The 55,612-nt window shown below is 71.1% G+C and carries 54 protein-coding genes and 1 riboswitch (1 of these 55 cut by a window edge); of the genes, 35 read left to right on the forward strand and 19 right to left on the reverse strand.

Going from position 1 to position 55,612, the window contains the following annotated elements; all coding sequences use genetic code 11:
- Positions 1–158: 158 nt before the first annotated feature.
- Complete coding sequence (locus AB0M59_RS22615) at positions 159–1,061, reverse strand: SMP-30/gluconolactonase/LRE family protein (RefSeq protein WP_364617900.1); 903 nt, start codon at positions 1,059–1,061, stop codon at positions 159–161.
- A 61-nt stretch (positions 1,062–1,122) separates the two neighbouring features.
- Here AB0M59_RS22615 and AB0M59_RS22620 point away from each other — a divergent pair, with 61 nt between their 5' ends.
- The 3 genes from AB0M59_RS22620 to AB0M59_RS22630 all read left to right on the forward strand — a co-directional run bounded on the left by AB0M59_RS22620 (position 1,123) and on the right by AB0M59_RS22630 (position 3,240).
- A complete protein-coding gene (locus AB0M59_RS22620; RefSeq protein WP_364617902.1) occupies positions 1,123–1,569 on the forward strand; it encodes an Lrp/AsnC family transcriptional regulator in 447 nt (148 codons plus the stop codon).
- A gap of 88 nt (positions 1,570–1,657) precedes the next feature.
- Positions 1,658–1,993 carry a PadR family transcriptional regulator gene (locus tag AB0M59_RS22625; RefSeq protein WP_364617904.1) on the forward strand — a complete coding sequence of 112 codons (336 nt, stop codon included), beginning with the start codon at positions 1,658–1,660 and terminating at the stop codon, positions 1,991–1,993.
- Positions 1,990–3,240, forward strand: a complete 1,251-nt coding sequence (locus AB0M59_RS22630; protein WP_364617905.1) for a hypothetical protein — start codon at positions 1,990–1,992, stop codon at positions 3,238–3,240. Before AB0M59_RS22625 ends, AB0M59_RS22630 begins: the two co-directional genes overlap by 4 nt.
- Positions 3,241–3,329: 89 nt before the next feature.
- Here AB0M59_RS22630 and AB0M59_RS22635 read toward each other — a convergent pair whose 3' ends face one another.
- Positions 3,330–3,854: a general stress protein gene (locus AB0M59_RS22635; RefSeq protein ID WP_364617907.1), complete on the reverse strand. Its 525-nt coding sequence runs from the start codon at positions 3,852–3,854 to the stop codon at positions 3,330–3,332.
- A 395-nt stretch (positions 3,855–4,249) separates the two neighbouring features.
- Here AB0M59_RS22635 and AB0M59_RS22640 point away from each other — a divergent pair, with 395 nt between their 5' ends.
- The 4 genes from AB0M59_RS22640 to AB0M59_RS22655 are packed head-to-tail and all read left to right on the forward strand — an operon-like array spanning position 4,250 to position 8,442.
- Positions 4,250–5,614 carry a glutamine synthetase family protein gene (locus AB0M59_RS22640; protein ID WP_364617909.1) on the forward strand — a complete coding sequence of 455 codons (1,365 nt, stop codon included), beginning with the start codon at positions 4,250–4,252 and terminating at the stop codon, positions 5,612–5,614.
- The gene (locus AB0M59_RS22645) at positions 5,595–6,311 is read left to right on the forward strand and encodes a gamma-glutamyl-gamma-aminobutyrate hydrolase family protein (protein WP_364617911.1); all 717 of its coding nucleotides are present in this window, start codon (positions 5,595–5,597) and stop codon (positions 6,309–6,311) included. Before AB0M59_RS22640 ends, AB0M59_RS22645 begins: the two co-directional genes overlap by 20 nt.
- A complete protein-coding gene (locus AB0M59_RS22650; RefSeq protein ID WP_364617913.1) occupies positions 6,308–7,675 on the forward strand; it encodes an aldehyde dehydrogenase family protein in 1,368 nt (455 codons plus the stop codon). Before AB0M59_RS22645 ends, AB0M59_RS22650 begins: the two co-directional genes overlap by 4 nt.
- Positions 7,675–8,442: a 3-oxoacyl-ACP reductase gene (locus AB0M59_RS22655; protein WP_364617915.1), complete on the forward strand. Its 768-nt coding sequence runs from the start codon at positions 7,675–7,677 to the stop codon at positions 8,440–8,442. Before AB0M59_RS22650 ends, AB0M59_RS22655 begins: the two co-directional genes overlap by 1 nt.
- Here the strand turns inward: AB0M59_RS22655 and AB0M59_RS22660 are convergent.
- The gene (locus AB0M59_RS22660; protein WP_285989107.1) at positions 8,439–8,636 is read right to left on the reverse strand and encodes a hypothetical protein; all 198 of its coding nucleotides are present in this window, start codon (positions 8,634–8,636) and stop codon (positions 8,439–8,441) included. The genes AB0M59_RS22655 and AB0M59_RS22660 overlap by 4 nt on opposite strands.
- A gap of 72 nt (positions 8,637–8,708) precedes the next feature.
- On the opposite strand from AB0M59_RS22660, the gene AB0M59_RS22665 reads away from it, so the two are divergent.
- From AB0M59_RS22665 to AB0M59_RS22695, 7 genes are all read left to right on the forward strand, one after another.
- A complete protein-coding gene (locus tag AB0M59_RS22665) occupies positions 8,709–10,019 on the forward strand; it encodes a helix-turn-helix transcriptional regulator (RefSeq protein ID WP_364617917.1) in 1,311 nt (436 codons plus the stop codon).
- 169 nt (positions 10,020–10,188) lie between these two features.
- Positions 10,189–10,286: riboswitch (glycine riboswitch) on the forward strand.
- A gap of 36 nt (positions 10,287–10,322) precedes the next feature.
- Positions 10,323–13,154, forward strand: coding sequence for an aminomethyl-transferring glycine dehydrogenase (gcvP, locus tag AB0M59_RS22670; RefSeq protein ID WP_364618102.1), 2,832 nt, complete (start codon positions 10,323–10,325; stop codon positions 13,152–13,154).
- Between the two features lie 57 nt (positions 13,155–13,211).
- Positions 13,212–14,303, forward strand: coding sequence for a glycine cleavage system aminomethyltransferase GcvT (gcvT, locus tag AB0M59_RS22675; protein ID WP_364617919.1), 1,092 nt, complete (start codon positions 13,212–13,214; stop codon positions 14,301–14,303).
- A gap of 11 nt (positions 14,304–14,314) precedes the next feature.
- Positions 14,315–14,692 (forward strand): glycine cleavage system protein GcvH, encoded by a 378-nt coding sequence (gene gcvH, locus AB0M59_RS22680; protein ID WP_364617921.1) that lies wholly within the window; start codon positions 14,315–14,317, stop codon positions 14,690–14,692.
- A complete protein-coding gene (gene glyA / locus AB0M59_RS22685) occupies positions 14,692–15,966 on the forward strand; it encodes a serine hydroxymethyltransferase (RefSeq protein WP_364617923.1) in 1,275 nt (424 codons plus the stop codon). The genes gcvH and glyA overlap by 1 nt, the downstream gene beginning before the upstream one ends.
- Positions 15,963–16,964: a lipoyl synthase gene (gene lipA, locus AB0M59_RS22690; RefSeq protein ID WP_364617925.1), complete on the forward strand. Its 1,002-nt coding sequence runs from the start codon at positions 15,963–15,965 to the stop codon at positions 16,962–16,964. The genes glyA and lipA overlap by 4 nt, the downstream gene beginning before the upstream one ends.
- A gap of 14 nt (positions 16,965–16,978) precedes the next feature.
- Positions 16,979–18,346, forward strand: coding sequence for an L-serine ammonia-lyase (locus AB0M59_RS22695; RefSeq protein ID WP_364617927.1), 1,368 nt, complete (start codon positions 16,979–16,981; stop codon positions 18,344–18,346).
- A gap of 64 nt (positions 18,347–18,410) precedes the next feature.
- Here AB0M59_RS22695 and AB0M59_RS22700 read toward each other — a convergent pair whose 3' ends face one another.
- Entirely contained in the window at positions 18,411–18,641 is a 231-nt protein-coding gene (locus AB0M59_RS22700) for a hypothetical protein (protein ID WP_364617929.1), read from the reverse strand.
- A 138-nt stretch (positions 18,642–18,779) separates the two neighbouring features.
- Between AB0M59_RS22700 and AB0M59_RS22705 the strand changes: the two genes are divergently transcribed.
- Both AB0M59_RS22705 and AB0M59_RS22710 read left to right on the forward strand, forming a co-directional pair.
- Complete coding sequence (locus tag AB0M59_RS22705; protein ID WP_364617931.1) at positions 18,780–19,505, forward strand: FCD domain-containing protein; 726 nt, start codon at positions 18,780–18,782, stop codon at positions 19,503–19,505.
- Between the two features lie 81 nt (positions 19,506–19,586).
- Positions 19,587–21,494, forward strand: a complete 1,908-nt coding sequence (locus AB0M59_RS22710; protein ID WP_364618104.1) for a transglycosylase domain-containing protein — start codon at positions 19,587–19,589, stop codon at positions 21,492–21,494.
- A 1-nt stretch (position 21,495) separates the two neighbouring features.
- Here the strand turns inward: AB0M59_RS22710 and AB0M59_RS22715 are convergent, their stop codons facing one another.
- On the reverse strand, positions 21,496–22,152 hold the full coding sequence (locus AB0M59_RS22715; RefSeq protein ID WP_364617933.1) for an O-methyltransferase: 657 nt from the start codon (positions 22,150–22,152) through the stop codon (positions 21,496–21,498).
- Between the two features lie 68 nt (positions 22,153–22,220).
- On the opposite strand from AB0M59_RS22715, the gene AB0M59_RS22720 reads away from it, so the two are divergent.
- Positions 22,221–23,543: a PLP-dependent aminotransferase family protein gene (locus AB0M59_RS22720; RefSeq protein WP_364617935.1), complete on the forward strand. Its 1,323-nt coding sequence runs from the start codon at positions 22,221–22,223 to the stop codon at positions 23,541–23,543.
- Between the two features lie 95 nt (positions 23,544–23,638).
- Positions 23,639–24,763, forward strand: coding sequence for an NAD(P)/FAD-dependent oxidoreductase (locus AB0M59_RS22725; protein ID WP_364617937.1), 1,125 nt, complete (start codon positions 23,639–23,641; stop codon positions 24,761–24,763).
- On the opposite strand, the gene AB0M59_RS22730 is transcribed toward AB0M59_RS22725, so the two are convergent.
- From AB0M59_RS22730 to AB0M59_RS22740, 3 genes are all read right to left on the reverse strand, one after another.
- Positions 24,760–26,541: a hypothetical protein gene (locus AB0M59_RS22730; protein ID WP_364617939.1), complete on the reverse strand. Its 1,782-nt coding sequence runs from the start codon at positions 26,539–26,541 to the stop codon at positions 24,760–24,762. The two genes, AB0M59_RS22725 and AB0M59_RS22730, sit on opposite strands and share 4 nt — an antisense overlap.
- A 382-nt stretch (positions 26,542–26,923) precedes the next feature.
- Entirely contained in the window at positions 26,924–28,903 is a 1,980-nt protein-coding gene (locus AB0M59_RS22735; RefSeq protein ID WP_364617941.1) for an SDR family oxidoreductase, read from the reverse strand.
- A gap of 74 nt (positions 28,904–28,977) precedes the next feature.
- Positions 28,978–29,181, reverse strand: coding sequence for a hypothetical protein (locus tag AB0M59_RS22740; protein WP_364617943.1), 204 nt, complete (start codon positions 29,179–29,181; stop codon positions 28,978–28,980).
- Positions 29,182–29,386: 205 nt separating this feature from the next.
- Between AB0M59_RS22740 and AB0M59_RS22745 the strand changes: the two genes are divergently transcribed.
- Positions 29,387–30,610, forward strand: coding sequence for an FAD-dependent oxidoreductase (locus AB0M59_RS22745; RefSeq protein WP_364617945.1), 1,224 nt, complete (start codon positions 29,387–29,389; stop codon positions 30,608–30,610).
- On the opposite strand, the gene AB0M59_RS22750 is transcribed toward AB0M59_RS22745, so the two are convergent.
- On the reverse strand, positions 30,603–31,328 hold the full coding sequence (locus AB0M59_RS22750) for a MerR family transcriptional regulator (RefSeq protein WP_364617946.1): 726 nt from the start codon (positions 31,326–31,328) through the stop codon (positions 30,603–30,605). The two genes, AB0M59_RS22745 and AB0M59_RS22750, sit on opposite strands and share 8 nt — an antisense overlap.
- A 46-nt stretch (positions 31,329–31,374) precedes the next feature.
- Between AB0M59_RS22750 and AB0M59_RS22755 the strand changes: the two genes are divergently transcribed.
- On the forward strand, positions 31,375–31,638 hold the full coding sequence (locus tag AB0M59_RS22755; protein ID WP_364617948.1) for a hypothetical protein: 264 nt from the start codon (positions 31,375–31,377) through the stop codon (positions 31,636–31,638).
- Here AB0M59_RS22755 and AB0M59_RS22760 read toward each other — a convergent pair.
- Positions 31,628–32,833, reverse strand: coding sequence for a multidrug effflux MFS transporter (locus AB0M59_RS22760; RefSeq protein ID WP_364617950.1), 1,206 nt, complete (start codon positions 32,831–32,833; stop codon positions 31,628–31,630). The genes AB0M59_RS22755 and AB0M59_RS22760 overlap by 11 nt on opposite strands.
- Positions 32,834–33,036: 203 nt before the next feature.
- On the opposite strand from AB0M59_RS22760, the gene AB0M59_RS22765 reads away from it, so the two are divergent.
- The 6 genes from AB0M59_RS22765 to AB0M59_RS22790 are packed head-to-tail and all read left to right on the forward strand — an operon-like array spanning position 33,037 to position 39,540.
- Positions 33,037–33,888: a fumarylacetoacetate hydrolase family protein gene (locus AB0M59_RS22765; RefSeq protein ID WP_364617952.1), complete on the forward strand. Its 852-nt coding sequence runs from the start codon at positions 33,037–33,039 to the stop codon at positions 33,886–33,888.
- A 2-nt stretch (positions 33,889–33,890) separates the two neighbouring features.
- Positions 33,891–35,195: an enolase C-terminal domain-like protein gene (locus tag AB0M59_RS22770; protein WP_364617954.1), complete on the forward strand. Its 1,305-nt coding sequence runs from the start codon at positions 33,891–33,893 to the stop codon at positions 35,193–35,195.
- Entirely contained in the window at positions 35,188–35,931 is a 744-nt protein-coding gene (locus tag AB0M59_RS22775) for an SDR family oxidoreductase (RefSeq protein ID WP_364617956.1), read from the forward strand. Before AB0M59_RS22770 ends, AB0M59_RS22775 begins: the two co-directional genes overlap by 8 nt.
- Before the next feature lie 47 nt (positions 35,932–35,978).
- Positions 35,979–37,010, forward strand: coding sequence for a sugar ABC transporter substrate-binding protein (locus AB0M59_RS22780; RefSeq protein WP_364618106.1), 1,032 nt, complete (start codon positions 35,979–35,981; stop codon positions 37,008–37,010).
- Positions 37,007–38,530, forward strand: a complete 1,524-nt coding sequence (locus AB0M59_RS22785; RefSeq protein WP_364617958.1) for a sugar ABC transporter ATP-binding protein — start codon at positions 37,007–37,009, stop codon at positions 38,528–38,530. Before AB0M59_RS22780 ends, AB0M59_RS22785 begins: the two co-directional genes overlap by 4 nt.
- Positions 38,527–39,540: an ABC transporter permease gene (locus tag AB0M59_RS22790; RefSeq protein ID WP_364617960.1), complete on the forward strand. Its 1,014-nt coding sequence runs from the start codon at positions 38,527–38,529 to the stop codon at positions 39,538–39,540. Before AB0M59_RS22785 ends, AB0M59_RS22790 begins: the two co-directional genes overlap by 4 nt.
- A 28-nt stretch (positions 39,541–39,568) precedes the next feature.
- Here AB0M59_RS22790 and AB0M59_RS22795 read toward each other — a convergent pair whose 3' ends face one another.
- The gene (locus AB0M59_RS22795; RefSeq protein ID WP_364617962.1) at positions 39,569–40,291 is read right to left on the reverse strand and encodes a FadR/GntR family transcriptional regulator; all 723 of its coding nucleotides are present in this window, start codon (positions 40,289–40,291) and stop codon (positions 39,569–39,571) included.
- 81 nt (positions 40,292–40,372) lie between these two features.
- Between AB0M59_RS22795 and AB0M59_RS22800 the strand changes: the two genes are divergently transcribed.
- The 3 genes from AB0M59_RS22800 to AB0M59_RS22810 are packed head-to-tail and all read left to right on the forward strand — an operon-like array spanning position 40,373 to position 42,539.
- Positions 40,373–40,711, forward strand: coding sequence for an L-rhamnose mutarotase (locus AB0M59_RS22800; RefSeq protein ID WP_364617964.1), 339 nt, complete (start codon positions 40,373–40,375; stop codon positions 40,709–40,711).
- A 5-nt stretch (positions 40,712–40,716) separates the two neighbouring features.
- Positions 40,717–41,685, forward strand: coding sequence for an aldo/keto reductase (locus AB0M59_RS22805; RefSeq protein ID WP_364617966.1), 969 nt, complete (start codon positions 40,717–40,719; stop codon positions 41,683–41,685).
- The gene (locus AB0M59_RS22810) at positions 41,682–42,539 is read left to right on the forward strand and encodes an amidohydrolase family protein (RefSeq protein ID WP_364617967.1); all 858 of its coding nucleotides are present in this window, start codon (positions 41,682–41,684) and stop codon (positions 42,537–42,539) included. Before AB0M59_RS22805 ends, AB0M59_RS22810 begins: the two co-directional genes overlap by 4 nt.
- A gap of 31 nt (positions 42,540–42,570) precedes the next feature.
- Here AB0M59_RS22810 and shbA read toward each other — a convergent pair whose 3' ends face one another.
- The 4 genes from shbA to AB0M59_RS22830 form a co-directional block, all read right to left on the reverse strand.
- Positions 42,571–43,158 (reverse strand): RNA polymerase sigma factor ShbA, encoded by a 588-nt coding sequence (shbA, locus tag AB0M59_RS22815; protein WP_364617969.1) that lies wholly within the window; start codon positions 43,156–43,158, stop codon positions 42,571–42,573.
- 323 nt (positions 43,159–43,481) lie between these two features.
- On the reverse strand, positions 43,482–43,778 hold the full coding sequence (locus AB0M59_RS22820) for a DUF202 domain-containing protein (RefSeq protein ID WP_364617971.1): 297 nt from the start codon (positions 43,776–43,778) through the stop codon (positions 43,482–43,484).
- Between the two features lie 583 nt (positions 43,779–44,361).
- Entirely contained in the window at positions 44,362–44,715 is a 354-nt protein-coding gene (locus AB0M59_RS22825; protein WP_364617973.1) for a DUF202 domain-containing protein, read from the reverse strand.
- Between the two features lie 11 nt (positions 44,716–44,726).
- Positions 44,727–45,206, reverse strand: coding sequence for a GtrA family protein (locus tag AB0M59_RS22830; protein WP_364617975.1), 480 nt, complete (start codon positions 45,204–45,206; stop codon positions 44,727–44,729).
- A 149-nt stretch (positions 45,207–45,355) separates the two neighbouring features.
- On the opposite strand from AB0M59_RS22830, the gene AB0M59_RS22835 reads away from it, so the two are divergent.
- Positions 45,356–45,766, forward strand: coding sequence for a hypothetical protein (locus AB0M59_RS22835; protein WP_364617977.1), 411 nt, complete (start codon positions 45,356–45,358; stop codon positions 45,764–45,766).
- 82 nt (positions 45,767–45,848) lie between these two features.
- Positions 45,849–46,142, forward strand: a complete 294-nt coding sequence (locus AB0M59_RS22840; RefSeq protein WP_155545219.1) for an iron-sulfur cluster biosynthesis family protein — start codon at positions 45,849–45,851, stop codon at positions 46,140–46,142.
- A 44-nt stretch (positions 46,143–46,186) separates the two neighbouring features.
- Here the strand turns inward: AB0M59_RS22840 and AB0M59_RS22845 are convergent, their stop codons facing one another.
- The 4 genes from AB0M59_RS22845 to AB0M59_RS22860 form a co-directional block, all read right to left on the reverse strand.
- Positions 46,187–47,308, reverse strand: a complete 1,122-nt coding sequence (locus AB0M59_RS22845; RefSeq protein ID WP_364617979.1) for a glycerate kinase — start codon at positions 47,306–47,308, stop codon at positions 46,187–46,189.
- Positions 47,305–48,237, reverse strand: a complete 933-nt coding sequence (locus AB0M59_RS22850; RefSeq protein ID WP_364617981.1) for a D-glycerate dehydrogenase — start codon at positions 48,235–48,237, stop codon at positions 47,305–47,307. The genes AB0M59_RS22845 and AB0M59_RS22850 overlap by 4 nt, the downstream gene beginning before the upstream one ends.
- A 30-nt stretch (positions 48,238–48,267) precedes the next feature.
- Positions 48,268–49,155, reverse strand: a complete 888-nt coding sequence (locus tag AB0M59_RS22855; RefSeq protein WP_364617982.1) for an SGNH/GDSL hydrolase family protein — start codon at positions 49,153–49,155, stop codon at positions 48,268–48,270.
- A 106-nt stretch (positions 49,156–49,261) separates the two neighbouring features.
- The gene (locus tag AB0M59_RS22860; RefSeq protein ID WP_364617984.1) at positions 49,262–51,352 is read right to left on the reverse strand and encodes an alpha-galactosidase; all 2,091 of its coding nucleotides are present in this window, start codon (positions 51,350–51,352) and stop codon (positions 49,262–49,264) included.
- 75 nt (positions 51,353–51,427) lie between these two features.
- Between AB0M59_RS22860 and AB0M59_RS22865 the strand changes: the two genes are divergently transcribed.
- The 4 genes in view from AB0M59_RS22865 to AB0M59_RS22880 are tightly spaced (at most 20 nt apart) and all read left to right on the forward strand, a layout consistent with a single transcriptional unit that may run on beyond the window.
- On the forward strand, positions 51,428–52,618 hold the full coding sequence (locus AB0M59_RS22865; protein ID WP_364617986.1) for an ROK family protein: 1,191 nt from the start codon (positions 51,428–51,430) through the stop codon (positions 52,616–52,618).
- A 20-nt stretch (positions 52,619–52,638) separates the two neighbouring features.
- Complete coding sequence (locus tag AB0M59_RS22870; protein WP_364618108.1) at positions 52,639–53,928, forward strand: sugar ABC transporter substrate-binding protein; 1,290 nt, start codon at positions 52,639–52,641, stop codon at positions 53,926–53,928.
- Positions 53,925–54,878, forward strand: a complete 954-nt coding sequence (locus AB0M59_RS22875; protein ID WP_364617988.1) for a sugar ABC transporter permease — start codon at positions 53,925–53,927, stop codon at positions 54,876–54,878. Before AB0M59_RS22870 ends, AB0M59_RS22875 begins: the two co-directional genes overlap by 4 nt.
- Positions 54,878–55,612 carry the 5' portion of a carbohydrate ABC transporter permease gene (locus AB0M59_RS22880; protein ID WP_364617990.1) on the forward strand. The gene runs 105 nt beyond the window's last position, so only the first 735 of its 840 coding nucleotides appear in the window; the start codon lies at positions 54,878–54,880; the stop codon falls past the right edge of the window. Before AB0M59_RS22875 ends, AB0M59_RS22880 begins: the two co-directional genes overlap by 1 nt.

Raw genomic sequence — 55,612 nt, forward strand, 5'->3', positions numbered from 1 at the left:
GTGGGGGGGGGGGGGGGGGGGCGGGGGGGGGGGGTGGGGGTGGGGGGCCGCGGGGGGGGGGGGGGGGCGCGCCGGGGGGGGGGGGGGGGGGCCCCCCCCCCCCCCCCCACGCCACATTGGGTGCGTGTGACGCACCCGATGCCACATTGGGGCGCTCGTCAGCGGGGGTAGCGAGCGCCGTTGACTGTCACCCGCAGCGAGTACAGCGAGCTCGAAGCGGTGATGAACAGCTCGTTCCCCCGCGCGCCGCCGAACGTGAAGTTCGAGCAGATCTCCGGCACCCGCAGCTTCCCGATCACCGTCCCGTCCGCCGCGAAACAGTGCAACCCGTCGTGCGCCGCCGCCCACACCTGGCCTTCGCTGTCGACCCGGACTCCGTCGAACGCCCCGTTGTCGCACGTCCCGAAAATCGATCCGCCGGTCAGCGCGCCTTCGCGGCCCACTTCGAACACCCGGATGTGGCTGGGTTTCTGCCGGGTGTCCACGATGTACAGCAGCGACTCGTCGGCCGAGAACGCCAGCCCGTTCGGCCGGGAGAAGTCGTCCGCGACGATCCGGACCTCACCCGACGGCGCCACGCGGTACACGTGGCACGCCCCGATCTCGCTCTCCGCCTGGTACCCCTCGTAGTCGCTGTCGATGCCGTAACTCGGGTCGGTGAACCAGATCGACCCGTCCGAGTGCTCGACGACGTCGTTCGGGCTGTTGAACCGCTTGCCCTCGAACTCCGACGCCAGCACGGTGATCGAGCCGTCGTGCTCGGTGCGCGTCACCCGGCGGCGGCCCTGCTCGCAGCTGACCAGCCGCCCGGCCCGGTCGACCGTGTGCCCGTTCGAGTAGGACGCGGGCTGCCGGAACACGCCGACCTGGCCCGTCGTCTCGTCCCAGCGCAGCGTGCGGTCGTTCGGGATGTCGCTGAACACCAGGTAGCGCCCGGCCGGGAAGTACGCCGGCCCCTCGGTCCAGCGGCAGCCGGTGTGCAGGCGCTGCATCCACTCGTCGCCGTTGACGCGCGCGAAGCGCTCATCCAGCACCTCGAAGTCCGTCTTCACCAGATCCATCTGTCACCCCTAATGAGATTCTGCGATAAGCATGGATCGCCGAACCTGATATGGTCAAGACGTGGATGACGTGGATCGCATGCTGCTCGCCGAACTCCAGCAGGACGCGACGCAGGCGTACGCCGCCCTCGGCAAGGCTGTCGGGCTCTCCGCGGGGGCAGCCCACGAGCGGGTCCGCAAGCTGCGCGAGCAGGGCGTGATCCGCCGGACCACCGTGGACGTCGACCCGGCCGCGGTCGGCCGCGGCGTCGCGGCGTTCGTCCTCGTCGAGGCCGGCGCCTGGATGGGGGACGAGCCGGTGCGCGCGGCCCTGGAAGCCATGCCCGAAGTGGTGGAGGCGCACGTCATCGCGGGGCCGGCGTCGCTGCTGGTCAAGGTGCGCACGTCGACGACCGAGGAGCTCCAGGCGTCGCTGCGCCGGCTGTTCGCGATCGACGGTGTCACCGGCACGCAGACGATCGTGATCCTCGAATCCTTCTTCGAACGCCCCGTGGACACGGGGGCCTGAACGGACCCGACACGCCCATCTGGCCCTCCGCCGTGCGCACTACTGTGCAATGCGTGGTACCTTTCCAAGCGTAAGACTGGAGGGTGCAGTGGAGATCAGTCAGCTGCTCAAAGGGGTGCTCGATCTCGCCGTGCTCGCGGTGCTCCGCGAGGAAGACGGCTACGGGTACGACGTCCTGCGAAGACTCAGGAGCGCCGGCCTCGAAGAGGTGGGGGACGCGTCGGTGTACGGGACGTTGCGCAGGCTCTACAAGGCCGGCCTGCTCACGTCGTACGTGGTGCCCAGCGAAGAGGGCCCGCACCGGAAGTACTACAGCCTGAACGAGCCGGGCCGGCTCCGCCTGACGGAGTCGGGCAAGACCTGGCAGAGCTTCGCATCGACGATGAACGTACTCCTGGGAGACGCAGTGGGAGAGGCAGCATGAGCGACAAGCCGACCGCCGTGCGGGTTTATCTGGCGCGGGTCCGCACCGCGCTCGCCGACCTGCCCGCGAGCGAGATCGAAGAGATCCTCGAAGACGTCCGGCCGCACCTCGCGGAGCTGGAGGCCGAGCTGGGGGAGGGGGCCCGCGTCGAGGCTCTGATCGAACGGCTCGGCACGCCCGAAAGCTACGCCGCCGAGCTGCGCGCGTCCGGTGGCTACCCGCCGGCGGCCGAAGGCGCGACGCAGGTGCTCGCCACGACCAAGAACCCGAGCCTCGCGAAGCCGCGGATCGCGTTCTGGGGCCTGATGCTCTGCGCGGTGGCGCTCGCGCTGTTCGCGTTCGCCGCCGCGGTGAGCGTCCAACCGGACGCGCTCCTGGGCGCGGCGCTCTTCCTGCCGGTGTTCCTCATCAGCCTGTTCCTGCTGCTGAAGGGCGGGGTCGAGCCGGTGCTGGCGCTGCCGGAGGTGGCGTGGCTGCGGCAGGCGCTGAACAAGGGGCGCCAGCAGGAGGACTCCGGGAAGGCGCTGAGCTACCTCGCTTCGCTCAAGCCGGCGTGGTGGATCGTGTGCGCCATCGTGCTGCTGGCCTTCGGGCTGCTGCTCATGCTGCGCTCGCGCAGCGCCGTGCTGCTGCTGCCGTTCCTGCTCGTCGCGGGCGGCGCGGCCGTCTGGGCGGGTCCGCGGCTGCGGCGCGACCGGCGGCTGCTGTGGGTGGCCGTGCCGATCTCGGCGTTCGTCATCGGCGGCATCCTGGGTGGCTTCGGTGCCGCGGTCGACCTGATCTCGAACCGGAACTCCTACTCGAGCTCGCCGTCGTACTACCCGTCGTCGTCCGACCGGTACGGCAACGAGCAGCTGAGCTACGGCAACCACGAGATCGAGAACGTCTACGCCTTCGACGCCGAGGGCAAGCCGCTGACGGAGGTCTACCTCTACGACGAAGAGGGCCGGCCGATCACGCTGACCCGCTACGGCTGCGAGCGGTCGAGCGGGAGCAAGGAGAAGATCGGCGAGGACAACCGGTTCCCGCGGCCGAAGATCGAGCAGGGCGTCACCGACGACCAGGGCAACTACAACGGCTACAACGGGTACCGCTCGGCTTGCCGCGAGGACGCGGGGGTGCCGTTCAGCGCGGCGATCCCGAAGGTGACGGTGCCGCCGACGACCTCGGCAACGCCGTCGCCGACGACGACCCCGGCGCCCACGACGAGCACCACGCCGCCGCCGGCGACGACGCCGACCAGGTAGAAGCCATCAGGAGCGGAGGTCGGGGCCGCTCCTGACGCGACGAAGGCCGCCTCCGGAGAACCGGGGGCGGCCTTCGATCTTTTGGTGCGTCAGTGACCGAACGCGCTGCGAGCCGCGAGGTCCGCCAGGAGTGCGCGGCCCTTCTCGGCGTTGCGGGGCTGGGACAGGACGTCGTAGCGGCGCGCCACCAGCTGGCTCTGGGAGACGAACCCGCGCTTGTTGCGGTTGGCCGCGTACCCGAGTGCGCCGAACAGCAGGTTGAACCCGAGACCGGCGACCAGGCCGATCACGATCGGGACCAGGCCCGCGCCGGGGTTCAGCAGGCTGAGCACCAACCCGAGGAACAGACCGAACATCGCGCCGGACGTCGCCGCGCTGCCGAGGACCTTCCCCCACGACATCTTGCCGGCGATGCGCTCGACGAGCATCGGCTCCACGCCCACGATCGTGACGTCGGTGACCGGGAACTCCGCGCCCGCGAGGTGGTCGACCGCGCGCTGCGCCTGCTCGTAGGACTCGTAGGAACCGATCGGCCAGCCGGTGGGCAGGGTGGGCAGCTGGGGCCGCGCCTGCTGCTGTCCGATCGTGCTCTGCTGCGTGAATGCTGTGGTCATCGATCTCACCTCTCCTGCCCCGTTCAACGTGGGAGTACCCCGGATTCCTCCCGCTCGCGCGGAATTCACAGACTCTTCTCAGCCGGGCAAACCGCGCAATCCGCCGCGCCGGACCCGGCCGGGTGGGACAGGCCCGCCGATCATGGCGGCCGGGCGGGCCCGGAGGCTACCGCGGACGTGCGCAACCGGGTCGCTGACCTGACATGAACGACTCTTTCATGTCACCTGGCGAGGTGAACGACCCTTTCATCACGTCCTCGCCGCAGCCCCGGCCTCCCCGCCGCGAGCCACCACTTCAATGGCTCAAGAAAATACCTTTGTTCCGGTTGACCCGCCGGGCGTCACCGGGTAGGAAGAAGCCGCAAAGGATTCGCATCAAACCTTTGGGGCGGCTGATGGCACGCAGACGAGGCATGCTCACGCTCGACGAGCTCCGGGCGCGCGTGGACGCGGGCACGATCGACACCGTGCTCGTCGCGATCACGGACATGCAGGGCAGGCTCCAGGGCAAGCGCTGCTCGGCGGAGTACTTCCTGGATGAGGTCGTCGGCCACGCCACCGAGGCCTGCAACTACCTCTTGGCCGTGGACGTCGACATGAACACCGTCGACGGCTACGCGCTCTCGTCGTGGGAGAGCGGCTACGGCGACTTCGTGCTGCGTCCCGACTTCGAGACGCTGCGGGAAGTCCCCTGGCAGGAGGGCACCGCGCTGGTGCTGGCCGACGTCGAGCGGGTGCAGGGCGGCGGCGTCGCCGTGTCGCCGCGTCAGATCCTGCGCCGGCAGCTCGACCGGCTCGCCGAGCGCGGGCTCGCCGCCTACGTCGGGACCGAGCTGGAGTTCATCGTCTTCGACGACACCTACGAAGCCGCGTGGGACAAGCGCTACCAGGGCCTCAAGCCCGCCAACCAGTACAACGTCGACTACTCGATGCTCGGCACCGCGCGCCTGGAGCCGCTGCTGCGCCGCATCCGCAACGAGATGTCCGGCGCCGGGCTCTATCCCGAGTCCGCCAAGGGCGAGTGCAACCCCGGCCAGCAGGAGATCGCCTTCCGCTTCACGGACGCGCTGAGCACCTGCGACAACCACAGCGTCTACAAGAACGGCGCCAAGGAGATCGCCGCGCAGGAGGGCAAGAGCCTCACGTTCATGGCGAAGTACAACGAGCGCGAGGGCAACTCCTGCCACATCCACATCAGCCTGCGCTCCACCGAGGGCCGCGCCGTCATGGCGGGCGACCACGACCACGGCTTCTCGACGCTGATGGAGCAGTTCCTCGCCGGCCAGCTCGCCGGGCTGCACGAGCTGACGTACTTCTTCGCGCCGAACATCAACTCCTACAAGCGGTTCGTGCCCGGCAGCTTCGCGCCGACGGCGATCGCGTGGGGGACCGACAACCGCACCTGCGCGCTGCGCGTCGTCGGCCACGGCGACTCGCTGCGCGTCGAGAACCGCGTGCCGGGCGGGGACGTCAACCCGTACCTCGCCGTCGCCGCGCTGATCGCCGCGGGCCTGCACGGCATCGAGAACGAACTGGAGCTGGAAGAGCCCTTCGTCGGCAACGCCTACCAGTCCGACCGGGGAACGGTCCCGACCACGCTGCCGGAAGCCGCCGCGGCCCTCGCGGGCAGTGAGCTGGCGCGTGAGGCGTTCGGCGAAGAGGTGGTCGAGCACTACCTGAACGCGGCGAAGATCGAGGTCGACGCCTACAACGCCGCCGTCACCGACTGGGAGCGGGTCCGTGGCTTCGAACGCCTCTGACGACCGCCCGGTCATCGGCCTCACCAGCTACCTCGAACCCGCGAAGTTCCTGGTCTGGGAGACCGAAGCCGTGCTGCTGCACCGGTTCTACGTCGACTGCGTCGTCGCGGCGGGCGGCATCCCGGTGCTGCTGCCCCCGGTGTCGGACGCCTACGACAAGCTCGTGTCTACTGTGGACGGACTCGTGCTGACCGGCGGCGCCGACGTCGAACCCGGGCGCTACGGCCAGGAGCCGCACCCCGCGACCTACACCCGGCCGAACCGGGACGTCTTCGAGTTCGGCCTGTTCGAGGCCGCCCGCAAGGCGGGTAAGCCGGTGCTCGGCGTGTGCCGCGGCCTGCAGGTCATGAGCGTCGCTCTCGGCGGCACGCTCGCCCAGCACCTACCCGAAAGCGCGCGCACCACCGAACACCAGCCCGCGCCGGCGACCTTCGGCCGAGGCACCGTCACGCTGGCCGAAGGCAGCCGGGCGGCGGCGATCCTGGGCTCCGAGACCAAGACCCTGTGCTACCACCACCAGGCGATCGACCGCCTCGGCGCAGGCTTGCAGGCGGTCGGCTGGGCCGCCGACGGCACGATCGAGGCCGCCGAAGTACCGGGCGAGTTCACCTTGGGCGTCCAGTGGCACCCCGAGCAGGACAGCGACGACGTGCGGCTCTTCGCGGCCCTCGTCGACGCGAGCAAGGAGAGGGCATGACCAGCACTTTCGACGTCCTGAACCCCGCCACCGAGGAGGTGGTGCGAACGGTCCCGCTGACCAGCGCCGAAGAGGCGGACGCGGCGATCGCCCGCGCTCAGGCGGCGTTCCCGGCGTGGCGCGACGTCACCCCCGGCGACCGCGCGCGGCTGCTGCGCCGCTTCGCCGACGCCGTCGAGGCCGACATCGAGAACCTCGCCCGGCTCGAGGTCGAGAACTCCGGGCACACCATCGGCAACGCCCGCTGGGAGGCGGGCAATGTCCGTGACGTCCTCAACTACTACTCCGCCGCGCCGGAACGCCTGATCGGCCAGCAGATCCCGGTCCCGGGCGGGGTCAACGTCACGTTCCAGGAGCCCTTGGGCGTGGTCGGCGTGATCGTGCCGTGGAACTTCCCGATGCCGATCGCGGGCTGGGGCTTCGTGCCCGCGCTCGCCGCCGGCAACACCGTCGTCCTCAAGCCCGCCGAGCTGACGCCGCTGACCGCGGTCCGGCTGGGCGAGCTGGCGCGCGAGGCCGGCATTCCCGAGGACGTCTTCCAGGTGCTGCCCGGCAAGGGATCCGTGGTCGGGCAACGGTTCGTGGACCACCCCGGCGTGCGCAAGGTCGTCTTCACCGGCTCGACCGAGGTCGGCAAGCAGATCATGGCCGGCTGCGCGGCGCAGGTGAAGCGCGTGACGCTGGAGCTGGGCGGCAAGAACGCGAACATCGTCTTCGCCGACTCCGACCTGGAGAAAGCCGCCGCGACCGCGCCCTACGGCGTCTTCGACAACGCGGGCCAGGACTGCTGCGCGCGGTCGCTGATCCTGGTGCAGGCGAGCGCGTACGACCGCTTCATGGAGCTGCTCGAACCCGCGGTGCACGGGGTCGTCGTCGGTGACCCCGGCGACGAGAAGACCGAGATGGGCCCGCTGATCTCGGCCGCCCACCGGGAGAAAGTGGCTTCCTACGTCCCGGACGACGCGCCCGTCGCGTTCCGCGGCAGCGCGCCGGAAGGCCGGGGCTTCTGGTTCCCGCCGACCGTCCTCACCCCGCCCGACCTGCGGCACCCGGCCGTGGCGGACGAGGTCTTCGGCCCGGTCGTCGCCGTCGTGCCGTTCGCCGAGGAGCCCGATGCGATCCGCATGGCCAACGCGACCGAGTACGGCCTGTCCGGGTCGATCTGGACCCGCGACGCCGGCCGCGCGTTCCGGGTGGCACGCGGTGTCGAAGCCGGCAACCTGTCGGTGAACTCGCACTCTTCGGTGCGCTACTGGACGCCGTTCGGCGGCTTCAAGCAGTCCGGCCTCGGCCGCGAGCTGGGGCCCGACGCCACGGCGGCGTTCACCGAAACCAAGAACGTCTTTCTCAGCACGGAGGAGTAATGGTCCAGCGTTTCGAAGGCCGCGTCGCGGTGATCACCGGCGGCGCGAGCGGCATCGGGCTCGCCTCGGCCCGCCGTCTGGCGAGCGAAGGCGCGAAGGTCGTCATCGGGGACCTGACGCCGGCCGAGGGCAAGGCGGCCGCGGACGAGGTCGGCGGCGCGTTCATCCAGACCGACGTCACCGACGCCGAGCAGGTCGAGAACCTGTTCCACAGCACGGTCGAGCAGTTCGGCTCGGTCGACGTGGCGTTCAACAACGCCGGGATCTCCCCGCCGGAGGACGACTCCATCCTGACCACCGGCATCGAGGCGTGGGAGCGGGTCCAGCGCGTCAACCTGACGTCGGTCTTCCACTGCTGCAAGGCCGTCCTGCCGCACATGCAGCGGCAGGGCCGCGGTTCGATCATCAACACGGCTTCGTTCGTCGCGGTGATGGGCGCGGCGACGTCGCAGATCTCCTACACCGCGTCCAAGGGCGGGGTGCTCGCGATGAGCCGTGAGCTGGGCATCCAGTTCGCGCGGGAGAACATCCGGGTCAACGCGCTGTGCCCGGGACCGGTCAACACCCCGCTGCTCAAGGAGCTGTTCGCGAAGGACCCGGAACGCGCGGCGCGGCGGCTGGTGCACGTGCCGGTCGGCCGGTTCGCCGAGCCGTCGGAGATCGCGGCCGCGGTCGCGTTCCTGGCCAGCGACGACGCCAGCTTCATCACGGCGTCGCAGTTCCTGGTCGACGGCGGCATCTCCGGCGCGTACGTCACCCCGCTCTAACGCTTGGTCGGTTTCTTGACGCCGTAGACCTCCCGCAGGTAGCTCCAGGCGGCGTTGAGCTTCTTGCGCTCTTCGGAGACCAGCTTTTCGCGTCGGCGGAGCACCCGGACGGCGATCTCGGAGGCGAGGAACGCGCCGGCGGCGAAGGTCAGCACGCCGACGATCAGGGTCAGGGCGATGATGGTGGTGGTCATGGTGACCAGCGTCGATGCCGGGTGGGCGATTCGTCCCTGCGCAAAGCTAGCGGGTTTCGTTAGCTTTGTGAGGTGACGCACTGGCGCGCCGACGAGTGGGCGGAAGCGGTCCGGACCGGCATCCGGGCCAGGGGGCTCTCCCTGGACGAGGCCGCGCGCCGCATCGGCGTCCCGACGTCGACGCTGCGCAGCTGGATCGAGCACCGGCACGCGCCGAAGGTGACCGTCTTCGACCACTGGGCGCAGCTCGCCGAGGTCACCGGGCTCGGGGAGGCCGAGCTGCTGCGCGTCGCCGGCGTGCTGCCCGACAGCCTCGCGAGCCCGGTGCACGTCGCCCAAGCCGCGAAGGCGCTGCGCGAGGGCATCGACCAGGCCGGGCAGTTCCTGCGGCAGGCCACGGCGCTCGTCTACTCCTCGCCCGGCACGCAGGTGGCCAACCTCATCGCCGCGTCGCCGGTCGACTGGGAGATGCGGATCCGCTCCGCGACCCGCGGCGACGAGGTCCGCGTCACCTACCACCACTACGTCGGCATCGTGGCGCCGCGGGACTTCCCCCACGACGACGCCGAGGTGCGCCGGATCCTCGAGCACGACGTCCTCGGCGAGCTGTGGCGGCCGCTCGGCCTGTACTGGCGGGTCGCCGAGGTGCACGACTGGCACGAGCCGCCGCGGCTGGTGATCCAGGTGCCCGAGCAGGAGGCGACACGCCCGCCCGCGTCGTCGCCGGTCGTCGCCGCGCCGCCGGTCGTGGTGCTGTCGCCGATCTGGGGGTACGGCGAGCTGCTGGCGTCGCTGGTCGCCGACGGCCTCGGGTTCGGCAACGTCGACTTCCGCTACTTCGGCCTCCCGGACGCGATGGCCGACCGCGTCCGGATCACCGCCCGCGAGCTGGCCGAGCCCGCGCCGCGGCTGGTGCACTCGGTTCCGCCGATCATGCTGCTGCACGGACTGGCCGTGCCCGACCTGACCGGCCGCCTCCCGCTCGTGGTCCGCTACGGCCCCCGCATGCGCGAGCGGGCAGCGCGCATTTACCGCGAGCCGCTGCTCGAAGCGGGGTTCTCGGACCCGCTGGCCGGGGCGCGCGCGATCGAGGAGGCGGTCGCGGCCGGGATCCCGCCGGGCTGCGCGTACTACGAGGTGACGCTCGACGACGCGGACGTCTTCGACGGCGACAGTCCCTCGCTGGACCGGCTCAACGACTCGGTGGCGTGGTTCGCCGAGCAGATCGTGGAGCAGGTGCTGCTGGGGGCCGGCCACCCGCCGGTGCCGCTGGGCGGGCCGCTGAAACGGCTGGTCCTGCCGTCCGGCCGGGTCCGGCGGCCGCCGTCGCTGGCCGGGCGGGTGGTGCGGCGGGTCGCGGATCGAAGCGGACTCGAAGGCTGATGTGGCGTTGGCCCGATGAAGTAGACGGACCTCGAAGGCGGCAGGTACGGTAGCCGCCACAACTGCAGATCGGGCCGTCGAGCCGAGGCGGGAGAGCCCTCACGAAGTCAGTGGGGCACCGAAGGAGCAAACTCCCCAGAATCTCTCAGGTACCTGTTACCGCTTCGCGCGAGGCCACTCTGGAAAGCAGGCGCACCCGCGCCTCACCCAAGGTGAAAGCCGTGTCCACACGGTGAAACTCTCAGGTGCCATGACAGAGGGGGAGTTCCCAGCGCACCCGTGTGCCCGGCCCGAGGAGCTCCCATCACTTCCACGCAGTTCGACGCCCGCCACATCGGCCCGTCCGAGGCCGAACGCGCGAAGATGCTGGCCGAGTGCGGCTACGGCAGCCTGGACGCCCTCGTCGGCGCGGCCGTGCCGAGTGCCATCCGTGCCACCGCTGACCTGCGGCTTCCGCCCGCCGCGTCCGAAGAGGACGCCACCGCGGAGCTGCGCGCGCTCGCCGCGCGCAACCGCCCGATGACGCAGATGATCGGCCTCGGCTACTCCGACACCGTCACCCCCGGCGTGATCCGCCGCAACGTCCTCGAGAACCCGGCCTGGTACACCGCGTACACGCCCTACCAGCCGGAGATCTCGCAGGGCCGGCTCGAAGCGCTCCTCAACTTCCAGACGATGGTCGCCGACCTGACCGGGCTGGCCACCGCGAACGCGTCCCTGCTGGACGAGTCGACCGCCGTCGCCGAGGCCGTCACGCTGATGCGCCGCGCGTCGAAGTCGAAGTCGAACAAGGTCGTCCTGGACGCCGAGTGCCTGCCGCAGACCATCGCCGTCGTGCGCACCCGCGTCGAGGCCCTGGGCATCGAGGTCGAGGTCCGTGACCTGCTCACCGGCCTGCCGGACGACTTCTTCGGCGTTGTCGTCCAGTACCCGGGCGCGTCCGGCGTGCTGCGCGGCCGCGGCTTCTACCACGCGATTTCCGAGTCGGCGAAGGCCGCGGGCGCGCTGTTCACCGTCGCCGCCGACCTCCTCTCGCTGACGCTGATCACTTCGCCGGGCGAGTTCGGCGCCGACGTCGCCGCCGGGTCGACGCAGCGCTTCGGCGTCCCGGTCGGCTACGGCGGCCCGCACGCCGGGTTCATGTCGGTTCGCGCCGGGCTCGAGCGCTCGCTGCCCGGGCGCCTGGTCGGCGTCTCGGTCGACGCCGACGGCAACTCCGCCTATCGGCTGGCGCTGCAGACCCGTGAGCAGCACATCCGCCGCGAGAAGGCGACGTCGAACATCTGCACCGCGCAGGTCCTGCCCGCCGTGCTGGCCGCGATGTACGCGGTCTACCACGGTCCGGACGGCCTCAAGCGGATCGCCCAGCGCGTCCACGGCCTCGCCGCCGGCTTCGCCGGGGCCCTGCGCAAGACCGGCGTCGAGGTGGTGCACGAATCCTTCTTCGACACCGTCGTCGCGCACGTTCCCGGCCAGGCCGCCGAGGTCCACGCGGCCGCCCGCGAGGCCGGGATCAACCTCGGTCACGTCGACGCCGACCACGTGCGCGTCGCCTTCGACGAGGTCAGCACCCCGGCGATCGCCGCGAAGGTCCTTCGCGCGTTCGGCGTCGAGGACGAGGTCAACGACGGCGTCGCGCTGCCGAACGGCCTGGCCCGCGAGAGCGGCTTCATGGGCCACGAAGTCTTCGGCACCCACCGCTCCGAGACGGCGATGCTGCGCTACCTGCGCCGGCTGTCCGACCAGGACTACGCGCTCGACCGCGGCATGATCCCGCTCGGCTCCTGCACGATGAAGCTGAACGCCACCACCGAGATGGAGCCGATCAGCTGGCGCGAGTTCGCCGGCATCCACCCGTTCGCGCCGGCCGAAGACGCCGGGGGCTACCACACGCTCGTGGAGCAGCTGGCCGACTGGCTGGCCGAGGTCACCGGCTACGACAAGGTGTCGCTGCAGCCGAACGCGGGCAGCCAGGGCGAGCTGGCCGGCCTCCTCGCGATCCGCGCGTACCACCGCGCGAACGGTGACGAGGGGCGTGACGTCTGCCTGATCCCGTCGTCGGCGCACGGCACGAACGCCGCGTCCGCGGTGCTCGCCGGGATGCGCGTGGTCGTCGTCAAGTGCACCGACGAGGGCAACGTCGACCTGGCCGACCTGCGGTCCAAGGTGGATACCCACCGCGACACGCTCGCCGCCATCATGGTCACCTACCCGTCCACGCACGGCGTGTACGAGCACTCGATCGACGAGCTGGGCAAGATCGTCCACGACGGCGGCGGCCAGGTGTACGTCGACGGCGCGAACCTCAACGCCCTGCTCGGCCTGGCCAAGCCGGGTGAGTTCGGCGGCGACGTCTCGCACCTGAACCTGCACAAGACCTTCTGCATCCCGCACGGCGGTGGCGGCCCGGGCGTCGGCCCGGTCGCGGTGCGCGCGCACCTCGCGCCGTACCTGCCGAACCACCCGCTGCTGGACGCCGCCGGCCCGGCGACCGGCGTCGGCCCGATCAGCGGCGCGCCCTACGGCTCGGCGTCGATCCTGCCGATCTCCTGGGCCTACGTCCGGATGATGGGCGCGCCCGGCCTGACCGCGGCCACGAAGGTCGCCGTGCTGGCCGCGAACTACGTCGCCTCGCGGCTGGCCCCGCACTACCCGGTGCTCTACACCGGGCAGGACGGCCTGGTCGCGCACGAGTGCATCCTCGACCTGCGGCAGATCACCAAGGAGACCGGTGTGACGGTCGACGACGTCGCGAAGCGGCTCATCGACTACGGCTTCCACGCGCCGACGATGTCGTTCCCGGTCGCGGGGACGCTGATGGTCGAGCCGACCGAGTCCGAGGACCTGGGCGAGATCGACCGGTTCATCGCCGCGATGATCGCGATCCGGGCCGAGATCGACGAGGTGGCTTCCGGTCGCTGGAGCGCGGAGGAGTCGCCGCTGCGCGGGGCGCCGCACACCGCCGAGACGCTGGTCGGGGAGTGGGACAAGCCCTACGACCGCGAGCTGGCCGTCTACCCGGCCGGGGTATCGCGCAAGAACAAGTACTGGCCGCCGGTGCGGCGCATCGACGGCGCCCGCGGTGACCGCAACCTCGTCTGCTCCTGCCCGCCCCTCAGCGAGTACGGGTCGTGAGTGTGAAACAGGGTTAGAACACTGTTTCTCACTCACGACCACCTACGGAAGGCGAACATGTCTCGCGAAACCTCCCTGCACGGAGTCCACAAGGGACTCGGTGCGCTGTTCACCGACTTCGCCGGCTGGTCCATGCCGGTCCGCTACAACAGCGAACTGGCCGAGCACAAGGCCGTCCGCGAGGCGGCCGGGCTGTTCGACCTCTCGCACATGGCCGAGATCCACGTCACCGGCAAGCAGGCGGCCGACGTCCTGGACTTCGCCCTGGTCGGCAACCTCACCGGGGTCAAGCCGGGCCGCGCTCGGTACACGATGATCTGCGACGCCTCCGGCGGTGTGCTCGACGACCTGGTGGTCTACCGGCTGGCCGACGAGCACTATCTGGTCGTCGCGAACGCGGGCAACGCGAAGGTCGTCGCCGACGCCCTGGAAGAGCGGGTCGCGGGCTTCGATGCCGTCGTAGACGACCGCAGCGAGACCACCGCGCTGATCGCCGTCCAGGGCCCGAACGCCGTCGCGATCCTCGGCGCCGTCACCGACGCCGACCTGGGCGCGCTCAAGTACTACGCCAGCGTCCCGGCGGTCGTGAAGGGCCACGACGTCCTCCTCGCCCGCACCGGCTACACCGGGGAAGACGGCTTCGAGCTGTTCGTGAACGCCGACGAGGCGCCCGCGCTGTGGCGTCTGCTGATGGAGGCCGGCGAGCCGCACGGCCTGGTCCCGGCCGGCCTGGCCTGCCGCGACACGCTGCGCCTGGAAGCCGGGATGCCGTTGTACGGCAACGAGTTGACTCTCGAGCAGAGCCCCTTCGAGGCCGGGCTCGGGCGTGTCGTCAAGTTCGAGAAGCCGGGTGACTTCGTCGGCCGCGCGGCCCTCGAAGAGCGGTCCAAGCAGGACGTCCCGCGGGTGCGAGTGGGACTGAAAGGCGCCGGTCGCCGCGCTCCGCGGCACGGCTACCCGGTGCTGGCCGACGGCACCGAGATCGGCGAGGTCACCAGCGGCGCGCTGTCGCCGACGCTGGGTTACCCGATCGCCATGGCGTACGTCGATCGGGCGTACGCCGAGCCCGGCACCGAGCTGTCCGTCGACATCCGGGGCAGGATCGAGCCCGTCGAGGTCGTCGCCCTTCCCTTCTACTCCCGCGCGTAAGGACTTTCACCGTGAGCATCCCCGAGAACCTGAAGTACACGAAGGAACACGAGTGGCTGAACGTCGAGGACGGCGTCGCCACCGTCGGCATCACCGCCTTCGCCGCCGAATCGCTCGGTGACATCGTGTTCGTCCAGCTGCCCGAGGCCGGTTCGGCGATCACCGCGGGCGAGGTGTTCGGCGAGGTCGAGTCGACCAAGTCGGTCAGCGAGCTGTACGCGCCGGTCTCCGGCGAGGTCGTCGAGGTGAACGGCACCACAGCCGACACCCCCGAGGTCATCAACTCCGACCCGTACACGGAAGGCTGGCTGCTCAAGGTGCGGCTCACGGGCGACGTCCCGGAGCTGCTCGACGCCGCCGCGTACGCCCAGCTCACCCAGGAGAACTGATGACGACTTTCGACGCTCACCTCGCCGACGTCGACCCCGAGGTCGCGGCGGCCGTCGCCGACGAGCTGACCCGCCAGCAGTCCACCCTGGAGATGATCGCCTCCGAGAACTTCGCCCCGGTGGGCGTGCTCGAGGCGCAGGGCTCGGTGCTGACCAACAAGTACGCCGAGGGCTACCCGGGCCGCCGCTACTACGGCGGCTGCGAGCACGTCGACGTCGTCGAGCAGCTCGCCATCGACCGCGCGAAGGCCCTGTTCGGCGCCGAGCACGCGAACGTCCAGCCGCACTCGGGCGCGCAGGCCAACGCGGCCGCGATGTTCGCCGTGCTCAAGCCGGGCGACACGATCCTCGGGCTCGACCTGGCGCACGGCGGCCACCTGACGCACGGGATGAAAATCAACTTCTCGGGCAAGCTCTACAACGTCGTCGCCTACCACGTCGACAAAGAGACCGGCATCGTCGACCTCGCCGAGATCGAGCGCCTCGCCGTCGAGCACAAGCCGAAGCTGATCATCGCCGGCTGGTCCGCCTACCCGCGTCAGCTCGACTTCGCCGAGTTCCGCCGCATCGCGGACCTTGTCGACGCTCGCCTCATGGTCGACATGGCGCACTTCGCGGGGCTGGTCGCGACCGGGCTGCACCCGTCGCCGGTGCCGCACGCCGACATCGTCACCACGACCACGCACAAAACCCTCGGCGGCCCGCGCGGCGGCCTGATCCTGTGCCGCCAGGAGCTGGCGAAGAAGATCAACTCGGCGGTGTTCCCGGGTCAGCAGGGCGGGCCGCTGGAGCACGTCATCGCGGCCAAGGCCGTCGCGCTGAAGATCGCCGCGAGCGAGGAGTTTCGCGAGCGTCAGGAGCGCACCCTCGAGGGCTCGCGCATCCTGGCCGCGCGGCTCTCGCAGGAGGACTGCGCTGACGCCGGTGTGCGCGTGCTGACCGGCGGCACCGACGTCCACCTGGTGCTGGTCGACCTCGTCCAGTCCAGTCTGGACGGTCAGCAGGCCGAGGACCGGCTACACGAGGTCGGCATCACGGTCAACCGCAACGCCGTCCCGTTCGACCCGCGCCCGCCGATGATCACGTCGGGCCTGCGCATCGGCACCCCGGCGCTGGCCACCCGCGGTTTCCAGGCGGACGACTTCGCCGAGGTCGCCGACGTCATCGCGGAAGCCTTGAAGCCCGACTTCGACGACGCCCTGCGTTCGAAGCTGCGCGACCGCGTCGAGGCGCTGGCCGCGAAGCACCCGTTGTACGCGGACCTCTCCCGATGAGCGCGCTGCCCGAGGGCCGGAAGCTGCTGCGGCTGGAAGTCCGCAACAGTGAGACGCCGATCGAGAAGAAGCCGCCGTGGATCAAGACGCGGGTGCGGATGGGGCCGGAGTTCACCGAACTCAAGGGTCTCGTGCGTCGCGAAGGTCTGCACACCGTCTGCGAAGAAGCAGGATGTCCCAACATCTACGAATGCTGGGAAGACCGTGAGGCCACGTTCCTCATTGGTGGTGATCAGTGCACGCGTCGGTGTGACTTCTGTCAGATCGACACGGGTAAGCCGGCTGCCCTCGACCGCACCGAGCCGCGGAAGGTCGCGGAGTCGGTCCAGGCGATGGGTCTGCGGTACTCGACGGTCACCGGCGTGGCTCGGGATGACCTTGAAGATGGCGGTGCCTGGCTCTACGCCGAGACCGTTCGGCAGATCCACGCTCTGAACCCGGGTACGGGTGTGGAGTTGCTGATTCCGGACTTCAACGCCGACCCCGCGCAGTTGGCTGAGGTGTTCGGGTCGCGGCCGGAGGTGTTGGCGCACAACGTGGAGACGGTGCCGCGGATTTTCAAGCGGATCCGTCCCGGTTTCCGGTATGCGCGTTCGCTGGAAGTCATTACCGCCGCGCGTGAAGCGGGTTTGGTGACGAAGTCGAACCTGATCCTGGGCATGGGTGAGACTCCCGACGAGGTGGCTCCGGCGATGCAGGACTTGGTCGATGCGGGGTGTGAGATTTTGACGATCACGCAGTATCTGCGTCCGTCGTCGCGGCATCATCCGGTGGATCGGTGGGTGAAGCCGGAGGAGTTCGTCGAGCATTCTCAGGCTGCGGAGGCGATGGGCTTCGCCGGTGTGATGGCGGGGCCGCTGGTGCGGTCGTCGTATCGCGCGGGACGGCTCTACGCGCAGACCAAGGGTTACCGTGGAGAAGAGCTGCCGGAGAACCTGCAGCACCTCGCCGACCAGGGCCCGGCCGCGCAAGAAGCCAGCTCCCTGCTGGCGCGATAGGAAGGGGCGGATCAATGGCGATCAGCGTCTTCGACCTGTTTTCCATCGGCATCGGCCCGTCGAGCTCGCACACCGTCGGGCCGATGCGGGCGGCACGGACCTTTGTGGACGGTCTCGGCGACGACCTCGCCGCGACCGCCCGGGTCCAGGCCGAACTGTTCGGCTCGCTCGGCGCGACCGGGTTCGGCCACGGCAGTGACAAAGCCGTCCTGCTCGGGCTTTCGGGTGAGCGTCCCGAAGAGATCGACACGGACACCGTGCCGGTGCGCGTCGCGGAGATCCGGGAGTCCGGCCGGCTGCTTTTGGCCGGGACGCACGAGATCGCGTTCGACGAGGACAACGACCTGACGATGCACCGGCGCAAGTCCTTGCCGGCGCACCCGAACGGCATGGTCTTCCGCGCGTTCGACGCTTCCGGTTCTTTGCTCCGCGAGCGGACGTACTACTCGGTCGGCGGCGGCTTCGTCCGCGACGAGTCGTACGAGACCGACGCGGTGTTCGTCGAGGACTCGACTCCGGTGCCGTACCCGTTCCGCACGGGCGCGGACCTGCTCGGGCACTGCGCGTCGACCGGGCTTCCGATCAGCGAGATCATGCTGGCCAACGAGCTGTCCTGGCGTTCACGCGACGAGGTGCGGGACGGGCTGCTGGCGATCTGGGCGGTCATGGCGGAGTGCGTCCGCAACGGCTGCACGCACGAAGGCGTCCTGCCGGGTGGTTTGAAGGTGCCGCGGCGGGCTCGCGCGCTGCACGAGAAGCTGCTCGCCGAGGACGGTTCGGACGACCCGCTGTACGCGATGGACTGGGTCAGTCTGTACGCGCTGGCGGTGAACGAGGAGAACGCGGCGGGCGGCCGCGTGGTCACGGCGCCGACCAACGGCGCGGCCGGCATCATCCCGGCGGTGCTGCACTACTACCAGCGGTTCATCCGGCACTCGACCGACGACGGCATCGTGAAGTTCATGCTGACGGCGGGCGCGATCGGCTCGATCCTCAAGCAGACGGGCTCGATCTCGGGTGCGGAGGTCGGCTGCCAGGGCGAGGTCGGCTCGGCGTCGGCGATGGCGGCGGCGGGGCTGACGGAGGTCCTCGGCGGGTCGCCGGCCCAGGTGGAGAACGCGGCGGAGATCGGGGTGGAGCACCACCTCGGCCTGACGTGCGACCCGGTGGGCGGGCTGGTCCAGATCCCGTGCATCGAGCGCAACGCGGTGGGAGCGTCGAAGGCGATCCACGCGGCCCGCATGGCCATGCGCGGCGACGGCAGCCACGTGGTGACGCTGGACAAGGCGATCAAGACGATGCGCGAGACGGGCGCGGACATGAGCGTGAAGTACAAGGAGACGGCCCGTGGTGGGCTGGCGGTGAACGTCATCGAGTGCTGACGGCCGGCGCAGCTTTCCCGTGAAAGCGCCGGTCTCGTAACGGAGCTTTCACGTGAAAGCGACCTCAGTTGCGCCGGTCTTCGTCCTCCACCGCCAGCTTCAGCCCCACCTCGACCAATCTCCAGCCGAGCTGCTGTTTCCTCGTTCCCGTGCTGCGGCTCGGCGTCGCTCGCCCCGAGGGGCCGTTGCGGACGCCGTCGCGCAACTCGTTCTCCCGCTCGTGAACCAGATCCTCGGCCATCAAGAAGTGCACCGGATCGCCCCCTGCGTCGATGTTCGGTGTCGGTGGTGTCATCGTCGCCGACCGTGGCCGTCCGGTTCCACCGGTTTTTCCGCGGGCGAACGTCATTGTCACCGACAGCGACCGGCCGTGGCCACTCCGAAGGTGCGCCGCGCCGGGGGTGATCCACTCGCCGCGGCCTAAACTCGCGGGATGGAACCGACCTCGGTGGTGAATGCCGGTGAAGCGCTGTTCCGGCCGGTCCGCGCGGGCAACGCCTTCGAGGAGACCGTCGAGCGGCTGCTTCAGGCCATCCGCCTCGGCGTCGTCGGCGTGGGGGAGCGGCTGCCGTCGGAGCGGGAGCTCGCCGAGCGCCTCGGGGTCAGCCGCGTCACGCTCCGCGAAGCCATCCGGGCCCTCTCCGACGCCGGTTACGTCGAGTCACGGCGGGGCCGTTACGGCGGCACTTTCGTGAACGATGTTTTGCCCGGACCGCCGGAACGGTCACCCGGAGGCAAGGTCGACGCCGTCACGCTGGAAGACGCACTGTGCATCCGCTACGTCCTCGAAACCGGGGCCGCGGAGATGGCGGCTGCCCGTTCGCTGAGCCCGGCCGACCGCCAGCACCTCACCGGCACGCTCGCCGAAGCCGCGAGCGCGAACCTCGACGACTACCGCCGCAAGGACTCCCGCCTGCACCTCGCGATCGCGGAGGTGACCGCGTCCGGCTCCCTGACCACGGCGATGGCCGACGCCCGCACCCGCGTCAACCAGTTGCTCGACCGGATCCCGTTGCTCCCGCCCAACCTCGAGCACTCGAACGCCCAGCACGAGGCGATCGTCGACGCGATCCTGGCCGGCGACGCCCCCGCGGCCCGTCAGGCCATGGCCGAGCACATCGAAGGCACGGCGTCGCTCCTGCGCGCGTTCCTGGCGTAGCTCGTCTTGACAGGATTCGAACAACCTCGTTAGTTCTCCACAGAACCTTCTCACCCGTTCAGCCGTCATCCATTCGTGACCTTGGCGACCGAGGAAAATGAGGAAGAAGACGCGAAGCCGGACACCCCGCGCCGCCGGCGGTGGCGGCGGATCCGGCGGATCGGCTACTGGAGCTTCGGGCTGCTCGTCGGCGTGCCGCTGATCGCGTTCTGGGTCGCCTACCTCGTGCTCGACGTCCGCAGCCCGCAAGAGGTCCTCGCCGGGCTCGACAAGACCGTCGTCCTGCAGTACTCGGACGGGTCGCCGCTGCTCAAGGTCATCCCGGCCGACGGCGACCGGACGTTCGTGCCCTACTCGCAGGTGCCCGCGAAGCTGCGTGACGCCATCATCGCCACCGAGGACCCGACCTTCTGGGACAACCAGGGCTTCGACCCGACCGGCATCGGCCGCGCGTTCCTCACCGGCGTCGGCGGCGGGTCCGGGATCACCCAGCAGTACATCAAGAAGTCCACCGGCGACGACGACGCGACGCTCGGGCGCAAGTTCGCCGAGCTCGTGCTGTCCACGAAGATCACCCAGGAGCAGAGCAAGGAACAGATCTTCGAGAGCTACGTCAACATCATCTCCTTCGGCCGCGGCACGTTCGGGCCCGCCGCGGCGATGAACGCCTACTTCGGCAAGAAGCTCGACGACTCGATGACGTGGAGCGAGGCCGCGTTCCTGGCCGGGATGATCCAGTCGCCGTCGGTGCACGACCCGGCCGCGTCCGGCGACGCCCACGCCGCCCGGCGCTGGCAGTACGTCCACGACAAGCTCGTCGCCCGCGGTTACGTGAAGGCCGGCGAACCGATGGCTTACCCCGGCGACGAAATCCAAGCGCCGTCGGAGACCCGCGCGGGCCGCGTCACCTACGACCAGTTCCACATCAAGCAGCAGGTCCTGGCCGAGCTCGAACAGGACGGCTTCCCGCTCGGCCGGCTCCAGCAGGGCAACATGACCGTCGAGACCACGCTGGACCGCGGCATGCAGGACGCCGCGCAGAAAGCGTTGCAGGACAGGCTGAAGGGCGAGCCGAAGGAGTTCCGCGGCGCGGTGGTCGCCGTCGACCCGAAGACCGGGGCCGTCCGCGTCTACCAGGGCGGCGACCAGGGCGTCCGCGACTACGCGAGCACTCCGCACGCGGCGGGCTCGGCGTTCTACCCGTTCACGCTCGCCGCCGCCCTGCGCCGCGGCTACGGTCCGGACGTGCCGGTCCCGGCGCCCGAGGAGCAGGAGTTCCTCGGCGAGAAGTTCAAGTACCCGGACGTCTGCGGCCCCAAGTGCACGCCGCGCGCGGCGATGCAGGCGCACGCCGACGGCCCGTTCGTCGCACTGGCGAAGAAGCTCGGCCCGGACGCGCTGAGCGAGACCGCGCGGCAGGCCGGCATCCCCGAGTCCGTCGACGGCACGCCGACGATGCGGGAGAAGGACGGCTTCCTCATCGGGCCGGGCATCGCGATCGGCCGGTACCCGCTGCGGCCGCTCGACCTGGCGAGCGCCTACGCGACCTTCGCCGCGGACGGCCGCCGCACCACCCCGCACCTGGTGGCGAAGGTGCGTGACGAGAGCGGCGCCGTCGTCTGGGAGCACACCGACACCGCGCGCCCCGCGTTCGACGAAGACGGCGACGAGAGCCGCCGCATCGCCCGGGAGGTCACCGGCACGCTGACCGACGGCAGCGGGACCGCGCTGCGCACCGGCGAGGCCGAGCACGGCAGCAGCCCGGACAACCAGGACGCCTGGGCCGTCGGCTACACCCCGCAGCTGGCGGCCGCGGTCTGGATCGGCTCCGACGACGACCGCCGGCTGACGGACGCGAACGGCGCGAAGCTCACCGGCGACGTCGTCCCGGCCGACATCTGGCGCGGGTTCATGGCGGCGGCGCACCAGGGCGTACCGGCCCGGTCGATGACCCCGGGCCCGCCACCCGTGGTGCGGCCGCCGCGCTGAGTCAGCGGACCAGGGCCAGCACGAACCCGTCGTGCCCCTTGCCGCCCACGGTCTGGACGGCGGTCGCGTCCAGCCGCGGCTCGGCGGCGAGGAGGCCGAACATCTCCCGCACGCCCACGACGTCCGGGTCGGTGCTCGCCGGGTCGGTCACCCGGCCCTGCCGGACGACGTTGTCGACGACGATCGTCGTGCCCGGCCGCGCCAGCTCCAGCGACGCGCGCACGTAGTTCGCGAGGTTGCGCTTGTCGGCGTCGACGAAGATGAAGTCGAACGGCCCGGTCAGCGTCGGCAGCGTGTCGAGCGCGGCGCCGACCTTGATGTCGACGACGTCGTCGCCGAAGCCCGCGCGCGCCAGGTTGGCTCGGGCGACTTCGGCGTGCTTGGGCTCGTATTCGCAGGTCACGAGCTTGCCGCCGGCCGGGAGCGCGCGGGCCAGCCAGATCGTGCTGTACCCGCCGAGCGTGCCGATCTCGAGGATCGAGCGGGCCCCGGCCTGGCGGGCCAGCAGGTTCAGCAGCTTGCCCTGGTTGGGCGCGACGGCGATGTGCGGCAGCCCGGCGGCGGCCGAGTCGGCGAGCGCGTCGTCGAGCACCGGATCGGGGGAAAGCAGCGCGGCGGTGAGGTAGTCGTCGACTTCGGCCCAGGTCTTGTCGGTCATGGCACCTCCACCGCCAATCTAGCGGGCTGGGATCATGCTCGAGGACGATCGAAGGCGGGAAGGTGGACATGGACGACTACCGCGTCGTCGCGGACGCCCTCGCCGCCGACATCGAGGCCGGCCGCCTCCGCCCCGGCGACCGCCTCCCGCCGCAGCGCCGCTTCGCGCGGCAGCACGGTCTCGCGAACTCCACCGCCGCCCGCGTCTACGGTGAGCTCGTCCGGCGCGGCCTGGCCGTCGGTGAGGTCGGGCGCGGCACGTTCGTGCGGGCCGCGAAGCCGCCGCCCGAACCCGCGCTCGCCGAACCCGGGGACGCCCGCGTCGACCTCGAGCTCAACTTCGCCGTCCTGCCCGACCAGTCGGCGCTGCTGGCGAAAGCGCTGGAACCGTTGCTGCGCGCCGACGTCCTCACCGCGGCCCTGCACCCGATCGGCGCCGCGGGTACGCCCGCCGCCCGGGAGGCCGCGGCCACGCTGCTCACCCGCGGCGACTGGCGGCCGGACCGGGGAAACATCCTGTTCACCGGCAACGGCCGCCAGGCCATCGCGGCGGCGATCGCCGCGTTCGTGCCGGTGGGGGAGCGGCTCGCGGTCGAGTCGCTGACCTACCCGGTGGTGAAGGCCGTCGCGTCGAGGCTCGGCGTGGAGCTGGTGCCGATCGAGACCGACGAGCACGGCCTGGACCCGGAAGCCCTGGCCGCGGCCGGGCCGGTGCGCGCGCTGTACGTCCAGCCGACGCTGCACAACCCCCTCGGCACGACCATGCCTCCAAAACGCCGCGAAGAGCTGGCCGCCGTCGTCGCCCGGCTGGACCTGCCGGTGATCGAGGACGGCATCTACACGTTCCTGCGCGACGACGTCCGGCCGTTCGCCGCGTACGCGCCGGAGCGGACGGTGTTCGTCGACAGCCTGTCCAAGCGCGTCGCGCCCGGTCTGACGGCGGGTTTCCTGGTGGTGCCGCCGGCCTGGACCGCGCGGCTGGCGTCGTCGGTGCGGTCGGGCGCCTGGGCCGCGTCGCGGTTCGCCGTCGAAGCGGCAACGCAGTGGATCGTGACGGGCACCCTCGCCGACGTCGAAGCCGCGAAACGCCGTGACGCCGCCGCGCGGGCTTCGGTGGTCGAGGCGAAGCTGCCGGGCCTGCGGGGCGACGCGGCGTCCTACCACCGCTGGTGGGAGCTGCCGGAGCAGTGGCGGGCGGAGACGTTCGTCGCGGCGGCGGCCCGCCGGGGCATCGCCCTGTCCCCGGCCGCGGCGTTCGCGGTGCTGCCGGGGCACGCGCCGAACGCCGTGCGCATCGCCGTGTCGGCCCCGCCGGTGGCGACGCTTTCCGCGGCCCTCGACGTCCTCGCGGCGCTGGCGAACGGCAGCCCGGACGACCTGCTGGCCGACTGACAGCGGATGCCAGGGGCGTGCCAGTGCGGTGTGCGGCCCGCACCAGAGCCGCGCGCGAATCTTCGGTCGTCGCGAAACGAACCGAAGGAGCATCCATGAACGTCACGATCATCGGCGCCGGCCTCGGTGGCCTCACCCTGGCCCGGGTCCTGCACGTCCACGGCATCCCCGTCGCGGTCTACGAGGCCGAGTCTTCCCCGATGGCGCGCATGCAGGGCGGGATGCTCGACATCCACGACTACAACGGGCAGCTCGCGGTCGAAGCCGCCGGCCTGGTGGACGAGTTCCGCGGTCTCGTCCTGGACGGCCGCCAGGCGATGCGGATCCTCGACCAGGACGGGAACCTGCTGTTCGAGAAGGTCGACGACGGGACCGGCGGCCGGCCCGAGGTGCAGCGCGGCGAGCTGCGGCAGATGCTGATCGACGCGCTCCCCGAAGGCACCGTCCGGTGGGGGTACAAGGTCGACGGCGTCCGCACGCTCGACGACGGCTGCCACGAGGTGACCTTCACCGACGGCACCACGGTCGTCAGCAGCCTGCTGGTCGGGGCCGACGGCGCCTGGTCGAAGGTCCGGCCGCTGCTCACCGACGCCACGCCGGAGTACGAGGGCACGGCGTTCGTCGAGACCTACCTGTTCGACGCCGACACCCAGCACCCGGCCACCGCGGCGGCGGTCGGCGGCGGGTCGATGGTCGCGCACGGCGGCTCGCCGGACGACGGGATCAACGCCCACCGGGAAAGCGGCGACACCGTGCACACGTACGTCGCGCTTTCCCGGCCGCTCGACTGGTTCGCGACCATCGACTTCACCGACCCCGCCACCGCCGCCGCGCGGATCGCGGAAGAGTTCGACGGCTGGGCGCCGGAGCTGACGGCGTTGATCACCGACGGCGACACCGACCCTGTCCTGCGCCCGCACTACGCGCTGCCGGTCGGGCTCCGCTGGGCCCGCGTGCCGGGCGTGACCCTCGTCGGCGACGCCGCGCACCTCGCGCCGCCCAACGGCGAAGGCGCCAACCTGGCGATCCTCGACGGCGCGGAGCTCGGTCAGGCCCTCGCCGCCCAGCCGGACGACGTCGAAGCCGCCATCGCCCGGTACGAGGAAGCCATGTTCGTCCGCAGCGCGACGCCCGTCGACGACGCCGTCCTCCTCGAGAGCCTGTTCGGCAACGACGTCCCGGAGAGCCTGCTCGAACTGGTCCGGGGCGAGCAGGGCTAGGGCGCGTACTTCCCGACGAAGCTGCCGCAGGTGACCGCGCGGCCCGTGAGCCGGGCCTGGATCGCCTTCTCCAGGCCCAGGTAGTCGAACACGGGGGTGTCGACCGGGATCGACTCCGGCACCGGGCCGCCGGTCGCGAGCATCCGGATCGAATCCGTCTCGAACAGCACCAGGTAGCCTCCTTCGCGGTTCAGGTCGTCGGCTTTCGCGAGCATCCGCTGGGGTGCGTCGCCGACGATCTCCAGCGGCAGCGGCCATTCCAGCGGGAACGGGTTGCGCAGGCCGAACGCGGGGTAGGCGAACGTGCTGTCGGGCAGGATCGCCGTCTTCGCGGCCGGGAACCGGTCGAGGCAGTCGCGGATCTGCCGGACGAACGTGTGCGTCGAGGGGTTGGTCCGGATGCCGGCCATCGCCGGGCTGACGTCGCCGAGGTCCGCGGTCAGCCGGTCGTGCCCGAGGTCGAGGTAGGCCGCCTGGTCGTGGCGCGCGACGACGACCCAGCCGCACACCGCCACCGCCGTCAGGCCCGCCGTCGCCGTCACCCAGCGGCGCGCGAGCCGCGGCCGCGGCGGGACGACGTGGCTCAGCAGCAGCAACGCCGTCAGGGCGAGGGTGCCGGTGAGCAGCGTCGGCGTGTCGTTGCCCCACGACAGGCTGGTCATGAAGCCGGTGGCGAGCACGAGCAGCCCGGCCCACGGCACCTTCCGCCGCACGGCCGCGTAGACCGGCACGCTCACCGCGACGATCCACCACAGGACGTCCGCCCAGCGCGACGAGCCGGTGAACCGGCCGTCGACGACGGTCCAGACGATGGCCGCGGCACCGGCGAGCACGAGCACCCAGGACGCGGCGCGCCCGGCCGCGCCGAGCCGGTCACCGGGCAGCCGGACGGCCAGCAGCACGACGGCGATCGCGGCGAAGAAGCCCAGCTCCCGCATCGGTGCCCGGGTCAGCACCTCGGGGTCTTCGAGCCAGAGCCCGAGCAGCCGCTGGCCGTACGCGGGCACGCCGCCGGTCAGCTGCTCGACCATCTCGGCGAACCCGCCGCCGAGGCTCACCCACGCCACGTACACGAGCCCGGGCGCGCCGAGCGCGAGGAGGTCGAGAAGCAGCCGGACCACGCGCCGGGTCCCCGCGCGGGTGGCCGGGTGCAGCAGCAGCCACAGCACGCCGATCACGGCCGCGAACACGAAGCTCTGCTTGACGAACACGGCGCAGCCGAGCAGCACCAGCCCGCCGCGCCGGGCGAGCGCGCGGTCTCCGCGCAGGCCGGCGTCGAGCGCCCACGCGCCGCACGCCGTGAGCGCGATGCCGTCGACGGTGTGCCAGGCCATCAGCGGGAAGGCGTTGAGGTTGATCAGCGACGCCGCCGCGACCATCGCGGTCATGCCCGGACCCCAGTCGAGCACCCGGCGGCGCGTGACGAGCGTGGCGAAGGCGATGGTGGCGACGATGATCTCGATCATCGAGAGGAAGCTCGACCCGAAGAACAGCGGCATCGGGAGGGCGTAGTCGGCGACGTGCAGCACCGCGGACCCGAGCGGGCGGGCGGAGATGATGTCGGCGTGCGGGACTTCGCCGTGGAGGACGCGCCAGGCCTGGGCGAGGATGAAGCCCTGGTCGGAGGGGTGGAACCCGAAGCGGCCGACGCGAAGTTCGGTGGCCAGGGCGAGCAGCACCACCCAGCCGGCGTGGATGCCCCAGCGCAGCAGCGGCCGGGCGGGTTTCGCGGGCACGGGCTCCGGGGCGGCGGCGCGCGCCGGACTCGCCACGTCCACGCCTGCCCGCCTTCCGCTCCCCGATCACGCCCGGGAAGCGATGGTAGCGGCCGGGGCGGTCACCGGCTCGAACAGCACCGCCGGGCCCGCCGGTCCGCAGGCGGAAGCGCCCCAATGTGGCCTTCGGTGCGCTGGAAGCACCCAAGGCGGCCTTCGGTGCGTTGAGCGCACCCAAGGCCGCCTTGGGGCGCTTGCTCAGCCGGTCGTGTGCCTTGCGGTGCCGATGGCGGCCGTCTCGTCGGCCACCGCGGATCGTTCCCCAGTACTGCTGGTTTCCGGCATTCCGAACTCCCCAGTTCACGCCCGCACCGGTGTACGGGACTCGCGCGAGGGTAGAAGTACCGTCATCGGAATTCCAGTGCTTCGGCGGAATTCGAGGGGATCAAGCACGACGGCGCCAGAACAAGCGGGTCACCGTCGCCGCGACCGCCGCCGGCGCGGGCCGGCGCGGGAGGTCGCGTGCCTCGGGCGCGGACTCCGGCATCGCCCGGTAGGCGAGGTGCGCGGCGAACCGGGCGAGCCGCGGCGCGGTGAGCGTCGCCAGCTCGGCGGCCCGGCCTTCGGGGAGGCTGAGGATTTCCGGACGCTCCTCCAGCGCCTTCACCACCAGCGCGGCCGCGCGTTCCGGGCTGCTCGACGGGATGCCGCGGTAGCCGGTCGGCGCGATCATCGGCGTCCGCACCAGGGGCATCCGCACCGACGTGAACGTGATGCCGTCCGAGAGCGTCTCGCGCCCGGCCGTCAGCCCGAACTCCTCCAGCGCCGCCTTCGACGCCAGGTACGCCGAGAAGCGCGGAGTGTCGGTCTGCAGGCCCTGGGTCGTGACGTTGACGACGTGGCCGAACCTCCGCTCGGCCATCGACGGCAGGAACCCGAGGATCAGCCGCACCGGCCCGAAGTAGTTGATGGCCATCGTGCGCTCGTAGTCGTGGAAGCGTTCCGTGGACAGCGCGACCGAGCGCCGGATCGAGCGGCCGGCGTTGTTCACCAGCATGTCGACCGCGCCGTGCTCGCCGAGCACGTCCTTGACCAGCGCGTCGACGGCGTCGCCGTCGGTGAGGTCGCAGGGGTGCGCCGCCGAGACGCCGCCGGCCGCGATGATCTCGTCCCGCACCTCTTCGAGCTCCGAAGCGCGCCGGGCCACGAGGATCACCTTCGCGCCCGTGCGCGCCACGGCGAGCGCCGACGCCCGGCCGATCCCGGACGACGCCCCGGTGATCAGCACCGTCCGCCCGGCCAAGCCGTGCCGACGCCGGGCGCGGTCGGGGTCGAGGTGGGCCCGCCAGTACCGGTAGAGCGGCGCCGCGTAGTCCCGCAGCTCCGGCAGCTCGATGCCGCTGCCGAACAACGCCGTCGTGGTGCGCGCGGTGTCGAAGACGACGTCGGTGCTCAGGTGCGGCAGCACTTCGAGGGGGATGCCCAGCTCCTCCAGGACGGCGGCGCGGGCGGCCCGGCCGCCGGGCACGCGGTCGACCCCGGCCGCGGCGGCGTGGGCCAGCCGGGTGCCGGCGCGGCGCACGATCCCGGACGCCCGCGCGGGCAGCACGGCCCGGATCGTCGGCCCGCCCGCGGCGCGCGCGAAGGCGTTGTAGACGGAGTTGAGCGACTGCGGCCGCGCGGCGGCGAGGTGGTAGGTCGCCCCGGACGGCGCGTCCCGGTGCATCAGGTACTCCATCGCGTCGACGACGTAGTCGACGGGCACCAGGTTCGTGGCGCCGAGGCCGGGAGCGGCCAGCGGGAGCCGCGCGGGCAGCGCCGCCAGCCGCGAAATGGCGGGGAGGAAGTAGTACGGGCCGTCGACCTTGTCCATCTCGCCGGTGCGCGAGTCGCCGACGACGGCCGAGGGCCGGTAGACGCGGAAGGGCAGGGACTGCTCCCGGACGAGCTTCTCGGCCTGGAACTTCGTCGCGTGGTACGGCGAGCCGAAGTGCTGGCCGAGGTCGAAGTCGGCCTCGGTGAACCGCCCGGCGTGGTCGCCCGCGACGGCGATCGAGGACACGTGGTGCACCAGGCCCGCTTTCGCGGCCAAGGCGAAAGCGAGCAGGTGCCGGGTGCCCTCGACGTTGGCGCGGCGGTTGGCGTCCTCGCCGGCGGTGAGGTCGTAGATCGCGCCGAGGTGGACGACGTGGTCGAGGTGCCCCGTCCCGGCGGGGTCGACGCCGAGCCGGGGTTCGGCGAGGTCGCCGACCACCGGGTGGAGCTTGTCCGCGCCCGGCCAATCCCGGGCCAGGCCGGCGAGGCGCTCACGCGAGGTCTCGCGAACCAGTGCGTGCACCTTGGTCGTTTCCGGCCGCCGCAGCAGGCGCGCGACCAGGCGTTGCCCGATGAAGCCCGTCGCGCCCGTCACGAAGTAGGTCGTCATGGCCGGTCCCTTCCGTAGACGGGCCGACTCTAACCTACTGGAAAGTAGGAACGGTAGTTGTCAGTGTCTTCGGCTCACGGTTCGGTCGTCTCGTCCGCCGTCGCGACGACGGCGTCGCGCAGGGCGGCGCGCAGCCGTCCGACGTCGAGCGGGCCGAGTACCGCGGCCTCGCCCGGCGGCGCGACCAGCACCACTTTGTCCTGACTGACGAACACCGTCACGTCCCGGCGCCGGCCGGCCAGATCCCGGCAGCCCACCGACCATTCGCCCCGACTCATGGTCGCCGCCCTCCGATTTCTCTTCGTGGTCGTGCTCCGTGCGAGGGTGGGAGCGAGGCGCGGGAGCGCTATGACGCCGGTTCACCCGATCTGCCTACTCGCGGGTTTTCTCTTGCGCTTCGCGGATTTCCGGCGTATCCCCCGGTCGTGGCCGGGCCCGTTCGGGAGTACCGTCCGCACCGACTCGTCGACGTGGAGGTCACTGATGTCGGAGCCGCGGAAGATCGTCATCGTCGGTGCGGGCCTGGGCGGTGCGTCGGCCGCGGCCGCGTTGCGCGAACGCGGCTACACCGGCGAAGTCCTGCTGATGGGCGCCGACCCGCACCGGCCGTACGAGCTGCCGCCGCTGTCGAAGGGCGTGCTGCTCGGCACCACCGACGAGCCCGACTGGGTGCACGAAGAGAAGTACTACGCGGAGCACGACATCCGGTTCAGCGCGGGCGTCACGGCGACCCGGCTCGAGCTGGGCGCGCGGCTGGTCCTGGACGACGCGGGCGGCGAGCACCGCTACGACCGGCTCGTGCTGGCGACCGGCTCGCGCCCGCGCACGCTCCCGGTGCCCGGCGGCGACCTGCCCGGGCTGTACACGCTGCGCAGCCTCGACGACTCGCTCAAGCTCCGGTCGGCGTTCGCCGAGGCGGAGCGCGTGGTGATCGTCGGCGCCGGCTGGATCGGCTCCGAAGCCGCCGCCGCGGCCCGCACGCACAACGCCGACGTCACGGTCGTCGATCCCGTGGCCGTCCCGCTGGCGAACGTCGTCGGGGAGACGGTCGGCGGGGTGTTCCGGGACCTGCACGTCTCGAACGGCGTGAACTACCGCTTGGGCGAGCAGGTCGCCGAGATCACGGGCGGCCCGGACGGCGTCCGCGGCGTCCGGCTGAGCGGCGGCGAAGAGCTGACGGCGGACGTGGTCCTGGTCGCGGTCGGCGCGGCGCCCCGGGTGGAGCTGGCCCACGCGGCGGGCCTGGAGCTCTCCGACGACGGCGGGGTGTGCGTGGACGCGGGCCTGCGCACGGCGGCCCCGGACGTGTACGCGGTGGGCGACATCGCGGCCCACTTCCACCCGCGCTACGGGCGCCGGATCCGCGTGGAGCACTGGGCGAACGCGAAGGACCAGGGCGCGCACGTGGCGCAGAACCTGCTGGGGGAGAACGAGCCTTTCCTGGGTTCGCCGTACTTCTTCACGGACCAGTACGACTTGGGGTGCGAGTACCGGGGTCTCGCTGACCCGGTCGCGGACGAGCTGGTGGTCCGCGGGGACCTGTCATCACGGGAGTTCACGGCGTTCTGGCTGCGCAACGGCGAGGTGTCGGCGGCGATGAACGTGAACATGTGGGACGACGGGGATGCGTTGGGCGCCTTGGTGGACGGCCGGACGAAGGTGACGGCGGAGCAGCTCAAGACGGCGGATCTGGCGTCGCTCAGCTGACTCCGAGCCGCTTCCGGAGCAGGGTGTCGAGCCGCCGCCACGCCGGCGAGGACGCGTTGACGGCACCCTGCACCAGCGCCGGGATCGCGGAACCCCGGTCGTACGCAGGCATATCCGCGCCATAGCGAGCGCGAGTCGCCGAGACGAGCTTCTCGGCGAGCGCGTCGACGCGGGGGTCGTGCGGGTCGAGGTCGTGCAGCCGGTCGTACTCGAGAACCACCTCGAGCAGCGCCGGGTCGGTCAATATCGCCGCCTGGTCCTGGAAGGACGCGCGAGCCGTCGAGGGGTGGGTGGCGAACACCAGCAACCACAGGTCGTTCTGCAGCGCCACCCAGCGCTCGCTGAACCCGAGACCGGGCAAGCGGGACAGGTGGTCCACGACGTCGGCGGGCAGCGCGGACAGATGGCCGTCGGCGAGCTGCCGGAGCCGTTCCTGAGTGGCGCGAAGGCCGTCGATCCGGGCGGAGAGGTCGTCGTCGATCTGCCGCAGAGCGTCCCGGAGCGCGTCGCCGGAGCGGAGTTCGCGGATGCGCGCCAAGGGCACGCCGGCCTCGGCGAGCGTGCGGATCTTGATCAGCTCGACGGCGTCGGCCGCGCTGTAGCGCCGGTAGCCGGACGCGTCGCGCGGCGGCTCGGGGAGGAGTCCCTTGGCGTGGTAGACGCGGATCGTCTTGGCCGTCACCCCGACGTACCCGGCGAGCTGTCCGATGGTGAGCACCCGGCCATCGTCGCACTTGACCTTGCCCCAAGGGCAAGGTTGCAGGATGACCGGCATGGCGGACTACGAGACCCTGTGCGCGCTGGCCGACGAGGGCAACGAAACGGCGCTCGACCGGCTCGCCGACCTCGTCGACGCCCGTGGGGACGTCGAAGAGCTGAGCGAGCTGCTGGACGAAGGCAGCGAACGCGCCGGGGTCCTGCTGACCCGGCGCGCGGTCGCCGCGAAGGACCTGCTGGAGCTGCAGCGCATCGCGGACGCGGGCTACGACGGTGCCGGCGAGGAGCTGGAGCGCCTGCTCAGGCAGTAGCCGGGCGCGTGAGGGTCAGGAACGCCAGCAGGGCCAACACGGCGAATCCGGCCATGGTCGCGGCCATCGGCACCGCGGTGCCCGGCCCGCCGAGCCCGACCAACGGCGTCGCCACCGCGCCCACCACGAACTGCAGCACCCCCAGCAACGCCGAAGCCGCTCCGGCGGACCGAGCGTGCGAAGCCAGCGCCAGCGAACTCGAGTTCGGCATGACCAGCCCGATGCTCGACACCAGCAGGAACAACGACACCAGCAGCACCGGCAACGGCAGCCGAGCCCACGCGGACAGCAACACGAAAGCCCCGCCGAAAACGCCGAGCAGCAGCCCGGACAAGAGCAGCGCCCGTTCGGACACCCGTCCCACGAGCCGCCCGTTGAGCTGCCCGGCCAGCACGATGCCGACGCCGTTCACGCCGAACACCACGCTGTACGCCTGCGGACTGAGCCCGTAGACGCCCTGCAGCGCGAACGACGAACCGGAGATGTAGGCGAACATCGACGCGAACAGCAGCCCGGACGCCAGCGCGTAGCCGGCAAAGCTGCGGTCCAGCGCCAGCCGCCCGTATGTCCGCATCACCTGGCCGAGCCGTGCGGGCGATCGCGAAGAAGAAGGCTCCGGGAAGAAGAACACGACCACGGCCAGCAGCAGTGCGCCGAACGCCGTCAGCACGACGAACACCCCGCGCCACGACGTCCAGTTCAGCAGCTGCCCGCCGATCAGCGGCGCCAGGATCGGGGCCAGCCCGCTCACCAGCATCAGCGTCGAGAAGAACTTCGTCATCGCGGTGCCGGAGTAGAGGTCGCGCACCGTGGCCCGCGCGATCACGATGCCGGCGGCCGCGCCGAGGGACTGCACGCCGCGCGCCGCGACCAGCAGCCACGCGTCCGGGCTCACCGCGCACAGCACCGAGCCCACGACGTACAACGCGAGCCCGACCAGCAGCGGACGACGGCGTCCCAGCGCATCGGACAGCGGTCCGAGCACCAGCTGGCCCAGCGCGAGACCGGCGATGAACGCGCTGAGCGTCAGCTGGACCGTCGTGTCGGCCGCATGCAGGTCGTCCGCCATCCGCGGCAGCGCGGGCAGGTACATGTCGATCGACAGCGGCCCGAACGCCGAGAGACCACCCAGGACGAGGACGAACTTCAGCTGCGCCCGCCTGCTCGTCGCGGTACGTTCCGCCGTGATGGTCATGCGCCTCCTCGGGTCCCTGACTCCGACCAGCGACGCGGTGACCTGCGCTATTCCGGCTGTGAGCGGTGACACCCCGTGCTCAAACGAGCACTGAACCGGTACTGATCCGATCAATTTCCGGCCGATTGAGCGACGGCTCTGGATCCGGGGTCAAGACTGCGATATACATCGGATGTCTGGTCGAGCGGGTGAAGGGAAAATCCGTGCAGCTTGTGCGTCTCGGGGAGCCGGGAAGTGAGCGTCCGTTCGTACGTGCCGACGACGGCACGACCTACGAGCTGGGCGGCCTGACCGCCGACGTCGACGGCGGCTTCCTCGCCGCGGACGGGATCGCGCGCGCGGCCGCCGCGCTCGCCGCCGGAGAACTGCCGGAAGCGGAGGTCGCGGGCCTGCGCGTCGGCTCGCCCATCGCCCAGCCCGGCAAGGTCGTCTGCATCGGCATGAACTACCGCCGCCACGCCGAAGAGACCGGCGCGACGCCGCCGACCGAGCCTGTCGTCTTCATGAAGGCGCCGGACGTCGTGGTCGGCCCGGGCGACGACGTTCTGATCCCGCGCAAGTCGGTCAGCACCGACTGGGAGGTCGAGCTGGGCGTCGTCATCGGCAAGACCGCGCGCTACCTCGACAACGTTGACGAAGCCCTCGAGTACGTCGCCGGCTACGTCGTCTCGAACGACGTTTCCGAGCGCGCGCTGCAGTTCAGCACCGCCCAGTGGGACAAGGGCAAGTCGTGCGAGAACTTCAACCCGCTCGGCCCGGCGCTGGTCCCGGCGAGCGAGGTGCCGGATCCCCAGGACCTCGGCCTGCGGCTGTGGATCAACGGTGAAAAGAAGCAGGACTCGAGCACCAAGGACATGATCTTCTCCGTGGCCGAGATCATCCACCACCTGAGCCAGGTCATGGTGCTGCGGCCGGGCGACCTCATCAACACCGGGACCCCGGAGGGCGTGGCGCTCGGCCAGCCCGACCCCAAGCCCTACCTGCGCGACGGCGACGTGATCGAGCTGGAGATCGACGGGCTCGGCCGGCAGCGCCAGACCGCGAGGCAGGCCTGACCATGGCGAAGATCATCGGCATGGAGGTCCTCGACGTCCGGTTCCCGACCTCGCGGGAGCTCGACGGCTCGGACGCCATGAACCCCGACCCGGACTACTCCGCCGCCTACGTCGTGCTCCACACCGACGGCGGCCCGGACGGCTACGGCCTCGCGTTCACCATCGGCCGCGGCAACGACGTCCAGGCCGCCGCGATCCGCGCGCTCGCCCCGCACGTCGTCGGCCGGGACGTCCCGGAGGACGCGGCCGCCCTCGGCGACCTGTCGCGCACACTCGTCGGCGACTCGCAGTTCCGCTGGCTGGGCCCGGAAAAGGGCGTCGCGCACATGGCCGTCGGGGCGGTGGTCAACGCCGCGTGGGACCTCGCCGCGCGCCGCGCCCACCTCCCGGTCTGGCAGTTCGCGGCACGCATGACGCCCGAAGAGCTAGTGTCGCTCGTCGACTTCCGGTACCTGTCCGACGCGCTCACCGAAGCCGAAGCCCTCGACATCCTGCGCGCCGCCGAACCCGGCCGCGCCGAACGGACCAAGCAGCTGGAGGCGAACGGCTACCGCGCCTACAGCACGTCACCCGGCTGGCTCGGGTACGCCGACGCGAAGCTGGTGCGGCTGGCCGAACAGGCCGTCGCCGACGGTTTTCAGATGATCAAGCTCAAGGTCGGCGGCAACCTCGAGGACGACGTCCGCCGCATGAAGCTCGCCCGCGAGACGGTCGGCGACGGCATCCGGATCGCCGTCGACGCGAACCAGCGCTGGGACGTCTCGGCGGCGGTCACGTGGATGACCGCCCTCGCGCCGTACGACCCGTACTGGATCGAGGAACCGACCTCCCCGGACGACATCCTCGGCCACGCGGCCATCGCGAAAGCGCTTGCGCCGATCCGCGTGGCCACGGGCGAGCACGTCCAGAACCGCGTCGTCTTCAAGCAGCTCTTGCAGGCGAACGCGATCTCGGTGCTGCAGCTCGACGCCGCCCGTGTCGGCGGCTTCAACGAGAACCTGGCGATCCTGCTGCTGGCCGCCAAGTTCGGCGTCCCGGTGTGCCCGCACGCCGGCGGCGTCGGGCTCTGCGAGCTCGTCCGGCACCTCTCGATGTTCGACTTCGTGGCGGTGTCCGGCACCGACGCGGACCGCTCCATCGAGTGGGTGGACCACCTGCACGAGCACTTCACCGACCCGGCCGTCGTCGAGCGCGGCCGGTACCTCGCCCCGACCGCCCCCGGGTTCTCCGCGCGCATGCACGACGCCACACTGCGCCGGTTCCGCTTCCCGGACGGTCCCGAGTGGACGGAGACCGCAAGTGAGTGAATTCGAGGGCCTGGTGGCCGCCGTCACCGGAGGAGCCTCGGGCATCGGCAAGGCCGCCGCTACTTTGCTGGCCGGACGCGGTGCCCAGGTGGCGGTCCTCGACTTGAAACCGGACGACGACGGCTTCCGCTGTGACGTCGGCTCCGACGAAGAAGTCCGCTCGGCGATCGACGCCGTCGTGGAACGCTTCGGGCGCCTAGACATCCTCGTCAACAACGCCGGCATCGGCGCGCAGGGCGACGTCACCGCGAACAACGACGACGAGTGGCACCGCGTGTTCGACGTCAACGTCGTCGGCATGGTCCGGCTCGCGCGCGCCGCGCTGCCGCACCTCAAGAACTCGCCGTCCGCGGCGATCGTCAACACCTGCTCCATCGCGGCCTGGGCCGGCCTGCCCCACCGCGCGCTCTACTCGGCCACCAAGGGCGCGGTGCTCTCGCTGACCCTGGCCATGGCGACCGACCACCTGCCCGACCGGATTCGCGTCAACTGCGTGTGCCCGGGCACGGCGGACACCCCGTGGGTGGGCCGGCTGCTCGACGCCGCCGACGACCCGGCGGCCGAACGCGCGGCCCTCGCCGCGCGCCAGCCGATGGGCCGGCTGGTCACCGCCGACGAGGTCGCGAACGCCATCGTCTACCTCGCTTCACCGCTTTCCGGCTCGACCACCGGCACCGCGCTCGCGGTCGACGGCGGCATGTACGGCCTGCGTCCGCGCGGGCCGGTTCAGCAGTAACAGACTTGATTTCCGCTGTCATCAAGGAGGATGCGGTGCGTAACAGGGTGATCCAGGTGGCCGCCACGGCCGCCGTCTGCGGCCTGGTTCTGGCCGCCTGCGGGTCCACTAAGGACAACGCGTCGGCGCCCGCGGCGGGCGGCAACGCCGGCGGCAAGGTCGGGGCGACACTGCCCCTGCTGACCTCGCCGTTCTGGCAGGCCTACAACAACTACGTGCCGCAGATGGCGAAGTCCGAGGGCGTCGACGTCCTGCCGACCGTCAACGCGGACAGCGACCCGGCGAAGCTGATCACCGACATCGGCACCTTCCTCAACCAGGGCGTCAAGGGCCTGGTCGTGACGCCGCTGGACTCGGCGGCCATCGTCGCCGGGCTCAAGCAGGCGGAGAACAAGGGCGTGCCGGTGGTCGCGGTCGACGTCGCCCCCGAGAGCGGCAAGGTCGCCATGGTGGTGCGGGCCGACAACAAGGCCTACGGCACCAAGGCCTGCGACGCGATCGGCGCGAAGGTCAAGTCCGGCAAGGTCGTGCAGATCATGGGCGACCTCGCCTCGGTCAACGGCCGCGACCGCTCCGAAGCCTTCCGCGACTGCATGAAGTCCAAGTACCCCGGCGTGCAGGTGCTGGAGATCCCGGCCGAGTGGAAGGCCGACAAGGCGTCCTCCGGCCTGGACAGCATGCTGACCGCGAACCCGGACATCAAGGGCGTCTACATGCAGGCCGGCGGTGTCTACCTGGCCCCGACCGAGCAGGCGCTCAAGCGCAAGAACCTGTTCTTCCCCGTCGGCGACCCGAAGCACATCGTGCTCGTCTCCAACGACGGCATCCCGCAGGAGCTGGCCGCGATCCGGGCCGGCGAGCTGGACGCCACCGTCTCCCAGCCTGCCGACGCGTACGCGAAGTACGGCCTGTACTGGCTGAAGAAGGCCATGGCCGGCGAGACGTTCAAGCCGGGCCCGACCGACCACGACAGCACCATCGTCGAGATCAGCCCCGGCATCCTCGAGGACCAGCTGCCCGCGCCCGTCATCACCAAGGACAACGTGGACGACAAGGCCCTCTGGGGGAACAACCTGTGACCGCGCTGCCCGCCGGCGAATCCGCCGTCCCGGTGGTCAGCGCCGTAGGAGTCGGGAAGCGCTACGGCCCCACCGTGGCGCTCCACGACGTCAGCCTCACCGTGCACCCCGGCGAGTCGCACGCGCTCGTCGGGCGAAACGGGGCCGGCAAGTCGACGCTCGTCTCCATCCTCACCGGCCTGTCCGCCACGGACACCGGGCACGTCGAGTTCGCCGGCGCGCCGGCCCCGGCCCTCACCAAGCAGGACGATTGGAAGGCGCGCGTCGCCTGCGTCTACCAGCACGCGATGGTCGTCCCGCAGCTCACGGTCGCCGAAAACCTGTTCCTCAACCGGCAGGCGGGCGGCGGGTTCGCCATCGGCTGGAAGTCGTTGCGGCGCAAGGCACGCGAGCTGCTCGACTCGTGGGACGTGCACGTCGACGTCGACACCCCGGCCGGCGAGCTGTCGGTCGAGGACCGGCAGTTCGTCGAGATCGCCCGAGCGCTGTCCTACGGCGCCCGGTTCATCGTCCTCGACGAGCCGACCGCGCAGCTGGACAAGCAGGCCATCGAGCGGCTCTTCGAGCGGATGCGCCAGATGCAGGCGGGCGGGGTGACGTTCCTGTTCATCTCGCACCACCTGCACGAGGTGTACGAGGTCTGCCAGGCCGTCACGGTCCTACGCGACGCGAAGCACGTGCTCACCGCGCCGGTCGCCGAGGTCGGGAAGGCTCAGCTCGTCGACGCGATGACCGGCGAGCCGGGCGGCCTGTCCGTCCGGGACGCCGCGTCGCGGGAGTCGCTGGAAGCGGACGCCGCGGAGATCCTTTCGGTCGACGGGCTGTCCGGCGACGGCTTCCGTGACGTCTCGTTCCGGCTGCGCCGCGGCGAGGTCGTCGGGCTCGCGGGCAGCAACGCCAGCGGGAAGCACCAGGTCGCCGAGACGGTCTACGGCCTGCGGACGCCGTCGGCGGGCACGGTCCGCGTCGACGGCTCGCCGCTGCGGCCGGGCGACATCCCGGCGGCGCTGCGGGCCGGGATCGGCTGCGTGCCGCGCGACCGTCACCACGAAGGCCTGGTCCTGGAGCACTCGATCGCGGACAACGCCACACTGTCCATTTTGGACAAGCTGGGCCGCGGAGGGATCGCATCACCGCGCACCCGGTTCGCGAGGGCGTCGCAGGCACTGGCGGACTACGACATCGTGGCCGCGAGCGCCGAGCAGCCGGTGTCGGACCTGTCCGGCGGCAACCAGCAGAAGGTCGTGCTGGCGCGGGCACTGATCGGCGACCCGCGGGTCGTGGTGCTGATCAACCCGACCGCGGGCGTGGACGTGAAGTCGAAGGAGGCGCTGCTCGCGGTCGTCGACCGGGTGCGCGCCGAGGGCAAGGCGGTGCTGATCGTCAGCGACGAGCTCGACGACCTGCGCCTGAGCGACCGGGTTCTGGTGCTGCGCGCCGGGGCCGTGGTCGCCGAGCACCAGGCCGGGTGGTCCGACGGCGACCTCGTGGCCGACATCGAAGGAGTCGAGCTTTCGTGACCGACGTGATGACCTCTCCGCAGACGGAGCTGCCGGCGCCACCCCGGCGCCGCAAAGCCGGCTGGCTGCGCGAACTCGCGCTGCTGCCCGCCCTGGTCGTGGTGTTCCTCATCGGCGGCCTGGTCGACGACACCTTCGTCGGCTGGAGCAACATCGTCAGCATCCTGACCGCGTCGGCGGCGCTGTCGCTGGTCGTGCTCGGCGAGTCGCTGGTGCTGATCACCGGGAAGTTCGACCTGTCACTCGAATCCACGATGGGCCTGGCGCCGGCGCTCGGCGCGATGGTCGTCATCCCGGCGGCGTCGGCCGGCTTCGGCGTCGAGCTGCCCGCCGCGATCGGCCTGCTGGTGATCCCGCTGTGCGGTGCGCTCGTCGGGTTCGTCAACGGCTTCCTGATCGTGAAGCTGAAGCTGAACGCCTTCATCGTCACCCTCGCCATGCTGACCGTGCTGCGCGGTGTGCAGGTCGGGTCGACCAAGGGCAAGACGCTGTTCAACCTGCCCGACTCGTTCACGAACCTGGCGACCACGACGTTCCTCGGGCTGCCGATGTCGGTGTGGCTGGCGGCGGCGCTGTTCGCGGTGGCCGGCTGGTTCCTGCGCTACCACCGCGTCGGCCGCGCGCTGTACGCGATCGGCGGCAACCGCGAAGCCGCACGGGCGGCCGGCGTGCGCGTCGACCGGATCGCGTGGGCGGTGTTCGTCGTCGCCGGGATCCTGGCGGCGATCGGCGGGCTCGCGTACACGGGTTACGTCGGCGCGCTGGGCGCGAACCAGGGTTCGGGGATGATCCTGCAGGTGTTCGCAGCGGCGGTGATCGGCGGCGTCTCGCTCGACGGCGGCAAGGGCACCCTGGTCGGCGCGCTGACCGGCGTCCTGCTGCTGTCGTCGGTGTCGAGCCTGCTCAACTACGCGCACGTGACGGCGGAGTGGCAGGGCGCGATCTACGGCGCCATCATCCTGGTCGCGCTGATCATCGCCCGGTACGCGGGCGGAAAGCCCCAGACCTGATGGTCACTCCGTGATCATCGGATCACTGTCAGGAGGCTTCCGCGGCCGGCTCGGCGTCTGCCGTCGGGTCGTCCGCGGTGCCGAGGGCGTTGCGCAGCCACTGCTCCACGCCCGCGACGTGCACGGTCGCCCACGAACGCGCCAGTTCCGGCTCGCGCGCCGCGATCGCCTCGTAGATCGCCGAGTGCTGCTCCCGCGTCTTCGCGACCGCGCCCTCCTGGGTGAGGCCGCGCCAGATCCGGGCGCGGGCCGTCGGCCCGGAGAGGCTGTCGAGCAGCGAGCAGAGCACCGGGTTGCCGGAGCCGTCGGCGATCTTGCGGTGGAACTGGAGGTCGTTGGCGACCAGCGCCTCGACGGTCGGCGAGTCCTCCAGCTCCCCGAGCAGCTGACCGAGCTCGGTGATGTCGTCGTCGCTCATGTGCAGCGCGGCCAGCGCGGTCGCGGCCGGCTCGAGGATCCGCCGCACGGCGAGGAAGTCGAGCACGGTGTCGTCGCGGTGGAAGTCGACCACGAACGTCATCGCGTCGAGCAGCAGGTTCGGCTCGAGGCTGGTGACGTACGTGCCGTCGCCCTGGCGGACGTCGAGCACCCTGATCAGGCACAACGCCTTGACGGCCTCCCGCAGGGAGCTGCGCGAGAGCCCGAGCCGCTGGGCCAGCTCGGCCTCCTTCGGCAGCCGGTCGCCCGGCGCCAGCTCGCCGGAGATGATCATGTCCTTGATCTTGTCGATCGCGACATCGGTGACGGGCATCGTGTCCGCCCTTCCCTGCAACAGACCTCGGATGTTTCGGTGTTCCTCCCCAGCGTGCCATGTTCCGGCGAAGGAGTGGCGATGACCCACCAGCCCGCACCACAAAGAGTGGCTCTGCACACCCGCCTCAAACCCGGCAAGGAGGCCGAGTACGAGTCCGTCCACGCGGTCGTCCCGCCCGAGCTGGACGTCGCCCTGCGGGAAGCCGGGGTCCGCACCTGGCGGATCTGGCGTAACGGTCTCGACCTCTTTCACGTTGTCGAAGTCGACGACTACGCGGCGATGCGGGCGGCGTTGCGGGACCACCCCGCGAACGTCCCCTGGCAGGCCCGGATGGCCGAGCTGCTGGCCGTCGAGGACGACTATTCCGGCGGCGACACCGGCATCGGGCTGGTCTGGGAACTGCCGGTGAAGGAGTGACGGCGTTGGAACTCTCCCTGTCCCCGCTCGGTCTCGGCTGCGCGCAGCTGGGCAACCTCTACCACGCGATCAGCGACGAAACGGCGGCCGCGACCGTGCGCCGCGCGTGGGACGAGGGCATCCGGTACTTCGACACCGCGCCCCACTACGGCCTCGGCCTCTCGGAGGCCCGCCTCGGCGCGGCGCTGCGTTCGTACCCGCGCGACGAGTACGTGCTTTCGACGAAGGTCGGCCGCGTGCTGGAACCGAACCCGGACGGCGCGGGCGCACAGGACGACCAGGGCTTCGCCGTCCCGGCCGCGTACAAGCGCCGGTGGAACTTCAGTCGCGACGGCATCATGCGGTCCCTTGAAGACAGCCTGACGCGGCTCGGGCTCGACCGCATCGACATCGTCTACGTGCACGACCCCGACGAGCACTTCGAGGAAGCCCTGCGCGGCGCCTTCCCCGCGTTGCGCGAGCTGCGGGACCAGGGCGTGATCGGCGCGTTCGGCGCCGGGATGAACCAGGCGCCGATGCTCACCGAGTTCGTCCGCCGCACCGACCTCGACGTCCTGCTGGTCGCGGGGCGCTACACGCTGCTCGACCAGCCGGCGCTCGACGAGCTGCTGCCGCTCTGCCTCGACCGCGGTGTCGCCGTCGTCGCCGGCGGCGCGTTCAACGGCGGCATCCTGGCGACCGCCGAGCCGGGCCGTCTCTACGACTACGCCGAAGCGCCGGTGGAGCTGGTCGAGCGGGCCGCGAAGATCGCGGCGGTCTGCGCGCGGCACGGCGTCGAGCTGCCGGAGGCCGCGCTGGCGCTGCCGATGGCGCATCCCGCGGTGGCGTCGGTCGTCGTCGGCGCGCATGATCCTTCGCAGGTCAGCGTCAACGCGCGGCGCGCGCGGGCCGAGGTGCCGCCGGAGCTGTGGACCGAGCTGGTCGACGCGGGCTTGCTGCGCGCCGACGTCGTCACCGCCGAAGGAGTCTCATGATCGACGCCCACCACCACCTGTGGGATCCGTCGCGGCGCGACTACCCGTGGATGGCGGGGGCGGCGCTCGACCCGATCCGCCGTCCGTACACGGTGGACGACCTGCGCGCGGTCACCAAGGCGGCCGGCGTGCACGCGACGGTGCTGGTCCAGACGGTGTCGTCGGCCGAAGAGACTTCGGAGTTCCTGACGACGGCAGCGGCCGAGCCGGTGATCGCGGGCGTCGTCGGCTGGGTCGACCTGGGCGCTTCGGACGTCGTGGACCAGCTGGCCGCGATGCGGGACCAGGGTCCGCTGGTCGGGATCCGGCACCAGGTGGAGACCGAACCGGACGACGACTGGCTGCTGCGACCGGAAATCGTGGCCGGGTTGAGCGCGGTGGCGTCGGCGGGCTTGGCGTACGACCTGCTGGTGCGCCCGGCGCAGCTGCCCGCGGCGGCCGAGGTGGCGTTGCGACTGCCGGAGCTGCGGCTGGTGCTGGACCACGCGGCGAAGCCCCCGATCGCGGCGGGGGAGTGGGAGCCCTGGGCGTCCGGGGTGGCGGCGCTGGCCGGGCGGGAGAACGTCGTGTGCAAGCTCTCCGGGCTGGTCACGGAGGCGGACTGGACGGGCTGGGAGGTCGGGCACCTGCGCCGGTACGTCGACCACGTGCTCGACGCGTTCGGCGCGGACCGGCTGCTGTTCGGTTCGGACTGGCCGGTCTGTGAGCTGGCGGCGTCCTACGAGCTGGTGCTGGACGCGGCGATCGCGCTGACCGGCGGGCTTTCCGACGCCGAGCGGCTGGGCGTGTTCGAGCACAACGCCCGCCGCGTCTACGGCTTGGACGCGAGCGGGGAAACCTCTTTCAGGGGGTAAAAGAGGTTCCCCCGCCCGCCGCTGGGGTGGCCTAGAACTCTTCGTCGCGGATCATGCCTCGCAGCCGGGTCAGCGCGCGGTGCTGCGTCACGCGCACGTTCCCCGCAGAGATCCCGAGCGCTTCGGCGGTCTCCTGCGCCGAGAAACCGACCGCGATGCGCAGGGTCAGGATTTCCTGCTGCACACGCGGCAGCGCGGCGAGCAGCCGGCCGAGGCGCGCGCCGAGGTCGAGGTGCAGCGCGTGGGACTCGGGCTCGTTGCCGGCGACCAGCGGGCGCTCCGGGAGCTCGGGGACGGGCTCGGAGCGGTCGCGGGCGACGGCGCGGTAGGCGTCGGCGACCTTGTTGGCCGCGATCGCGTGGACGAGGTAGAGGAACGAGCCCCCGCGGTCCTGATAATCCGGAAGGGCCTTCAACACCGCGAGGCAGACCTCCTGGGCGACGTCGTCGGCCGACAGGTAGGAGAGGTCGCGGCCGCCCATCCGCGCCCGGCAGTACCGCACCACGACCGGCTCGATCATCTGGAGCAGGTTGTGGATGGCGGCGGGGTTGCCCTCGCCCGCGTCCTTGACGAGCGGGTCGAGGTCCTCCTTGGTGAGCCGTCCGTTGGGCCGCGGCAATGACTCTGGGGTCCGATAATCGCGAACGCCGCTGTCCGATTGCTCGGTGGTCCTCGTCGGTGCTGTCATGAGTCGTCTCCCCGGCCGACCCTCGACCGTCGCTGCCGGGGGTTCTACTCTCCGTGACCATTTGGTTGCAGGTACTCCGGGGGACCCGGGCTTACCTGCGTTCCGTGCGACGCTGGGTAATCGTAGGCACCTCGCGGGCCAACAGTCCAGATTTCAACGACCAATACCCCGTTAGCAGCAGTGACCGTGATGTTCCCGCGACCAGCCTGCGCACATTGCGATTAATCGGTTTCAGGATGTGCCGACTTCACCCGTCAGTGGAAGACGGCCACGGAAGCGGCAGTCACGGTCACGGCGAGCGACGCGATCGCGGACAGGGCAGTGCTCATCGCGGCCGGCCGAGCGGTCCGCAACGCCCGTTCGCGGCGCACGCCCACGGCCGCTAGCAGGGCCGATGTCACGGCGGCGAGCAGTACGGGGACCAAAGAGACACCCCAATGGCGCTGGGCGGCGGAGTGCAGGAGAAGTACGGTGCAGGCGGCGGAAGCGAGAGCGGTCCGCCGCCAGGCGAGCCCGGTGCGCTCGGCTTGGGCGCCATCGGGGGTGGTCACGGGGTGGCCCCCAGGATGATGACGGTACTTCTGACGTCGCGATAATCGCGAAGTCGCGGTATTCGGGCGAAGTGGTGGTCCGCCGGAGGGTTGCGCCGAATGGCTTGAACGGCTTCCGGCGAGGTTCGGCGGGGGTGTTCGGGCGGCCTAACGGTGTGTGCGGACCGTGGCCGAACGTGCGGGCACGGTTCGCCCGGGGCAGGCCTGATCGGCGGCCGTTCGTGCGCAGCCGGCGGCATCTCGCTGCTCCGGTCGCAGTGGAGCTGTGTGGTTCGTGTGGCCCGTCCGGCCTGAGGTGGCTTGGTTTGCAGTCGGTTGTGGTGGGCGCTCGCCGCTAGTGCGGCCTGAGGCGGCTCGGTTCGCGGCCGACTGTGGTGGGTGCTCGCCGCTCGCGCAGTCTGCGGCGGCTTGGTCTGCGGTCGGCCGTGGTGGGTGCTCGCGGCTGGTGCGCTCTGCCCGGTGTGGGGTGGCTCAGTCGCGCGCCGAAGGCCGGCGCCTCGTACCGCCCGCTCGCTTCCGGACGCGGCGCCCCCGCTGGCCGCCCAACCGCGTCGCGCCTGCGCGACCACCGCACCCGGCTCGCTCACGACACCACCAGCAACACCGCCGCCGCCACGGTCAACGCCAGCAGGCCACCGGTGAGCGCCAAGATCATCCGGCTCCGCGGCAACGGCTCGCCGGCCCGCATGGCGATCTGCACCCGCCGCCACCGCGGATAAGCCGTCGCGGCCAACGTCGCCGCCAGCACCACGCACAGCCCCGCGAGCACCGCGCTGGCCGTAGCCGGGGCCGGCACCAGCTGGTGCACCGCGACCCCGCCGGCCAGCAACCCGAGCGCCGTCCGGAGCCACGCCAGGAACGTCCGTTCGTTGGCCAGCGTGAAGCGGTAATCCGGTTCGGTGCCGCCCTCGTGGGGCGTGATGTCGTCCGAGGCCACGCCTCCAGACGCTAGCCGGTGTGCGCGGCCGCAGCCCCTTCGGCGCGGTGCGCGAACACCCACCAGCGCAGCACCGCGAACCGCACGAACCCGCCGACCAGGCTGGCCAGCAGCAGCGTGCCGGTCTCCTCCCACGACGTCGGCCGCTCGACGACCGCGTCGAGGATCGCCAGCACGGCCGAGCCGTACCCGGCGTAGAAGGCGAACGTCAGCAGGTCCTGCAGGTGCCGCTTCCCGGCGTTGCTGGGCCGCCCGGCGAAGGTGACGCGGCGGTGGAACTCGGTGTTCCCGACCGTCGTCAGCGCGATCGCGATCAGGTTCGCCACCTGCGAGCCGAGTTCGTCGCGCAGCAGGAGGAACAGCACTGCCTGCACGCCGGTTGTCACTACGCCGGCGACGACGTACCACGCGGCGTGCGTGCCGAGCTCGTGGTGCCGTTCCGGGTCGGTGGCGAGCAGCCGGTGTCCGGGTGCGCACCTGGTGGTGGCCATGATCCGAACCTACCCCGCGTTCACAAACTTGTGAATATGTTAAACCGGATGAAGAAATGTGATCCCGGTGACACCGCCGGGGTTTGAGGCCCCCGATGGCCCGGGTAGCTCCCTGACGATGACTACTGCCTACGCGCCGGGAGAAACCAGTGAGTGACCGTGACGCGGCCGAACCGGAAAGCTTGGACCCCAGCGAGGCGCTGGACGAGGACGAGCTGCGCGTGGACCCCCTCGAAGAGGGCATCGAGCCGCCCGAGCGCTGGAGCGCCGCCGACCGCTTCGGCACCACGCCCAGAGAGATGCGCGAAGGCGAGCCGATGGACCAGCGCCTCGCCGAAGAAGTGCCGGACACCGAGCCGGAGCCGGCCCCGGAGCGCCCGCTCGCGGCGACCCCGGCCGACCAGCTCGACGAGACCGTCGAGGACGCGCCGGCAGACTTCGAGCAGGTGACTCCGGCCGACGAGATCCCGCACCGCCACGCCGACCCCGATCCGCGCGAACAGGCGGACTACGCGGGCGGGTCCGTGGCGGATGCCATCCGCGAAGCGCGGCAGGGCTGATCCGCTCAGACTGCGCGTCCGAACGGACGCCCCTAGCGTGGGGCCCACAGTGCACCGGACCGCGACGAAGGGAAGGCCGAAGATGCTGACCGTGACCGAAGCCGCCGCCGAGGCGATCACCGCACTGACCAGCCAGGGGGAGGGCGAAGCCGGACTCCGCCTGGCGGTCCAGAACGCCGACGGGGAAAGCGCCCAGCTGGCGCTGTCCGTCGCCCCCGAACCCGCGGCGGGCGACAGCGTGCTGGGTGCCGAGGAAGGCCCGAAGGTCTTCCTGGAACCGCAGGCCGCGGCGTTGCTCGACGACAAGGTGCTCGACGTCCAAGAGGACGAAGCCGGCGGAGTCGCCTTCGCCGTGCTGCCGCAGCACACCAGCTGACCGCGGCGGACGGGCCTTTCGCCGCGGCGCGGAGGGTCCGTTCGCTAGCGGGTCAGCCAGTCGCGGACCAGCTCCGCGGCACGCACCCGCAGCAGGTCCGCCGCGTGCGCCCGCGCGTGGTCGAGCGACGGCGCGTGGTCGATCAACGCGCTGCTCCCCACCACGCCCAGCCGCTCCAGCCCGGCGGAATCGAGCTGGATCCGGCCGGCCAGGGCCAGCAACGGCACCCCGCGCGGCCGAGCTCGGTCCGCGATCCCGGCCGGCGCCTTGCCGTTCAAGCTCTGCTCGTCGAGCGAACCCTCACCGGTGATGACGAGATCGGCGCCCTCCAGAGCCTCGTCGACCCCGGTCAGCCCGGCGATGAGGTCGAACCCGGACTCGACCGTCGCGCCGAGAGCGATCGCGCCCGCCGCGACCCCGCCGCCCGCACCCGATCCCGGGATCCGCGAGACGTCCGGAGCGCCACCCACCTGGAGCGCGTGCGCCCACCGGCCCAGCGCTTCGTCGAGCAACGTCACCTCCGCCGGCCCCGCGCCCTTCTGCGGCCCGAACACCGCGGCGGCGCCTTCCGGCCCCAGCAACGGGTTCGTGACGTCGGTGGCGACCGCGACGCGCACGCCGTCGAGGCGTTCCCGCACCGGCGTCAGCTCGGTCGACGCCACCCGCGAAAGCGTGCCGCCGCCCAGGCCGACCGGCGCGCCGAACGCGTCCAGCACGCCGGCACCGAGTGCGCTGAGCATCCCGGCCCCGCCGTCGGTGCTGGCCGTGCCCCCGACCGTCAGGACGAGCCGGCGAGCGCCGTGGATCAGCGCGTCCGCGAGCAGCTCCCCGACGCCCCAGGTGTGCGCGCTCAGCGCGGTTGCCGGGCTGGGCTCGACGAACTCGATCCCGCACGCGCGCGCCGCTTCGACGTAGGCCGTGCCGTCCAGCACGGCGTACCGCGCGTTGACCGGCTCTTCGAGTGGCCCGCGGACCGTCAACCGGACGATCCGGGCGCCCGCCGCTTCGAGGACGTCGAGGGTGCCTTCGCCGCCGTCCGCGACGGGGCAGGTGACGATCTCGGCGTCCGGCAAGGCGTCGCGCACGCCGAGGGCGATGGCCTCCGCGGCCTCGACCGCGGTGAGACTGCCCTTGAACTTGTCGGGCGCGATGACGACACGGGTCACGGCTTCACCTCCGTCAGCGGGGGACGCCCGGCGAGCACCGCCGCGACGTTGCGGGCCGCCAGCACGGCCATCGCCGTGCGGGTCTCGACCGTGGCGGACCCGAGGTGCGGGCTCAGCACGACGTCGTCGCGGCCGAGCAGCCGCGGCTCGACCTCGGGTTCCTTCTCGAACACGTCCAGCGCGGCGCCCGCGATCTCCCCGGCTTCGAGGGCGTCCGCGAGCGCGGCTTCGTCGACGACCGGCCCGCGCGTCGTGTTCACCAGGTACGCGCCGGGTTTCATGGCGCGCAACGCGGCCGCGTCGATGAGGTGCCGGGTCTCGGGAGTCAGCGGGCAGTGCAGCGAGACGACGTCCGAGCGCGCCAGGAGTTCTTCGAAGGAAACGGAACCCGGTTTCGACCGACCCGAGTGGACGATCGTCATGCCGAACGCCTCGGCCCGCTTCGCCACCGCCCGGCCGATCTGGCCGAACCCGACGATGCCGAGCGTCTTGCCCTGCAGGCCCGAGCCGAGCAGGAAGCCCAGGTGGAAGGACCACGGCGTGCGCGAGCGCAGCAGCCGTTCGCCCTCGCCGATCCGCCGCGTGACCGCGAGCAGCAGGCCGAAGGCGAGGTCCGCGGTCGCGTCGGTGAGCACGCCCGGCGTGTTCGTGACGACGATCCCGCGTTCGGCCAGCGCCGGGACGTCGACGTTGTCGTAGCCGACGGCGACGTTCGCGACCACCTTCAGCCCCGGCCCGGCGGCGTCGGCCAGCGCGCCGTCGAGCCGGTCGTGCAGCATGCCGACCACGGCGTCCGCGCCGGCCACGAACTCGTGCAGTTCTTCGGGCGTCAGCGGACGGTCGGCGGGCGACACGACCACGTCACCCGCCTCGGCCAGGACCTTCACCGCGTCGTCGGGAATCCATCGGGTCACCGCGATCTTGGGCACCCCGACAGCCTAGTTCACCCCTCCGACGATTCAGCCCCGCTGGACCGCGTCGAGGACGATCTCCGACTGCGCCGCCGCGCCCGCTCCGTTGGGGTGGAAGGGGAACGCGAGCAGCAGCGGGTTGCTCGTCGAGATCGGGATCAGGCCTTCGGCGTAGCGCACGGTCGGCGCCTGGCACGCGTCGTGCCCGACGGTCGGGGTGTAGGTGTCGACGAGCTCGGCGCCGTTGTCCGCGGCGACCCGGGCGAGCATGGCGTTCATCTGGAGGAACTTCGCCTGCAGGTAGGCGACGTCGCCGTCGGCGATGGGGATCACCGGCCAGCACCCCTTCCCGCTCGCGGGCAGCCCGGCGAGGTAGTTCACCAGCAGGATCCGCGCGTTCGGGGAGCGGTCCTTGATCGCCTGGAGCGATGCGGCGACCTTCGGCGCGGTCGCGTTGACAGCGTTTTCCAGCTGGTCGACGCCGCCCGCGGTGAACTTGGCCTTGCACGTGCTCACCGGCAGCGGGGTGAGGCACTTCGTCACGGCCGACGCGAGCCCGATGTCGTTGCCGCCGATCCCGACGGTCACCAGGTCCGTGGTCGGGGTGAGGCGGTCGAACTGCGGCGGGTTCGTCCCGCCCAGCGGGAGCTTCTGCGGCTGGGTGAAGTCGGGCGTCGCGGCGCCGCCGCAGCTCGCGTCGCGGAAGGTCTCGACGCCGAGCGCGCCGGCCACCTCGTGTGGATAGTCCGAAGTGGACTGGGCGCAGTCGAGCGGGGTGAACTCGGTGGTCGGCGGGAAGGTGACGAAGACGTCGGCGGTCCACGAATCGCCCAGCGCGACGTATTCGTGGTAGCCCGCGCTCGCCGACGCCGGAGCGGCGAAGGCGAGCATGGCGAGCGCGGGCACGACGAGCAGAGCGGACAGGCGCTTGCGCATGCTGCCTCCGTTGGCGAGCGTGGTGAAGGACTTTCACACTCAGCTCACCGCCAGTGAGAAGTCAATCGAGGTCACTCGCCCCGGTCACGCCGATCGGCGTGGGTAATCAGACCCTGGTCAACCGCACGACGGCGCTCGCGTAGCCGCTCCCGGGCAGGTCGACGTCGAGGCCGTGGCTCAGCAGCACCGCGCCGTCGTGCACGGCGCCGTCCTGGTCGCGGTACCGCGCGGAAGGATCGAGCCCGGCCAGCCGAGGCGGGGTGACCGGCCGCGCGAACTCCGTCGGCCGCCGCCAGAAGAACACGACCACTTCGCGGTCCAGCACGTACTGGACCGCGGTCAACGCCGACTTCGCCGGGTCCGCCAGCCGGTACAGCTCGCCGTGCTGCACCACCGGCCGGATTTCCTTGTACAGCGCGACGAGCGACGCCGCTTCGTCGAGTTCGGCGGCGCTCCAGCGCGGCAGGTCGCCGCCCACGCCGAGCACCCCCGCCATCGCGACGTGGAACCGGAAGCTCAATGGCGCCGCGCGGCCCGTCGTCGGGTTCGGGCTGTCGGTGACCCAGGCCGACATCGTGCCGGCGGGGTAGAGCTGGCCGTAGCCGTGCTGGATGGTGATCCGGTCGGCGGCGTCGGTGTTGTCGGACGCCCAGATCTCGTCGGTGCGCGCGAGGATCCCGAGGTCGGTACGCCCGCCGCCGCCCGCGCAGCCCTGGATCCGCAGGTTCGGGTGGTCGGCCCGCAACCGGTCGAGGATCGCGTACACCGCTCGGACGTGGTCGACCCAGAGCCGGCCCGCGTCCTCGCCCGCCGCCGGCCACCCGGCTTCCGTGAACGCGCGGTTCATGTCCCACTTGAGGTAGTCGACGCCGTGCTCGCCGACGAGCCGGTCGAGCCACTTGTGTGCCCAGTCCGCGACGTCCGGGCGCGCGAAGTTCAGCACGAGCTGGTTCCGCAGCGTGGTCCGGGAGCGGTTGGCCATGTGCAGCACCCAGTCCGGGTGCGCGCGGTAGAGATCGCTGTCCGGGTTGACCATCTCCGGCTCGACCCACAGCCCGAACTTCATCCCGTGCGCGTGCACGGCGTCGACCAGGGGCCGCAGCCCGGCCGGGAAGCGCTGTTGATTTGCGGTCCAGTCGCCGAGCCCGGCCCTGTCGCCGGTGCGGGCGCCGAACCAGCCGTCGTCCATGACGAACAGCTCGGTCCCGAGCTTCGCCGCGGCCGCCGCGAGGGACGTCTCGGTGGCTTCGTCGACGTCCCAGCCGGTCGCCTCCCAGGAGTTGTAGACGATCGGCCGCAGCTCTTCGGGGTGCGGCTGGACGAACTCGCGGACGTAGGCGTGCCACCGCCGGCTCGTACCGCCGAAGCCGTCGGCCGCGTACAGCCCCGCGAACACCGGCGTCTCCCAGGTTTCGCCGTGCGGCAGCCGCCAGCCGACGTGCTCGTGGCCGAACCCGCCGGTCCACGTGACGCGGCCGGAGTGCGTGTGCTCGACGGTGATCCGCCAGCTCCCGCTCCAGGCCAGCGCCGTCGACCACACCTCGCCGGACGTCTCGGTCGCGTCGCCCGCGTCGAGCATCACCCAGGGGTTGACTTGGTGGCTGGACACCCCGCGACGGCTGGTCAACGTGGTTTCACCGACCGGCAAGGCTTCGCGCAGCACGCCGTACTCGGCGCTCCACGCACCGGACGTCCGGGTGAGCCGCGCGCCGTCGCGCCGGGGGAGCGTCCACGCCGCGGAATCCGTGCGCAGCAGGGAAATCGGGGCCTCGCCGGTGTTGCGCAACGACGTCCACCGCTCGACGACGTCGCCGCGGAGGCGGTAGTGCAGCGAGAGTTCCAGTGGGTAGTGCCGGTCGGCCAGCCGGACGACGAGCGCGTCGTCCTCGAGCGCGAAGCCGTCGTAACGCCACTCGAGCGCCGACGTCCCGTCCTCATACCGCACAGCCAGCGCCGCGACGCCGAAGAAGGCGCCGCCTTCGGCCGGCAGTTCCTGCCGCTCGTCACCCGGCTCGTCGAAGCTGCTGTCGGCCGGGTTGCGGCGCGCGGCGACCTGCGTGGCCTGGAAGAGCGTCAGGGGCGGGCCCCAGTGGACGTGCCGCGGCCGGTCGTCGGCGTCGAGCCGGAAGGCGTACGAGCTCTCGGGGGCGCGCAGCAGCCACAGCCGGTGCGCGGGGTCGTGTTCGACGAGCGACATGATCCGAGCGTAGGCATGACCAGCCGAAAAATAAATTCTTGACGAAGTTAATTAATCCTGCCTACCCTTCCGGCCATGCCTCGCAGTGCACCGGCAAGGGCGCCGATCACCAGTCCGGCGGCAGCGACCGTGTTCACCACGGTCCTGACCGAAGGGCCGGTCTCCCGCGTCGACGTCGCCCGGCGCACCGGCCTGTCGTCGGCCGCGGTCACCAAGGCGGCCCGGCCGTTCATCGAAGCCGGCTACCTCGAAGAGCTCGCCTCCGAAGGCCGCACGGGCCCCGGCGCCGGCCGCCCCGCCAACCCGCTGGCGATCCGGCCGGACCGCGAGTACTTCGTCGGCGTCAAGATCACCGGCGACGACTTGATCGGCGTGGTCACCGACCTGCGCGCCGACGTCCGAGCCAGCGCCCACCACGCCCTGACCAGCCACGATGCCGAGCACATCGTCCACGCGCTGGCCGACCTCGTCGGCGAGCTGCTGGCCGGCCCGACCCCGGACGGCACCAGCAACCTCCGCGAGCGCGCCTATTGCCTCGGCGTCGCGGTGTCCGGCGACGTCGACCGCGCGTCCGGCGTCGTTCGGTACTCACCGTTCCTCGGCTGGCGGGACGTCCGCCTCGCCGAGCTGCTGGGGGAGGCGACCGGGCTCACCGTGACGCTGGAGAACGACGTCAAGGCCCTCGCCGTCGCCGAGCAGTGGTTCGGCGAGGGCGTCGGCGCGTCGTCGTTCGCGCTGGTCACGGTGGGAACGGGCATCGGCAGCGCGCTCGTGGTGAACGGCGCCCTGGTCCGCGGCGCGCACGGCGTCGCGGGCGAGATCGGGCACGTCCCGGTCGCCGACGGCGGCCCGCCGTGTCACTGCGGCGGCCAGGGCTGCGTGGAGGCGATCGCGTCCACCGAAGCGATCCTGACGCGCGCCCGGCAGGTCGCCGGCGAGCCCGCGCTGACCATGGCCGACGCCGTGACGCGCGCCCGCGGCGGCGACGAACCGCTGCGCGCGGTGTTCGCCCGGGCGGGCCACGCGATCGGACTGGGGCTGGCCGCGCTGGTCAACCTGTTCGGCCCGGAACGGGTGGTCGTCTCCGGCGAGGGCGTCGCCACCTACGACCTGTTCGAAGACCAGATCCGCCGGACCTTCGCGGTCCAGGCGTTCGGCAGCGCCGCCCGGTGCGGCCTGGTCATCCGGCCGCTGCCGTTCGAGGAGTGGGCACGCGGCGCCGCCGCGGTCGCCGTCCAGAGCCTTTTCGTGTCCGACACCGTTTGAGGAGAGTCCCCGTGAGCCCCATGAATCGCAGAAGCTTCCTGGTCGGTTCCGTGCTGTTCGCCGGGGGAGCGGCCCTGGCGGGCTGCACCTCGGACCCGCTGAACAAGAACGCGGGCGCCGCTTCGGGTGCGAAGGTCACGTTGCAGCAGTGGTACCACGCGTACGGCGAATCCGGGACGCAGCAGGCCGTCCAGCGCTACGCGCAGGAGTTCACCAAGGCCAACCCGGACATCGCGATCAACGTCAGCTGGATCGCCGGCGATTACGAGACCAAGCTCAACTCGGCGATGCTCACCGCGCAGGCGCCCGACCTGTTCGAGCTGGGCGATTTCCGGTACCAGAACGTCAAGAACGGCCTGCTCGCGCCGCTCGACGACGTCATCGCGCCGGCCAAGGCCGACTTCAGCCCGGCCGCGCTGGACACCGTGACGGTCGACGGCAAGATCTACGGCGTCAAGATGATCGACGACGTCATGATGCTGTACTTCCGCAAGAGCGCGCTGCAGGCCGCGGGCGTCCAGCCGCCGCAGACGTTCGCCGAGTTGCTCGAAGCGACCCGGAAGCTCAACACCGGCAAGCAAAAGGGTCTCTACGTCGGCACCGACGGCGTCGGCGAGGCCGCGACGCTCCTGCTCTGGTCGTCCGGCGGCGACTTCTTCGACAGCAGTGGCAAGAAGGTCGCGTTCGCTTCGCCCGAGGCGATCGCCGCGATCGCCGGGCTCAAGCAGCTGCACGACACCGGCGGCCTGCTCCAGGGCTACCCGACCGACTGGTCCGACCCGGGCGCGTTCGCCAACGGCGCCACGGCGATGCAGTGGGGCGGCCTGTGGTCGCTGCCGGACATCAAGAAGGCGCTCGGCGACGACTTCGGCGTCGTCGCGTGGCCGAAGTTCGGGGACGCCGGCAAGCCGGCGTTCGGGGACGCCGGCAAGCCGGTCGCGCGCGTCGGCGGCTGGTACCAGCTGGCCAACGCGAAATCTCAGAACCTGGATGCCGTCAAGAAGTTCATTGACTGGCTGTGGATCAAGAACGCCGACCTGCAGAAGGACTGGTGCGTCAAGTACGGCTTCCACATCCCGGCGCGCAAGCCGGTCGCCGCGCAGACGACCGAGTTCTCCAGCGGGGCGGCGAAGGACGCCGTGACGATCTCGCAGCAGAACGGCAAGTCGTACTCGGGGCTGTGGAACAAGGCGTCGGCGACGCTGTTCCTGCAGGCCGCGACGAAGATCGCGAACGGGGCGGACCCGGCCGCCGAACTCGGGGACGCGGCGAAGAAGGCCCAGGCCGAAGTCGACAAGCAGCTGGCATGACCGCCCTGATGGAGGCTCCGACGGTCACGGTGGCGGCGAAGAAGCGCCGCCGTCGCCGGGACTGGCGGGCGATCGGCGCGTTCGCGGTGCTGACCGGGCCCGTGGTGATCGGGCTGGGGCTGTTCAAGTACGTCGCGATCGCGTGGAGCTTCCTGCTCAGCTTCAACGACGCCCGCGGCACGATCACCATCGGCCACTGGATCGGCTTCGACAACTACGCGTTCCTGCTCGGCGACGACGCCTTCCTGACGTCGCTGTCGACGATCGCGCTGTTCACCGTGTTCATCGTGCCGATCACGTTCGTGGCTTCGCTGGGTCTGGCGGTGCTGATCAACAGCATCAAGCGCGGTAGGGCGTTCTTCCGGACGATCTTCCTCATCCCGGCGGCGGTGTCGTACGTCGTCGCCGCGCTGGTCTGGAAGATGGCGCTGTTCAACGGCCTGCCGTCCGGTGTCGCGAACGTGATCGGCGGGCTGTTCGGCGCCGACCCGGTGCCGTGGCTGTCGGAGACGAGCCCGCCGGTGTACTGGGTCGCGGTGGTGACGCTGCGGCTGTGGCTGCAGGTCGGGCTGTACATGATCCTGTTCCTGGCCGGGCTGCAGGCGATCTCCCCGTCGCTGTACGAGGCCGGCGAGCTGGACGGCACGACCAAGTGGCAGGCCTTCCGCTACATCACGCTGCCGCAGCTGCGGAACACGTCGGTGGCGGTGCTGCTGCTGATCCTGATCGCCGCGTTCCAGGCCTTCGACGAGTTCTACAACCTGTTCGGCACCGGGCTTTCGGGCACGGCGACCGCGCCGGTGAAGCCGCCGCTGGTCTACCTCTACGACTCCGCGCTCGGCGACCAGAACTACGGCGTCGGCTCGGCGGGCGCGTTCCTGCTGACCGTGCTCATCGTCGTGATCACCCTGCTGCAGGGCCGGTTCGTCGGCTTCGGGAAGAAGGACTGATGGCCGTCCTCGCCGCGCCTCGCGTCCGGAAGGCGCCGAAGTACGTCCTGGCGTCCGTGCTTTCGCTGATCTTCCTGCTGCCGTTCTACATCATGCTGCGCAATGCGCTGATGACGCGGCAGCAGGTCACTTCGCCGGACTGGTCGTGGCTGCCGGATCCACTCTCGTGGGTCAACTTCGGCGACCTGTTCGCCGACGCGTCAGTGCCGATGGCGCACTCGTTGTGGAACTCGTTCCTGGTCGCGATCGTCACGGCTCCGGTCGGCACGCTGTTCGGTTCGATGGCGGGTTACGCGCTGGCCCGGATCAACGTCCCGGGACGGCGTGCGGTGTTCACGTACGTGCTGGTCACGCTGATGATCCCGCAGTCGGTGACGTTCGTGCCGACGTTCGTCGTCGTCGGCTCGATGGGCGGGGTCAACACCGAGTGGGGCATCATCGCGCCGAACCTGTTCAGCGCGTTCACGGTGATCCTGTTCCGCAACTTCTACCTGCGGTTCCCCGTCGAACTCGAAGAAGCGGGACGGCTCGACGGGCTCGGCTACCTCGGCGTCTACCGGCGTCTCATCCTGCCGAACTCGGGGAGCATGATCGCGTCACTGGGCGCGTTGATGTTCATCGAAAGCTGGAACGCGTTCCTGTGGCCGTTGGTGATCGGGCAGGACCCGTCGTCGTGGACCGCGCAGATCGCGCTCTCGACGTTCCTGACCGCCCAGTCGGTCAACCTGCCGGCG

It is taken from the genome of Amycolatopsis sp. NPDC051371 (assembly GCF_040682155.1).
Taxonomy (GTDB): Bacteria; Actinomycetota; Actinomycetes; order Mycobacteriales; family Pseudonocardiaceae; genus Amycolatopsis.

Bases quoted from the DNA above. Each gene is read 5' to 3' on its own strand.
- AB0M59_RS22615 (WP_364617900.1), bottom strand. From the start codon at position 1,061: ATGGATCTGGTGAAGACGGACTTCGAGGTGCTGGATGAGCGCTTCGCG.
- AB0M59_RS22630 (WP_364617905.1), top strand. From the start codon at position 1,990: ATGAGCGACAAGCCGACCGCCGTGCGGGTTTATCTGGCGCGGGTCCGC.
- AB0M59_RS22635 (WP_364617907.1), bottom strand. From the start codon at position 3,854: ATGACCACAGCATTCACGCAGCAGAGCACGATCGGACAGCAGCAGGCG.
- AB0M59_RS22640 (WP_364617909.1), top strand. From the start codon at position 4,250: ATGGCACGCAGACGAGGCATGCTCACGCTCGACGAGCTCCGGGCGCGC.
- AB0M59_RS22650 (WP_364617913.1), top strand. From the start codon at position 6,308: ATGACCAGCACTTTCGACGTCCTGAACCCCGCCACCGAGGAGGTGGTG.
- AB0M59_RS22655 (WP_364617915.1), top strand. From the start codon at position 7,675: ATGGTCCAGCGTTTCGAAGGCCGCGTCGCGGTGATCACCGGCGGCGCG.
- AB0M59_RS22660 (WP_285989107.1), bottom strand. From the start codon at position 8,636: ATGACCACCACCATCATCGCCCTGACCCTGATCGTCGGCGTGCTGACC.
- gcvT (WP_364617919.1), top strand. From the start codon at position 13,212: ATGTCTCGCGAAACCTCCCTGCACGGAGTCCACAAGGGACTCGGTGCG.
- glyA (WP_364617923.1), top strand. From the start codon at position 14,692: ATGACGACTTTCGACGCTCACCTCGCCGACGTCGACCCCGAGGTCGCG.
- lipA (WP_364617925.1), top strand. From the start codon at position 15,963: ATGAGCGCGCTGCCCGAGGGCCGGAAGCTGCTGCGGCTGGAAGTCCGC.
- AB0M59_RS22695 (WP_364617927.1), top strand. From the start codon at position 16,979: ATGGCGATCAGCGTCTTCGACCTGTTTTCCATCGGCATCGGCCCGTCG.
- AB0M59_RS22700 (WP_364617929.1), bottom strand. From the start codon at position 18,641: ATGACACCACCGACACCGAACATCGACGCAGGGGGCGATCCGGTGCAC.
- AB0M59_RS22705 (WP_364617931.1), top strand. From the start codon at position 18,780: ATGGAACCGACCTCGGTGGTGAATGCCGGTGAAGCGCTGTTCCGGCCG.
- AB0M59_RS22715 (WP_364617933.1), bottom strand. From the start codon at position 22,152: ATGACCGACAAGACCTGGGCCGAAGTCGACGACTACCTCACCGCCGCG.
- AB0M59_RS22720 (WP_364617935.1), top strand. From the start codon at position 22,221: ATGGACGACTACCGCGTCGTCGCGGACGCCCTCGCCGCCGACATCGAG.
- AB0M59_RS22725 (WP_364617937.1), top strand. From the start codon at position 23,639: ATGAACGTCACGATCATCGGCGCCGGCCTCGGTGGCCTCACCCTGGCC.
- AB0M59_RS22735 (WP_364617941.1), bottom strand. From the start codon at position 28,903: ATGACGACCTACTTCGTGACGGGCGCGACGGGCTTCATCGGGCAACGC.
- AB0M59_RS22740 (WP_364617943.1), bottom strand. From the start codon at position 29,181: ATGAGTCGGGGCGAATGGTCGGTGGGCTGCCGGGATCTGGCCGGCCGG.
- AB0M59_RS22745 (WP_364617945.1), top strand. From the start codon at position 29,387: ATGTCGGAGCCGCGGAAGATCGTCATCGTCGGTGCGGGCCTGGGCGGT.
- AB0M59_RS22755 (WP_364617948.1), top strand. From the start codon at position 31,375: ATGACCGGCATGGCGGACTACGAGACCCTGTGCGCGCTGGCCGACGAG.
- AB0M59_RS22760 (WP_364617950.1), bottom strand. From the start codon at position 32,833: ATGACCATCACGGCGGAACGTACCGCGACGAGCAGGCGGGCGCAGCTG.
- AB0M59_RS22770 (WP_364617954.1), top strand. From the start codon at position 33,891: ATGGCGAAGATCATCGGCATGGAGGTCCTCGACGTCCGGTTCCCGACC.
- AB0M59_RS22795 (WP_364617962.1), bottom strand. From the start codon at position 40,291: ATGCCCGTCACCGATGTCGCGATCGACAAGATCAAGGACATGATCATC.
- AB0M59_RS22800 (WP_364617964.1), top strand. From the start codon at position 40,373: ATGACCCACCAGCCCGCACCACAAAGAGTGGCTCTGCACACCCGCCTC.
- AB0M59_RS22810 (WP_364617967.1), top strand. From the start codon at position 41,682: ATGATCGACGCCCACCACCACCTGTGGGATCCGTCGCGGCGCGACTAC.
- AB0M59_RS22830 (WP_364617975.1), bottom strand. From the start codon at position 45,206: ATGGCCACCACCAGGTGCGCACCCGGACACCGGCTGCTCGCCACCGAC.
- AB0M59_RS22840 (WP_155545219.1), top strand. From the start codon at position 45,849: ATGCTGACCGTGACCGAAGCCGCCGCCGAGGCGATCACCGCACTGACC.
- AB0M59_RS22855 (WP_364617982.1), bottom strand. From the start codon at position 49,155: ATGCGCAAGCGCCTGTCCGCTCTGCTCGTCGTGCCCGCGCTCGCCATG.
- AB0M59_RS22860 (WP_364617984.1), bottom strand. From the start codon at position 51,352: ATGTCGCTCGTCGAACACGACCCCGCGCACCGGCTGTGGCTGCTGCGC.
- AB0M59_RS22865 (WP_364617986.1), top strand. From the start codon at position 51,428: ATGCCTCGCAGTGCACCGGCAAGGGCGCCGATCACCAGTCCGGCGGCA.
- AB0M59_RS22870 (WP_364618108.1), top strand. From the start codon at position 52,639: ATGAATCGCAGAAGCTTCCTGGTCGGTTCCGTGCTGTTCGCCGGGGGA.
- AB0M59_RS22875 (WP_364617988.1), top strand. From the start codon at position 53,925: ATGACCGCCCTGATGGAGGCTCCGACGGTCACGGTGGCGGCGAAGAAG.